The following is a 57,671-nucleotide window of genomic DNA, read 5'->3' on the forward strand; positions in this document are numbered from 1 at the left end:
AAAAACGTGCTTGATACCATCAACACGTTGAGGACTGGAAATGAAAACGTCATCACTATTGTGGGGTGTGGTGGCGACAGAGACAAGTCTAAGCGTCCGGTAATGGGCTATATCGCATCGGCCATGAGCAACACCGCTATTTTCACTTCGGATAACCCCCGATCAGAACCACCGGAGGCAATAATTAAGGAAATGGAGGCAGGTGTGGAGCCACAAAACAAAAAAAAAACTTTGTCCATAGAGAATAGGGAACAGGCGATTAAAACTGCCTGTAAGTTGGCCGTTAAGGATGATATCATTTTGGTAGCCGGAAAAGGGCATGAAACCTACCAGGAAACCAATGGAAAGCGTATTGATTTTGATGATTTTGAAGTGGTAAAGGATGCATTGAACAGTATGGATAAATAGTGTTAAAACCCAAAACCTAACCATGTTATTTTATTTGTTTGAATATTTGGAAAAAGAGTATCAGGTCCCTGGTGCCAGTCTTTTCCAGTTTCAAACATTTAGGGCAGCTATGGCGGTTTTGCTTTCCCTTATTCTCGCCACTACGTATGGAAAGCGTATCATACTTTTTCTTCAGCGGAAACAGATAGGGGAGACCATACGCGATTTAGGTCTGGAAGGACAGAAGCAGAAGGCGGGAACCCCTACCATGGGTGGATTGATTATTATCATGTCCACATTAATTCCCGTGATCTTGTTCGCGGATATACTGAACATTTATGTCATTTTACTGATTGTTACCATTATTTGGATGGGTATCATCGGTTTTATAGATGATTATATCAAGATTTTTAAAAAGGATAAAAAGGGATTAAAGGGCAGGTTTAAGGTTTTGGGTCAGGTGGTGTTGGGCCTTATTGTGGGCGCAACGCTCTATTTCCACCCAGAGGTCACCATGAAGGAAAAGAACAATACCATAATAACCCAAAACTATGAGGTTGTGGAGATAGAGGGCAAAGAGATAAAATCCCTTAAGACCAATATCCCCTTCTTTAAGAATAACGAATTGGATTATACGGATTTTGTGTCCTGGATTGGTGATGGTGCTGGAAAATATGCATGGTTACTTTTTATCCCCATAGTGATTTTTATCATAACGGCGGTATCCAATGGTGCCAATCTTACGGATGGCATCGATGGTTTGGCAGCTGGCACGTCGGCAATAATTGTCATGACCCTGGGTATTTTTGCGTGGGTTTCGGGCAACATCATTTTTTCTGACTATCTGGATATTTTTTACATCCCAAAAGCAGGTGAACTTTTAGTTTTCATAACTGCATTTGTTGGTTCCCTGGTAGGTTTTTTGTGGTACAATGCCTATCCGGCACAGGTGTTTATGGGAGATACGGGAAGTTTAACGATTGGCGGGGTCATTGCCGTGATTGCGATTATCGTACGAAAGGAGTTGTTGATTCCCGTACTATGCGGAATATTCTTTGCCGAATCCATTTCGGTAATGCTACAGGTAGGTTATTTCAAATACACCAAAAAGAGATCGGGCGAAGGGAGGCGTATTTTTTTGATGGCCCCCCTACACCACCATTATCAAAAGAAGGGATATCACGAAAGCAAGATAGTCACACGTTTTTGGATTATCGGAATATTGCTGGCGGTTATAAGTTTCGTGACATTAAAAGTGCGCTAGCATGGATCGATTGGTGGTGTTGGGCGCAGGCGAAAGCGGTATTGGGACCGCTATTCTGGGAAAACAAAAAGGATATGAGGTTTTTGTATCCGATTTGGGAAAAATACAGACAAAGTATAGAAACGTTCTTGAACATTTTGGGATTGATTGGGAGGAAGAGAAACACACTGAAGCCGCCATCCTAAACGCGGATTTGGTTATGAAAAGTCCTGGCATTCCGGATACGGTTCCCTTAGTAGTAAAATTAAGGACGAAAGACGTTCCCGTAATTTCGGAAATCGAATTTGCGGCGCGTTATACGGATGCCAAGATTATTGGTATTACTGGAAGCAATGGAAAGACCACGACTACGATGTTGACTTACCATATTCTCAAGGAATATGGTCTAAACGTGGGTATGGCCGGCAACATTGGGGATAGTTTCGCTAGGATGGTAGCCGAGCACAACTATGAATATTATGTATTGGAAATCAGCAGTTTTCAATTGGACGGCATCGTGAATTTTAGACCTGAAATTGCAATAATCACCAATATAACGCCAGATCATTTGGATCGCTATAATTATCGGTTTGAGAATTATGTCGCTTCAAAATTCAGGATTGCCAAAAACCAGCATAAGGAAGACCATTTCATCTATGATTTGGACAATGAAACGATTGTAAAAGGTTTATCCGAACACCCGATCAAATCCCGCTTACTGCCTTTTTCAATTCAGAAAACTTTGGAGGAAGGGGCGTACATGAAAAACAACGAAATACAAATTCGTACACAAAACAATTTAATTACGATGAAAACGAACACTTTGGCGCTGGAAGGAAAGCATAACCTTAAAAACACCATGGCGGCAACCATGGCCGCTAAATTGGTGGGTATCCGAAAGGAAGCCATCCGGGAAAGCATAGCCAATTTTCAGGGAGTTCCGCATCGTTTGGAAAAGGTATTGAAAATACATCACGTACAGTACATTAACGATTCCAAGGCTACCAATGTTAATGCCACGTATTTTGCCTTGGATAGTATGAGTGCACCCACCGTATGGATTGTGGGGGGAGTTGACAAGGGAAACGACTATAAGGCCTTGATGCCGTTGGTCCGTGAAAAGGTAAAGGCCATTATTTGTTTAGGTATGGACAATGCTAAGATTAAGGATGCTTTTGGCAATGTAGTGGACTTAATGGTGGAGACCTTTGCTATGGAGGAAGCGGTGAAGGTGGCCTATAAAATTGCGGAACGCGGGGATGCGGTCTTGCTGTCCCCGGCCTGCGCCAGTTTTGACCTTTTTAAGAATTACGAGGATAGGGGAGATCAATTCAAGGAAGCCATAAAGAATTTATGACCATGTTACGGGTATTAAAAAACATTAAGGGAGATAAAGCCATTTGGGCCATAGCGGCACTCTTGGCGGTATTTTCGTTTTTACCCGTCTATAGTGCCAGCAGTAACTTAGTATATGTTGTAGGCAACGGTACTACTACCGGGCACTTGATCAAGCATGCCTTGCTGTTGTTTTTGGGTTTTGGAATTGTTTATGGGGTGCATAGGATTCCTGCCCACTTTTTTAAAGGGCTATCGCTAATTGCAATGCCTGTTGTGTTGGTTCTATTGGCATTTACGCTGGCACAGGGTGATACAATTGAGGGGGCCAATGCGAGTAGATGGATCCGGATTCCTTTTGTGGGGATAACCTTCCAAACTTCCAACCTGGCCGCCGTGGTCCTAATGATCTATGTAGCTCGTTATTTAACCAAGATAAAGGACAGGGCCATCACGTTTAAGGAGAGCATATTACCCTTGTGGCTACCTGTTTTTTTAGTAGTTGTATTGATATTGCCGGCCAATTTTTCTACGGCCGCCATTCTATTTTCCATGGTGCTTCTACTATGCTTTCTAGGGGGCTATCCTTTAAAATATGTATTCGGAATAGTAGGTGCGGGAATTGTTTGCCTTACATTTTTTATTCTTAGTGCAAAGGCGGCGCCCGATCTTTTTCCCAATCGTGTGGATACTTGGATAAGCAGGGTGGAAAGTTTTTGGAACCCGGAGGATACCGAAGCGGATTACCAGATAGAGAAGGCCAAAATTGCCATTGCTTCAGGTGGAATCGTGGGTAAGGGTGCCGGTAAAAGTGTACAAAAGAATTTTTTGCCCCAAAGCTCCTCGGACTTTATTTATGCCATTATTGTGGAGGAATACGGCCTTGTAGGCGGCTTTGTTTTGATGTTCTTTTATTTGTTTTTGTTGTTCCGTATCGTAGTAGTAGCCAATGGCAATGGAACCATCTTTGGAAAATTACTGGTTTTGGGAGTCGGTCTGCCCATTGTTTTTCAAGCTTTGATCAATATGGCGGTTGCTGTGGAACTATTCCCTGTAACAGGCCAAACCCTACCCTTGATAAGTAGCGGGGGAACCTCAAGTTGGATGACTTGCTTGGCCATTGGCATCATATTGAGCGCGAGCAGGAAAGACAATGAAATAGGGGAAAAGGTGGTGGATGTTGATGATTCAAACCCTTTACAAGTGTTGAGTGGGCAATTATAGGTTTATACTTTCCGGGGGAGGTACCGGAGGACATATATATCCGGCCATTGCAATAGCCAATGAATTGAAAGGGAGGTATCCGGAAGCCGATTTTTTATTCGTTGGGGCAAAGGATCGTATGGAAATGGAAAAAGTACCCCAGGCCGGGTACAAAATTGAAGGATTATGGATTACCGGGTTACAGCGGAGACTAACCCTTAAAAATTTGATGTTTCCCCTTAAGTTGATAAGTAGTTTGTTGAAATCGCGAAAAATAGTATCCCAATTTAGACCTGATGTGGTCATCGGTACCGGTGGGTTTGCCAGCGGTCCTTTGTTACAGGTGGCCTCCGGACGGGGCATTCCCTGTTTACTTCAGGAGCAGAATTCCTATGCAGGCATTACGAACAAACTGCTCAAGGATAAAGTAGCCAAAATCTGTGTGGCCTATGATGGTATGGATAGGTTTTTTCCGTCCGCCAAAATTGTAAAAACGGGTAATCCGGTGCGGGAGGACTTGGTAAAAATGAATACACCCGGTTTCGAAGCGAAGACCTTTTTTCGGTTGGATCCGGAAAAAGAGGTGGTCCTGATTTTAGGTGGAAGTTTGGGCGCAAGACGTATCAATGAATTGATCGAAAAGGAACTGGGTTATTTTGCATCTAAAGATTTGCAGGTGCTTTGGCAATGTGGCAAGCTATACTTTGAACAGTATCAAGAATACGCAGATCAAAACGTAAAGGTTTTCGATTTTTTGAATAGGATGGATTTGGCCTATGCCGCTGCCGATTATGTCATTTCCAGATCGGGAGCCAGTTCCGTATCCGAATTGTGTATCGTAGGCAAGAGCACACTATTCATTCCTTCACCCAATGTGGCGGAGGATCACCAGACCAAAAATGCAATGGCGCTGGTGAACCAAAAAGCGGCTTTGATGTTGCGGGAGAATGAGCTGGACGCAAAATTTGAGACCGTTTTTTCAGATTTACACGAATCCAAGGAAAAGCAGGAAGAGTTATGCATAAACCTGAAAAAAAGAGCCATGCCCAACGCAACAAGGCATATTGCGGACGAAATAGAAAAGTTGTTAAATACATTGAAGACATAAGGTAAAACCCTAGGTATAGTTTTGAACTTAACAAACATTCATAACGTATATTTTATTGGAATAGGAGGTATAGGAATGTCCGCCTTGGCGCGTTATTTCAAGTTCATCCATAAGAATGTGGCGGGATATGACAAAACGGAAACGCCATTGACCCAAGATCTTGTAAAATTGGGTATACCCGTACATTATGAGGACAATTGGAGCAAAATTCCCAAAGGTTTTTTTGAGAAGAAAAACACACTTGTCGTATACACACCTGCGGTCCCACAGGAACATTCCGAGTATCGATACTTTTTGGATCAAGGTTTTGAAATAAAGAAACGTTCCGAGGTTCTAGGCCTCATTACCAAGGATACTTTTTGTTTCGCAGTTGCCGGCACACATGGCAAGACCACCACATCCAGTATTTTGGCACATTTGCTCAATGAAACAGGAACACCGCTTACCGCATTTCTCGGTGGAATTTCCGAGGACTTTAATAGTAATTTTCTGTTCAAGGGAGTGCAGTATTCCGTGGTGGAAGCGGATGAATTTGATCGCTCCTTTCTTAGGCTGTATCCCAATGTAGCCTGCATAACCTCTATGGATGCCGATCACCTTGACATTTATGGGGATAGTACCTCGCTACGGAAATCTTTTGAAGAATTTGCACAGCGTATAAAACCAGGGGGGCAATTGTTTGTACGCAACGGCCTGCCCCTAAAAGGAACTACCTATGGAATAGAGGATGGCTCGGACTATTGCATCCGTAATATACGGATAGAGCAGGGTACCTATATTTTTGATATAGCAATGCCACATACGATGATTTCGGGGGTTAGGTTCAATAAGCCGGGCAGACACAATTTACTGAATGGACTGGCGGCTTTTGCCATGGCAGAACAATCGGGAAATCCTTTGGATAAACTGGCATTGGCGATGGCCACGTTTAAGGGCGTGCAGCGGAGGTTTTCCTATCAAATCAAATCAAAAGATTTCATTTTTATCGATGATTATGCCCATCATCCTACAGAAATCGATGCGGTTTATGATGCAATTACCGAAATGCATCCGGGAAAAAATAGTACTGTGGTTTTTCAACCTCATTTATTTTCTCGGACAAAGGATTTTGCGGATGATTTCGCGGTAAGCTTGTCAAAATTCGATGCAATTCTCTTGTTGGATATTTACCCGGCCCGGGAAAAACCCATGGAGGGAATTTCTTCGAAGTGGTTATTGGAAAAAATTGAAAATCCCAATAAAAAATTAATAGAAAAAGCGGATTTAATATCTGAAATAAAAAAGCAAGATCCTGAAATCCTTGTTACCCTTGGAGCTGGGGATATAGGTTTGGAGGTATCCAAAATTAAAAGCAAATTGGAGTATGCGAATTAATTGGAACTATATTAAGATTATTGCGCTTAGCCTAATAATAATGGGGCTTTACGCATTTTCCAACCATAGAAGCGAAAAGCGAAAAGTAGAAGGAATCAACGTTGAATTCGTCGGGGATCAAAACCTCTATATTACGCAAGGCACGGTTAATAAATTGTTAATACAAAATTATGGGCCTATCTCAAATATGCCTAAAGAAAAATTAGTTTTGAATACTATAGAAAAGGTCATCGAGGCCAATGAAATGGTGAAAAGTGCCCAAGTTTATCTTACTGTAAATGGTGAACTTACGTCTAAAATTGTTCAACGCAAACCAATCGGACGCATAGAGGGGAATTCAAAGTTTTATCTAGATGATGAAGGGAAACGTATGCCGTTGTCCAAAAGTCATTCGGCAAGGGTTCCTATAATCACAGGTAAGATTACAGGCAAGGGCTTGGAAGATGTTTATGAAATTCTGAAGTATATAAACCAGGACGATTTTCTCCGTAAAAATGTAATTGGTATCCATATTGAAGAGGAGGAGAGTTACCAATTAAAGTTTCGAATGGAACAGTTCGTGGTCCATTTGGGCGGTATAGACAATCTGGAAGAAAAGTTTAACAATTTCAAGGCGTTTTATGCCAAGGCAAATCGGGATAAGACATTGGAGGAATATGCCATGGTAAACTTGGAGTTTAATAATCAGGTAGTATGCACCAAAATTTAAGGATAACGATGGAACAAGGTAAATATTCAGTTGGGTTGGACATAGGGACGACCAAGATTGTGGCCATAATCGGCAGGGAAAACGAATATGGGAAAATTGAGGTTCTCGGCATTGGACGATCCAAAAGTTTAGGTGTGCACCGAGGCGTTGTGAACAATATTACCCAAACCATAAAGTCTATTCAACAGGCAGTAGAGGAGGCCGAAGCCAATTCAGGGCTAAGAATTGGCTCTGTCGTTGTAGGGATAGCGGGGCAACATATTAGAAGCCTTCAGCATAGCGATTATATAACACGTTCGGATTCTGAAGAGGTAATCAATGAGGACGACCTTGACCAATTATGTAATCAGGTATATAAACTGGTAATGCTTCCCGGAGAGGAAATTATCCATGTATTGCCGCAAGAGTATAAGGTTGACGGCCAGGCCGAGATCAAACAGCCCATTGGAATGTATGGTGGACGTTTGGAAGCCAATTTTCATGTGGTGGTAGGGCAGGTTTCGTCCATAAAAAATGTGGGGAGATGTATTAAGAGCGCCGGATTGGATTTGGGCAATATTACTTTGGAACCTCTGGCCTCTTCGGATGCGGTATTGAGCCAAGAAGAGAAGGAAGCAGGGGTCGCTCTGATCGACATAGGCGGTGGGACCACGGATTTGGCCATTTTCAAAGATGGTATTATTAGACATACGGCGGTAATACCATTTGGTGGAGGTGTTATTACCGAAGATATCAAAGAAGGGTGTTCCATAATAGAAAAGCAGGCAGAATTGCTGAAAATCAAGTTCGGTTCGGCGTGGCCCGGCGAGAATCGGGATAACGAAATTGTATCCATTCCGGGGCTTCGTGGTAGGGAACCCAAGGAAATTACCCTAAAGAACCTCTCCAAGATCATTCATGCCAGGGTGGTCGAAATCGTGGAGCAGGTATATGTTGAAATAAAGAATTATGGGCATGAGGAGCAAAAAAAGAAGCTCATTGCCGGTATCGTACTTACAGGAGGTGGCAGTCAGCTAAAACACTTGAAACAGTTGGTGGAGTATATTACCGGTATGGACACCCGCATCGGTTACCCTAATGAACACCTTGCCGGGGATTCGGAGGAGACCATTGCCAGTCCATTGTATGCTACGGCGGTAGGTCTTTTGATGAATGCCCTAAAAAATCAAAGCAAGGAGAAGTCTGTGGCGCAAAGTGGGGAAAACGAGGAAGAAATGGCCTTTGCCGCCCATGAACAGGAAGCCGTTGGAGGAACTAAAGTAAAAAAAGAGCGAAAATCCGTTTTTGATAAATGGTCGGAAAAGCTCAAGGATTTTTTGGATAATGCAGAATAACAATAAAAGAATATAATAACCAGTAATATAAAGAATATGAGCAAGAACACGGAATTTGAAAACATATCCTTTGATCTGCCGAAAAATCAAAGTAACGTCATAAAGGTCATTGGTGTTGGCGGAGGTGGGAGCAACGCCATTAACCATATGTTCCAAGCCGGCATTAACGGGGTGGATTTTGTTATCTGCAATACCGATCAGCAGGCCTTGCAGAACAGCCCCGTGCCGAACAAGATCCAATTGGGGGTTTCCTTGACTGAAGGACTAGGCGCCGGGGCCAATCCCGAAATTGGGGAACAGGCTGCATTGGAGAGCATGGAGGAAATTAAGGGTATGCTGGATACCACAACAAAAATGATTTTCATTACCGCTGGTATGGGCGGGGGGACGGGTACTGGTGCCGCTCCCGTAATCGCAAAACAAGCGAAGGAAATGGACGTGCTTACCGTGGGCATCGTCACTATGCCTTTTCAGTTTGAGGGTAAAATGCGTTGCCAACAGGCCCAGACCGGGATTGAAAAATTACGCTCCAATGTAGATTCCCTTATCGTTATCAATAATAATAAGTTGCGTGAGGTCTATGGAAATCTGGGCTTCAAGGCCGGTTTCTCAAAAGCTGATGAGGTCTTGGCCACCGCAGCCCGTGGTATTGCAGAGGTTATTACCCATCACTATACCCAGAACATTGACCTTAGGGATGCGAAAACCGTACTGTACAATAGTGGTACGGCCATTATGGGGTCTGCCATGGCTTCCGGTTCCGCAAGGGCCCATGAGGCCATTGTAAAAGCCTTGGATTCTCCCTTATTGAACGACAACAAAATAACAGGTGCCAAAAATGTGTTATTGCTGATCGTTTCCGGTTCCCAAGAAATTACAATTGATGAAATTGGAGAAATCAACGACTATATCCAAATAGAGGCGGGTTATGGCGCAAATATCATCATGGGCGTGGGTGAGGATGAGAATTTAGGAGAAGCTATTGCCGTTACCGTTATCGCTACGGGATTTAATGTTGATCAACAGGATGATATTGTAAATACGGAATCCAAGAAAATCATCCATAATCTTGAGGAGGGACAGAAAGCTGAACAGGACCTGACCCCTAAGCCCATTATACACCAACTGCAGGAAGAAGAGATTGAAGAGCCTCAAAAAACATACAAACTTCCGGAAGAGGAAGAGTTGGGAATGGATTTGATTCCTACTACCAATTATATCAAGAATTTCAATGTTTTCTACGAAGAAGTAATTGAAGAAGTAGTAAAAGGAGAAGTTTCCGAAGATGATTTCATTATTATAGATTCCAAGGATACCCTTAACGACATTGAAGTAGTTGATCCTGAGGTAGTCTCGTCCAAAAAGGAACAGTTTACCATGAGTTTTGATATGCCATTGTCCCAGGAAGATGAAGAGGAAAAGGAAAACGTTATCACCTTTAATCTGGATGAGGAAGTAAAGGACATGGACGTAAAGGATTATATTGATGTGGTACCCGTATTGGAATACAATAAGGATGGGGAAACCCGTTACAGTTTGGACGATTATATGGAGCTGGAGAATAAACTCACCGGGGCCAAGTCCAAAGCTGAGGAATATGACCCCAAAATAATAGAGGACGAACTGATTTTCGAGAAAAAGACAATAGCCGATAAAGATGGCGACCATAAGTCCCAAAACCCTTCCAAGGCAACTGATCCCATGGAAATCCCTATTGAGGAATTGTTAAAGGAAAGAGCCGATGAAAGAAGAAGAAAACTAAAGGATTTCAACTACAAGTTTCAGAATAATTTGAGCAATATAGATGAAATAGAGAAAGAACCGGCTTACAAGCGCCAAGGTGTGGATTTAAACGATAACCCTAGACAGGCAAAGGTTTCAAGAACCAGCCTAAGTGAAGATAGTAATGGAGAGATTCAATTACGTTCCAACAATTCATTTTTAAATGATAACGTGGATTAGCTGCCCTTTTCCCCAAACAATCCAAACCCGGAAATAGCAATGTTTTCGGGTTTATTTTTTATCTTCGCAGTCCGAAAAAACCAGAAATTATGGGCCTACAGGAACAGGTAATGGAACAAATGAAAGCAGCTATGAAATCCAAGGATTCAGTGGCTTTGGAATCCCTTAGAGCGATTAAATCGGCCTTGTTATTGGCACAGACCGAAAGTGGGGCAGGGGGCAATCTCACCGAGGCCGATGAAATTAAGCTGGTGCAAAAATTAGTGAAACAACGCAAGGATAGCGCTTCCATTTATAAGGAACAGGGCAGGGCCGATTTGGCGGAACCCGAACTGGCCCAGGCTGCCGTTATTGAACAGTTTCTTCCAGAACAACTAACTGAGGAGGAAATTGAAAAGGTAGTGGTGCAAACGATAGATGCCATAGGTGCGTCGGGGATGAAGGACATGGGGAAGGTGATGGGAATGGTTTCCAAGGAATTGGCCGGACAGGCGGACGGAAAAACTATTTCTACCATAGTGAAAAATAAGTTATCTTAGCGCGCTTTTAAGGGTGTATTATATCACTTTGGCCGCGTAGTTCAACTGGATAGAATATCAGATTTCGGCTCTGAGGGTTGGGGGTTCGAATCCTCCCGCGGTCACTAGTTAAAAACCCAACCATTTTAAAATCAAATGGTTGGGTTTTGTGCTCTTGTTTTTTAGTCGATATTTAGCCAATTTTTTCTCATGAAAGAACTTCATAAGTACGACTCTTACGATTTCGAATTTTTGCAATCATTAATTGACAATAAAATTGAAGAGGGTCTCAATCTTGAATTTAAGTCAGGTGAAGCGTTGCAGAAGACTCCCAGGAACAAAAAGGAAATCTCAAAGGATATTGCGGCAATGGCCAATTCCAATGGTGGGCTAATTATTTATGGTCTACTTGAAAAGGATAATGTTGCTGACAGTTTTGTATATGTAGATGGGAATTCTTTTACCAAAGAATCGTTAGAACAAATTATTAGTTCGACTATAAAAAGACTTATTCCAAACTTGAAAATTTTCCCGATAAGGAAGGATGATGATATAAGTAAGTCCATATATATTGTACAGATTCCGGAAAGTTCGGAATCACCACATATGAGCGTTGATAAGAGATTCTATTTAAGAAATAATTTTGGTGTTGCCCCGATGGAGGAATACCAGGTCCGGAATCTTTATGAAAAGAAATCAAGCGCAAAGGTTATATTATCTGCATTAGGATTATATATTCATCCGGAAGAGGGAGATGTTGATGAAACTAGACTTCAGGTTGTTGTAAGCATCAAGAATGTTGGTGAGACAATGACAAAAGAGTACAGGGCTAATATTATTTTTAATGGATTATTCGAGTTCGTAAATATTACTTGGGAGGCCATAGGACAGGGAAAAAATTATTCTTCAACGACTACTCCCGGAATAGGAATCAAAATTACAAACGAACTTCCAACTACAATTTATCCATCTGAGGAGTTGGATGTCATTGGTATAAATCTGGATGTTAAAACAAAGCATTTAGAGGCATTTATCGAGAAGATGGAATTATCCGCTCTGTTGTATTTTAACAATGAAAGTTCCATTCGGGAATATACGGGTACTGGGAGGGATAGACTGCTAAAGGATTTAAAAAATAAAGAAGGGGTCTTTTCTTTCTTAAGACATGATATATGACAAAACCCGCTACATTTCTGCAGCGGGTCGGAGATAAACTCAAATAAAAATCAAAATTCGAAGTTTAGTTTTTTAGTCTTCTATCTACTTCATCGTAAAATTCTTTCGCCTCTAATTTAGAATAGTAATCTTCTTTCGGGACTGGTAAAACGTAATGGTCTTCGTCAAGGGTCTTTTCATTTTTATTGAACAACTTTAATTTTTTATCTATATCTCCGTAAAATTGTTGTATCTCCAGGCTCATATATCTGTCATAGGTAAGACGCGATAGGATACCATCTCTTAATTTCCACTTATCAATATGTCCAAGTTCATAGTGTTTTATCCATTCATCGTTCTTTGCGCGCTCCATTGCAACACCTAGGCTAAATACTTCGCTATATACTTGTGGAAAGGCTTCTTTTATCTGTTCGTGATTCATCAATTCAATATTCATTTTACTAATAGTTTGTTTTGGCGGATCAGAGATATCCTGCAACGAAGGTTTATCAATGTTTTCTGAACAACAGAGGTTTGCCGAGTTCGAACCAATTTCCTTTATATTCTTGGGCAGTTTTTCAAGGACTTCCTCTGACAATTCATCTCGGGAATAGGACATCTCGTAGACATGATCCCTGTTATATTTATGATGAAGTTTTGTCTGTGGATCATAATAAAAATAAACCCCTTGACCAATATCGTACTTAAGAGACCGGCTAATAACTTCTGTGGGTAAACTTAAGAACATAAATAAGATTTTTTAGAATGCCCCTTGTGTACTGGTTACTTTAACTGGAATCGGTGTATCCCTGCTGGAAGTTGATTGCACCATTTTTCCAGGGTCATTAAGGTTTATATTCAGAGATCCTTTCATAGTACTTTCCCTTAATTCTTCAATTTTATTAGCCGTAGTTACCTGAGGTCCATCAACCGGTTTTAGGGAATCTCTCACTTCTACATCTCCTGTTAGATTAGCTAATCTGCCCAAAGCTCCTTTGGCCATATCTCCGAGTTCACCAGGGATTTTAGAAGCCATTTCTAGCATAATACGCATTGGTGCCAGGATAAACTTTAAAATAGATTGTCCGATATCCCGAAAAAATCCCATGAAGTCAAACTCCTGAAACCACTCCACTAGATTGTTCCATGCATCACCAATCCATGATGTAAACTTTCCCCATTGCTTGGAAAACCATGCCGTGATCTTATCCCAATTTTTGAATGCCAATACAATCAATGCTATAGCAGCTATGACTGCCAATATCGGCCATGTAACCGACCACACCGTAGCCGCCAACGCCGCATTTGCAGGTACCGCCAACCAAGCCGCAGCCGTGGCTATACCTTGGTAAACCGCATAAGTGAACATGGCTCCTTTCATAGCAACGAACATGGCTAAAAGACCAATACCAATGTTCGTGAAAGTTTCTATATTATCCCCCAGAAAACCTAATGAGCCCTTGACAAAATCAATGGCATCACCCGTGTTAGTGGCCTCTATCACGTTATTAGTAAAAGCGTTCCTTAATTCTCCGAGTCTGTTCTTTAGTGTGTTGGAATTTATAATGGCTGCTTTTTGGGCTTCACTAGTACCGGTTACACCCTTAGTAAATTCTTTGTATACCTCGATGTTGTTTAACAAAGTTCTGCCTACCGAAACATTTTCTGCTCCAAAGGTTTTTGTAATAAATGCATCTTTTTCTCGAGCAGAGGATAGTTTATCAATACGCATTCGAGCCTCTTCCAGGGCATTATTTATGTTAAACTGACCACTTGCATAACCCATACCTGCTTTCTGTAGTTTTAAGGTAACACCTCTCAATTTAGTACCTGCCTCAGAACCGAAAATAGAAAACTTGCCCAACGTCTGTATCAGACCAACGGACTCCTCTAAGGTAATGTTTGCCCCAGCTGCAACCGAACCATAATTTTTGAAAGCCTCGGCTGTTTGGGTTATACTAGCCGATCCTACCGCCTGACCGGCAGCAAGTACGTTTATTGTCCTATCGGCATGTTCGGCACCAAATGAAAATTGGTTCATGATACCAACAAGATTCTCGGCCGATGTTCCCAAGTCATCTTTAGAGGCTTTGCTTAACGTAATTGTAGCTTTTGAAACTTGTGAAATTCCCTTTTCGGTTTCGGCGAACTTAGCGTTCAGGCCGGCTATTTTTTCATAAGATGCCACTACATCTATGGCGCTTTTTTTTGTGTCTTTGGCAACTTTGAAAATACTTTTCTCATAGTTAGCAAACTCCTTGTCGTTTAAATCACTTACTATTGTCCTGAACTGTGCCAAGGCATCACCGTATTCTACTACATCATTACCAGCATTGTAAAAAAGAGTGCCTAGCCCTACACCGATTGCGAGTTGTGATAGCCGGCCCATTTGCTTGAAAGTCCGGTTCAATTTATGATCAAAGCGTTTAATGTGGCCGATACCATTACTGGCCATATTTCCCACGTTTCTTCCCATGCCCTTTACTACATGGCTAAATTTGTCAACAGCCGTAAATTGTGCGGGTATTTTAATTGTTGCCGACATTGGTTTCTTTCGCTAGTTTTTCTTGTTCTTTGGCATCATTGTACCAATACAAAAGGCCATGGTGGTCTAAATCATCGATATATAATTTATCGATCGTTTCGGGCGGCCAATGGGTGTATCTTACAACTGATACTATCATTGCCTTTAAATTGTCAACTGACCACCCTTCTAAAAAACCGAACATAACTGATTGATGGTATCATAGTCCTCTTTGCCCAATTTGTCTATTTCACCAGAGCTCAAACCGGTTACGTAGGACAAGAATTTGAGAACGTACTTTGCCTGTTGGGTCTGAATGTTGATACCATCCATAATGCGAGCCTGATCACTAGGTTTTACCCTGGTCCGGAAGGCAACGTTGTACACTCCAAGCTCCTTATCTTTAGTCTCGGTTTCTATTGGTTCGCGTAGGGTCAGCTTTGGTCCCGCATCCTCAAATACTAAAAAGCCATCCATGATAGCATCGATTATATTTGGATATTCATCAAGGATTCTATCATTGGTCATTTGACCTTTTCGAAATTCTCTTTTCTTATACTTTTTTAAGAACACCGAAAGTTCATCTATGGCCATTTCTTCAGATACTGCTGGTTTTTTCATTCTTACTATTTAATGATTTTTGTGCTGAGTTTTTAACTGATTAAGCAAGACAAATATTAATATTTGCTAGATGAACTCCCTGATTGAACCGGTTCATTTTTGGTTCAAATACTTTCTGAATGGATTAAAAAGACTGTTTTTGCTCAAATCAGCCTGAAGGATGTTCTATCGATATGGCCATCATTTAGTGTTAGTTACTTTATGGGTTTTTACTAAATGATAGGGTGTGGCGAAACCATTTTCCTGTCATTGAAATACTGTTTGCCAAATCCATTGATATGGTGCCGGTACATATCGTCATTGGTAACGTTTAGGGTAGTTTGCCCTGTACACCATAATGTTCCTCCAATCGCTTTCGTTTTGTTGCCAATGCTGCTGAATAACACATAGGTACAATGTAGCAAAACCCGGGGATTAAGAAAACTCCCAGATCGATCGAATGAATTTATCCCGGACTATGTTAAAGTCCCGTAGCGGATTGAATTCTTTTCTAAATTAGGATAATATCCAATAATTAGGATGATATCCATGAAATATACCCTCTATCTATCCAAACTCATAAAGGCACGTGGTATGCCCAATATGACATTGGAGCAGTACCAGACGACAATGAACGTAGTATCATTGGAGAACCGGATTATGGGGATTATAAAGACCAGGGGGAAGATCGAGGGCTCCAAACATTCAGGTCAACTCGATTATCTGATATATCTGGAAGGGAAGAAATTGGCCAAATTGACCGATAATATGCCCGAAAAGGATTTTTGGGAACACCTATTGGCCAAGGGAACATAATATGGTGGGAATTTCGTTGGTTTTTGCCGTTGTCAGTGATATAGGAAAATACACCTATAGGCCCAAGCTTTTTAGAGGTTGGAGGATTGTTAACTATAGATGTAAATTCTGAAGTTTTACAATTTCTTTACCTATAATAAAACAAGATTTTAACAAGGATTTGGTATTTTTAGTAGTTACAAAAGGCCAATATCCATGAAAGAATTATTTGTTTTTTTTGCAATTTGTTGTGTGTTTCAAAGCTGTGTTACACTTAAGGAACATAATAAGGTAAAAGGAAATTTGAACGAACAAATTGGCAATAAACAGTCACAACTTGATAGTTTGAAGGCTGAATTAGACCTAAAATCAGATAAGTTAAAACAGTTAGGGAATTTAAAGGTGTCCAATGGAACCAGTAAGTCGGATGAAGTGAAAGCATTGTCATACAAAGATGATTATTCATGGGTTACATTAAAAAATCCGGAGCGTTATAAAAACTATTTAATTGGAGGACTTGGGATCATATGGCTTGAAGTCGGAAAGGATAGTTTAACCGAAGGAGGATTAATAAATTTAGATAGATATAACGCCAAAAGTGAAATAATAGATCAAGGGGATATCATTTTTAAATATTTTGTAAATAAAGAATTCAGTACGGAAATATCTGCTGTTTCCATGGTAACGGCTAGTATGGCCTCAAAAGATTATGCTAAATTAAACTATGAGATTCTAGGCACCTCACGACTGAAAATACTACATGATTCAATTGAATCAATAGCAAAGAAATACAATGATAGATACAAAAATAAGGTTCGTGCTGTTTATCTATCTACTGGCTTCCATGTTAGGAAAATTTCGTTGCAGACCTACACGGAAATGCCAATAAAAACGGTGGCAACTTTTCCCGTAGCGAGTGTTAATGGCTACTTTTACCAGGAATCTGAAGGTGTAATTAATAATTGGTTTGTTGATGCAAAGTTAATCAATCTTTCCATTTTTGTGCCAAATGATGCACTAGTTCAGAAGAAGATTTTAGAAAAAGAACAAACTCCATATCAGTTTTTAATATCAATTTTCGGAAAAAACATTAAAAGTGAGGATTTGATGAAAGTTGCAAATTCCCCTGAATTATTAACCAAGGAAAACATTGAAGATTTAAAGAATCTACTTGGACATATCCAAATAAACGAAGCAAATGAATATAAACTCGATGTTTTAGGAAAATCACTTTTGGAAACGAAAACTGAACTTTTGAATAGAGATTAGCAAAAAGAATGCAAGGAACCATTAAGTTTAATTGGGTATGGGGGAAAATACAAGAAAATCGCCAATTGAAATACTGAGCGAATCCACCGGTGAAGGAGAATTACACGAGGCGGTTATCAAAGGCTCCATCGGCATTGTGCCTTTAATCGGCCCTCTGATGAATGAATTGTTGTTTGAAATTCCTAACAGGGTTCAACAAAAAAGAATTTATGAAACCGTAGAAATACTCAAAGAAAAGGTAAGTGCTCTGGAGAATAGCCAAATTAATGAGCAATATTTACAAGGTGAAGACTTCTACGACTTCAATAAAGATTTTTGGCGTAATTCTATGGACATCAGGGAAACACAACTAAGGAAGTCGCTGGCCAATATATTTGTTGATTCAATAGTTAACAAAGAGCATTATGAAACAAGTAACAATCGGCTATTTATGGATTTTCTCGTCAATGTTTCTTCAATTCAGTTAATCGTACTTAGGTTTATTAGGGATTCAAAGGAACTATTGGAAAGAATTGAGAGCTACGATAAATTTTACGAAAAATACAATAGCTATCCAAATAAAATCATAGTAACCAAGGATGTATTTAAGTATTACTGCACAGACTTGATAAACAAAGGGCTGATTTCTACTGACGGTGAATTGAAAGGCTTTGGAGTCGGTGATTATATCCTCTATGATAATAGTTATGTCGAGCCATCAGTATTTACTACGGAATTAGGGAAAGAATTTATTAAGTATGTTATAAGTGGTACCCTCACAGATACTAAAAAATAAATTAACGATTACTACCACTCCTACAAAATCTTAAGGACCAAACATTTCGGTCACCCTTACCGAATTTGATTTGAGCGAAAATACACCTATAGACCAAAGAAGGAACTAGCATAGCACTCAAGGATTTCTTATCTTGTTTGAATATTATACAAGCGGAACTTTTTCATGACCTAAATTTTAAGTTATGAATAAAAGTTTAGTAGTAGGTTTAAAATGTCCAAGGGCTTTGAAAAATATGAAAAAGAGCTAAGAGGTGTTCATCTCGTCTTTATTGGGTTTTCTTTACTCATCTCTTATCTTGGAATAAGAACTTGGGAGAATAATACACCAATTAGAGAATTAGACGGTTTGAACAGAGATATTCAGTCCTTCAATTCAAATCCACATAAACTGATTTATGATTTGAGAAGAGATAGATTACCTGATGAATTCAATAATATTAAAGATTCAATAAGCAATGCATTCCAGAAGAGCTTTGATCTTAACTTAAATTGGGGCGGTAAAAATAATAAGGAATTTGTGTTTTTTAGAGTTCCACATTATAGTAGAATTACAGACACTTCTAAAGTTGAAAATGCCGTAAAAGCAATTCTTAACACTACCACCGTTTTTTATCCAACAAGGTTTTTTGGTTGTAAGCCACAGCAAAGTAAAAATAGTTTGATCCCAACAAACGAGAGAATATATTCGGTTGCATCTTTTGATAGTATAATTCAAAAAACCGGATCTAGTTACATTACTATGAATGTGGCAAGATTGAGAATGACGAAAGCCAGTAATTTAAACATTATGCCAGGTACTGCGATCAATGTAAGATGCAAATGCAACATTAGCTCACTCACTTTTGAAACCATCCAAATAGAAGAATACCTTGAATCTAAAAAATGGTTGAGAAAAAACTGGGAAATGATCAAATATCGAACAATTGGATCGTTCAATGAGTTATGGAGGGATGAAGTAAAAGATAAAATTCTTGGGGAAAAATCTAAAATAATTGGGATTGAGATTCAAAACTCGTCAATTGGCTATGTTTATATCATATTCACACTTATATTTTTCATTTATGTAATATCACACATGCTAAAGGTAATCAAGTTGTCCCCTTCCAAAACTGACTATGATTTTTTCTGGATTGGTTTTTTTGAAGATAATTGGTCAAAACTCCTAAAGATAATAGTTTGGCTCCTAGTTCCTTTTATCACAAGTTTCTTGGTGGCAATCGTTCTAATTGATAATTATTTATATCTAATTTTTGTTCTTCCATTTCTTTACCTAGGAATAAAAACCTATTTGATTTCGATGAGAATTGATAGATGGGATCCGTATAGAAAATGAAACATCAAAGATTTCTTATATTGATTCCATACATTAAGGGTAAATGTCCTAATCTTTATTTCTTTGCTGGGTATAATTTAAAAGAAAAATGAGAATAATTGGCAGATTGATAGTCCCCATACTCGCTATAGGAGTAGCTATTTACATTATAACTAATGGCCAACTTACTTATGATAATTTGGCGAACGAGCTTTTTGGAGCATTCTTATTTACATTTATATTTTTCCTTGTACAGAATACATTTGCGCCGCATTTAAGGATAAGTGGTAGAATCGCAAAATATAAGGTGAAGAAAAAGAAGTATGAGTATTATTTCAAATTCGTAAATCTATCGATTTCAAGCATTAGAGATGTTAAAATTCTAGTTTTGGCCCCGCAGATGATGTCGGTTCCAGATGGAACCATCAAGAAAGTAAAGGATCTGCCAATTGATATCGATTATATTCATTCAGTTAACGGATTTTTCAGCTCATTTAGAAAGGAACATAGAAACAACACCTGTATAATTAAACTTCCTAGAGAGGTTGAAAATATTTTATCCGACCATACTCAATCTATAGAAATTAGAATTTCCTGCAGGGACGCGATTGTTGGTAGGGAAAATACATTCATTATGTCATTTTATAACGAGAACGTAATACTTGAAGGAAAATTCAAATTCGGTCTTTCCACGAAAATAGTTTAAATAAAATATCTCATAGGACTCAACCGGCATTAGATATATACTTGCAGCACTTAGCTTCGATAGCAGGATATTCCGGTAGGTGGAAAAATCAGGGCATAAAAAAGCCCCTTCTCCAGGGGCTTAAAGCATTTTGTATAATACTTTTAAATAGAATCCTCGAATTTTTTCGGTTCCAATAATCGATTATGGACAATTACCTGCCCATTTTTCATTTCTTCAATGAAAGAATCCCTTCTAGAAGTAGTTTCATAGAATGGGTTCTCAATAGCCGTCAAATCAAAGATAGCTGAAGCTGATGTGTATCCGGTGTTAGCCATATCCCTATTATTAGCAAAGTTAGTAATTTTCTAGATATTCTCCTGCCTCCAACCTTCAAACGTGCGTTGGTCCTGTATTATTGTTTGAATGTTGTTGGGATCCGTCTTTATTTCTGTTTTGGTCAATTTTCCTTCGCTTACAAAGACATCGCATCCAAGTTCTAAACTCTCAATCAATGCCCTTCTTAATTGATAACTTGCTTGTTTCTTATCTCCGATAACCACATTTGGATTGAATGCCGTTCTTATCTGAAGCTCATTTTCAATATCATCGTAAATGCTTTTTATACATTTATAAAAATCCATATCTGGGGTTTCGATATTCAGCCCAAGGCTTCTTGCCTCGTTCCTGTGCATGGTATAATCATGAGATCCGGATTCCGAACATAGGAACTTTATTACGCCATCCTTATTTATTTCCTTGATTTCATGGTACTCCAAAAGTTTCTTTGCGAGCATCTGAATCTGAGACTTGGACTTGTAAACTTGTCCAAGTGTCAGTGGATGTATGTGGTCGCTAAGTTCAATCAGGACATCGGAAAGGTATTTTTCATTTCTTATACCAAGTTCTGTCCTGGCCATTTGAAGGTATGCATCGACAAATTCCACGCTTACCGGAACTTTTGAATTTGGATTATTTGCTCCTGGTACCTCGGGGTTTAATGGACCGTTGACACTTGGATCAATCGGGCCAAGCGTTGCTTGTTTCGTCATTACTATCCTATTGGCCCCTAGAGAAATCAATGTTCCGGCACTATGGCAGTTAAATGGGATTATTACCTCAAAATCCTTGCAGAAGTTTCTAATTAAATTCACCAAAGTCCATGCAGCCAAGGTGTTCCCGCCTCTAGTATAAATATAGAGACTGATTTTTTCCACATCCCCGATTTTGTCCAAGTGCTCGGTAAAAGGGCTTAAAATATCGGAAGCTATCTGGGTTCCAAGATTCGGCCTATCACTGGTAATGTAGACCATTAATTTGGAATTCCTCTTTTCCTCTAATTCCTTATATAAATCTACTCTGTCCTTTAGCATCCGGTTTGGTGTTTGGAATTCCTAATATACAGAATTTTAGGATTTTCATCTATATCGAATATCTCCAAAAACCTATGGTTTTCATAGCTAAAATACCAACAAAACCCACCGAAAAAATGAGGCTCCTCTTTGTCGGATACAGTTAATCCAAAATCAAGTTGGTTTAGTCGATTACACTTTTAAGATTCACGATTTTACGTAACTTATATAGGCAATAAAGACTCCTCTTTTTTTGATAGCGGCCCCCTTTCAATGAGGAATATAAAACTTAAACGCTGCATCATGTCATTAAAAGTAACCACCTGGAACATCAAGAACAGTAATAGATTGATCGATAACAACCCTACCGCCCATGAACTCGACCGGAGAAGGAGGGTGGAGGAGACCATTAGCGATATAGAGCCGGATATCCTCGCGATCGTGGAAGGCCCCAAAGGGGAACAGGGCATTGTGGATTTCTGTAGTACAGTCCTGAACGACCAATGGGTACCGGTTATGCTCAAAGGCCCCAACGACAATATTGGCGACAGGGACGACGATTACGATATAAAGGGTACACAATGGATGTGGTTCGTGGTAAAACCGATGATCCTTTCCAAATGCAGGCTACAGGAGGCCCAGGTATGGTATGATTTCGTGGGCAAGAAAAACTGGAACGTCAACTATTGGGGGCAGATAAAGCCAACTGATCACAGCCATTACAGGTTGCCCCAGGTAATAATCTACGAATTGGACAACGGCGAGGAGATAGAGTTCATTGGGATACACCTGAAATCCAAGATAAACAACTCAACCATTACCAGGGACCAGGACGGGAACCTAACGGGAACTTTTCTTGAGACGGCATTGAAAGCACGTGTGAAGCTCGCTACGGAGGCCCGGAACATTAGACAGTACATCAACGCCAAGTTCGACCAGCTGACCAATCCGGGAATAATGGTGTTAGGAGACGGAAACGATGGTCCTGGACAGCGTTATTTTGAATACCAATATCTTTTCTTCGATCTGATACAGAACCTCCAGGGGGAGGTACTGGAGGCCGAAAGATACATGAACCATGCCCTGTTCGATTTCAAGAAAGATCTGCGGTGGACCGCGAAGTTCCGCGACAAGATCCTGAACATCCCGGCAAGCCAGAACCCCTTGCTATTGGACCATATCTTCATTAGCCAGCCCCTTGTAAACGGGAGCCTTTCCCTACAGGTCAACGGTGGCAATGGCGAAGTGGAGCATCAGGCGTTCCAAAGGGCAAACGCCGGTTCCATTATCAAGACAAGGACAAGTGACCATATACCGGTTTCCTGTTTTTTAGATGACAATCCATGATAAATATTAATCGGCCCAAATCAATTGACATAGTATTTAGGATTAATTTATCTCAAGGTACGTTGAGCATTATGACTTTAGTGGTCAAAGGGGCTTTACTTTCATAAGACATAATAAAAAGGGATGCTGGAAGAAATAGCAAAGGTTTTGGATGTAGGTGTCTTACGTCTTTTCGTTTCCAAATAGCCTTACGGTTTTGTGGAACATGACGGAGAACCTCACCGTATCATCTCAGTGAATGACCTAAGATTATTGTCTGAACGAACTGAATTATACTAACCCTCTTGTATTTCTTTTTCAGTATTCCAAATATAAACTCTGTTGATAAATTATTTGAGTTTGAACAAGATGGATTTGACCAATGGGTTTTTAATTCCATAAACCACTTGCGGCTTGTCATCGACATAAATACATGGGTCGGTAAAATCGTTTAGAAATTCAATTTTTTTGGTATCTGCACAACCTTCAATAACCTTAACAGAATCCAAAACTTTGGAATCATTAAAAAAGAACTTCTTTTTTATCGCTGCAAGCCTATCACCAGCAGCAGTTAGCAAAATAACCTCATTGAAGGTTGCCTTTGTAGAGTGGTTTAAGAATTCATATCCCCATGCAGTAAATTCAGCGTTACTCATTACCTCATCTTTGTACAAACTGTAAATACCATCGTCAAACCAAAAGGAACGTTTGTCCAGGTCACAATCCTTAATACTCTGTGTAGTATGTATTAGACAATCATCAATATCAGTAATCAAGGTTTGGCCATGGTACTCAATATCAATACTATGAAGATATGTAACGGTCATATTCATCAAAAAATTCATTTTCTTTCACCGCGGCTGAGCACCTCGCAATAAGACTCAATCGCTGATTTGATTTCTTTTGCTGCTCTATCCTTGGAATAATCTATAGACACTTGCAACTGATCTTTCATCTGTTTTGTCATCTCAGCTTGATGTGAACTATCACCCCCCAGGATATCACAATAAATGGAAGCCACATTTTCCGCTTCGGTTTCAAAACTTCTAAAAACGGTCTGAATATTCACCGTAAAAATCCTTTCCACTAAATCCACTGGAAGAAGTTTTCCTTGTATTTTTCTTAATTGGAATTCCCTAAATTCGGTGTCCTTTTTTATTTTTAAGAGCTCAGCTTCCTTTTTTTGAATTCCCAACTTTTCATGTTTACTTGGTTTCGGTTTTATAGGTGTTTCGATAGATGGGTTATCAGAGATTGTTGGTAATATATCCATTTTCTGTTTTGAGGATTTGGAATCTTTTGGAATCAAGCCCAGATTTAACCCTTTACCCGCTGTTTGCTCCATTATATATTCGTGATTGGCTGGGAATTCTGTATCAATCACTTTTCCAGACCTGAATAACTTTTTTCTTTGGATATGCTTTCTTAGGGTATCTGGTTTGATACCCATTGCACTTGCTAAATCATTCGGTTTAAGAAACATATTATTATGTTATTTAGTTAAAACTTAATTATTGTCACATTTGTTGAAAAAAAACCTAGAAAATGGGACACTTTTCGTGACACTTTTTGAAATCCGTGTCAAGTGCAAAAAGAACGGCGTGCGCAACGTATTGCGGGGCTCTAAATTTCAGTTTACAGTACCTTATTCGTTGTACCATTGTTATATCTCAATCTCCTGAATTAATTGATTACGAGTGGTACCTAACTCCCTGCAAACACAATCTATTAAATCATTTAATTTGTTTTTCTCAATGTAGGTCTTTCTATACCCTCTTTTATAAAACTTATAGAGGATATATTTTATACACTCATAGTTGAATAATTCTCCATAATCATCAAGTATTAGATTACTTAGATTATTGATATTATTTACTAGAATTCTCCCATCTGCCAATCTAGTTGTATCACTCTCAATGATGGCCCTTTTTAATCTTAGTTTAATAATAGTTTCCATTTACATGTGTCCTGAATTTCGAATAGTATTAAAATTCTTCTTGGCGGCAATTTGATTTTTGTACTGCTTAAGTAAACCTCCCTGCCCTTTTCTTTTAGCGTTGTAATAACGATTGCGAACCTGTTTGGCCATATGGGATATGAGGTCTTTTTCATATTTTGGGTGTTTATTTTTATTGGCAGGCAATAAATCTAATCTCAATTGCTGAAATATCTCTGGTTGTTTCTTTTGGAGAAATCTCAAAGTAGTAGTTCGAATATAGATTGCTCCCGCCCCTTCATGCTCGAGATATATATCTGTTACTTTACATTTCGAGAATGAATTACCCAAAGGGGTTGAAATTCCAATTATATTATTACTCGAATTTAACCCCTTTTCGTTTTTAGACAAAGCTGTCGAATTTAACCCCTTTTCGAATTCTACATTGCAAAGAAAATCCATCTTTTGGGTCACCCTTTTTTGTAATCCATAATGGATGTTTCTGCCCGTAATGTTTAGCAGATTAAAATAGCGTTGTTTCTTTTTATAAAATTCATTTGTTGATTTTTGAAGAGAAGTGTACCACGTATGAGTATTTAAATACTCTTTTAGTTTTCTTGTTTCTCTCAGGCTTAGGTTTTCAAAACCTGTTTTCTGATCGAGAATCAAGAGTTCGCGCGATAATTGAATTAATTCTTGTTTCATTAATAGATATGGTTTAGAATCGAGCAAATGACCAAGATGTGCTAGTCCTATACGTTCCATATACTTTGATTGTTTTGATTTTATTTCTATCCGGATCGTGTCGCGTTCACAATATTCTGGGAATTGAGAATGCTTGCAATACAATTTGATTATTTTATAGGTATTAGCAGCGCCGTTTTTCTTTACCACGTATGATTTTTTGGAATAGGCAAGTTCGGTGTCATACCTAAACGGTGTCTTTTTCCAATATTCAGCAAAAACCACTAATTCTTTACCGTAATTGGACAAAACAAAATTCAATCCATACTCAATGTTAATTATTTGCCACTTTTCCAACGATTTAATTCTAAATAAATCTCCAATTTCCCTGATAGTGCTTATACAATCTAATGCCCTAAAATCGTCCGCGTTATGCACATTGTTGTTTCTATAATAATGTGGTGACAACAATATTTCCATTTTATGTTCAAACTTGCAGAATAGTATGCCTTTGTAAATTTTTTTTTCTCTTGTTCGTATACTTTCCCAATCCATATGATTTAAAGTCTGTATGTGACTGTAAAATATCAATCTTGAATCCTCCCAAATTCGACCAACCTCATCCAGGTCCCTTACCACTAGTTTGAGAAAATCTATCACCAGTTTTTACTATCTTTGGGGAATAAACTACTTGGCCACCGGCCAGTATGTTAAAACGTTTGAACATCGTTTACAAAAGGCACCAAGAAGGTGCCTTTTTTAATTTTTGATGGAAGCGAAACAAATGGAGCAATTTAATTTTTCGAAGCCTCTTATAATCTAAGATTATCTTATTCTGCTAATTTTCGCATAATTTAATTGTGCTCCAGGATTGCCCTCTGACGTTGTTCCACGCATACACAGGTCATCCAGAGATTTTATAAAATCATCTCTTCTTAATTTGGATATAAAGCCATTATCTACACCGTCGTTGTATGTTTCTATGAATGTTCGCGCAATTTTCAAGGCTTCATTTCCTTTGTCGCTAGAGGTATAATAATATCCTAACTTTTCAATTTGCTCTATTGCTTCTTTCTTTAATCTAAAACCATTTGCAGTGATTTTGTAGGAGTCTAAATCATAAACATTTAGCTTGAAATTATCCGCAAAGATTTTCTTTACCTCTTTGCCTTCATCTCCGTATAATTTCAATATTGTGTCAGTATCCGCATTTGGCAGACCCATTTGTTCTTTAAGCAGTAAACAAACACCTTCAAACTTTTCCTTTAAAACCTTGATTTTCTCATCTGCATTCAGTTTTCTTTTCAAAAATGATTCGCATACCCTTACTATGGATTGCAACACAACCTCCTTTTCTCTAGCGACTCTTAACTTTTCATGAATAGTTCCCTTGTCGATATGGATAAGAACTGGTTCAAAGCTACTCTTAACAAATTTTTGAATTCCCATAGATCTATATTTAAAAAATGAATGTTTAGTATTACTTGTCCAAAGCAATAATTGCGTCTTCAACCTCGCGTCTTTTGTAGAGAACTCGACCGCCAATACCATATTTTTTGAGAATACCCCTGACAGTCAAATTATGCACGGTGCTTAAATCGCAGAAGAGCATTTCCTCTGCAACATAATTTCTGGTTACATACTGGGTAGGCTCCTTAGGTTGGAAATTTTTTTTAATAATTTCCAGTTTTTCTTCCAGTCTTTTGTCAACCTCTTCTAAAAGTTCTTCAGGTGTTGTGTTTATGAATTGAATTGTACCAGACATTTGCAAGGTGTTTTGATTACCCTACAAATTTGGCACTCATTTGAAGTGAACCATCTATTGAACCAGTTCATTTTTGATTCAAATGGTTTAAAATAGTCAGTAAAGATTCTTTTTTTATCGGACTTTCACAATGATCGTGCATTGCCAACTCTTCTAAAAGCTCAAGAAAACTTTTAGCTGGTTTCAAACTATCATCAGTTTCAATTAGGTAATTCAGGTTTTTAATCAAATTAGCAATAGCGGGTCCAAATAAGTTTTTCCCACCATATTCTCGTCGGACCGTAGACATAAACCAAGTACCAGTGTCGGTAACATACTGACGAAAGTTAGCAATAGTCTTCTCATCCAAGTTATAATCTTCACCAATTTGATCGGAGACTTCCTGTCCTTCGTAGTATTTTTTGCCAAAATAATTATATTCGATATCTTTTTTACCTGGTTTTCGAGTGGCCGGTATTTTCGAAAATTTAAGATTACCTTCTGCAATCAGTTTCACTAAGGTGAGTGCCGCAGTCGGTTTACTTGATAAACTTTTTTGAATGGTAATTTTATCGGAGCCAGAATATACTTTATGGGGAATGGCATTTTCCATATCAAGAGAAAGTTCTCCTAAAATGTTCTTAAAAAACACTGTGTACATTCCTATCAATTCCCCAATTTCTTTTTTTGGGAGAATCCCATCAATCTCCCAAAAATCCATTATAAATGTGGAATTATTCTTTATACAACGACTAGCAAAGTATCCACAAACAGTATCTAAGTCTTCGGAAGTCATCTTCTTACAAAGTGCTACTAATAAATGATATTTTGAATACAAAGGTTTATACCCGGACCAATTAGATGGCTTTTTAAATATATTTCTTGTTTGGAATAATGCGCTGATTTCTTTCTTTGTTAGATTTTTATTATTTCCTAGTTGTCCCTCATTAGGGTAGAATTCTGCAAAGTCATCAGGGTCTACATTTCTTGGATCCTGAATTATGTCAAATATTTCGTCAATCTTGTGAAAAATATCCATTAATAAATTTTACTAGGCATTGCGGTCCCTGCACATATTAAACCATTCTTTTACCATCTCAGTAGAATTTCTATTGCAACTTTTCATTCACCAATTGGTGTTTTCAAATCTAGTTATACGTAATCGAGAAACAACAATAAAATTTATACATGCATTGATAATTATCACTTTATACAATAAATCCCATTAGGTCAATTGCTGTCTCGATAATCCATTGTTCAACCTATTTTTAAAATCCTTCTTCGCCCAGGCAACTGAAATCACGGGCTTTCTTCCTTTTCTCTTTGGCTTAGCACCTTCTAAAAGAGATATGAGTTCCAATACATCCTTTTGTGATAAATCTAGTTGTTTGATAATGTTGTAAGCGGTTTGAGCGTCCATATATTTTTGTTATTTGAAACCTTTTTCACAATCATTAAACTACATTTCTTGGATCCTGAATTATGTCAAATATTTCGTCAATCTTATAAAAAATGTCTGTTTATCAATTTAGCTGGGCTTTGTATGTCCTGCGTATATTAAACCATTCATCTACTATTTCACTGGCAAGATCGATTACTGCTTTTCTTTCATTGACCGGTGTATCCAAATCCATTTTTATCTGGTCCAAGAAAAAATGATAAAACTTTTTCATGACTTCATAATTCTCCCTCTTCCCCATAAACCCCATTAGGTCAATTGCTGTATCAATACCAAAATAAATAGGCCCAACCTCATTGTCTTCAGTTTCAGAAATTGAATTTAGCATATAGTTTATTCCATTGCACATTCGCTCATGAATAATAGTATCATTAACAATTCGGCTAATTAATAGCCTGTGTTCTTCTTTTGTTAATTTCATAATTCTATTTATTTGCTACATTTTTTATTAATTCTAATTTAGGCTCTTGTCCATTTTGTATCGACAATGCCCTCATGGCCTTTGCAAGCGCAAGAGCATTATGGGTGCCTTTTTTCCTTACATAACGTAAGAACTGCGCTTCTGAACTGTGCCCGGTTGCACTTATTAATAGTGGAGTGGGTATTTTCCCATAATAGTTTGTCGCATATGATCGACGTCCGATATGTGAACTGACAGCTAAATGCTTCTCTATTTCTTTGACTTCATATCGATTGGTCTCAGTATTTCTGATTTTTGCAGTGACGATTTCGTTTATACCAGCTTTGCGGCATACCTTCTTAATAAGCCTATTGTACATTGCCTGATTGCTTTGTTCATTCTCGGAAAATAATGGAGGAAATTGATTGTTTCTTTTCTTAAGAATGTTGTCCACGGCCGGCGTAATAGGTATTAGTACTTGGGAATCAGTTTTAACCTGAGTGATGTCAATGAATCTAATGCCTTCCATTTCAACAATTTTATCTACCGTAAATCTCATGAAGTCAGAGACCCTGGCAGCAGTATCACAACTTATGATTAACCAATCCTTAGCTATCTCCAACCGTTCTGATGGCATAGGCTTCGCAATAATTCTATTAATCTCATCGAAGGTTAAAAACACTGGTTCTACATACTTATATCTCAAACCTTTTGTAATACTATCTAGTTCGTAACTTGTGGTTGCACCTCGATCTTTGGCGTGTCTGCAAATCATCTTTATGGTCTTTAAAGATTTGAACATAGTATTGTGATCATATCCTTTATTACGACACCACTTTTGAAAAGCGAGACTGAATCTTTTATTTACTTTATCTATTGTTACGATTCCAAAGTCTTTTTGAAACTCAATTACCCGAGACTTGACAACATTATTATTTTTAATAGTTCCTTTTTTCAGGCTATCATTTTTAAATTCATGGTAGTCTTCAAAAAAAGAAATCAAATTATTGGGTAATTTATTGGATTCGTCTATGGGTTTAATCGCATTTCTCAACCAGTCGGCATTAATGGTTTCATTGCCCTCCCTTTGATTTAGCAAAGTGCTAACTTTCCCTCTAAGATTTTCAAGATTGTTCCGGAGAACGGATAGATTTTCATTATTCTTAATTATCCTTGCTTTTATGGTGGCATCAGCACTTTTCGGAACACTAAAATTTCGAACGGTATTTTTTGAAAACCTGGCAGGGTCTACTACATATTTGGTCCGGACCTTGGTATCTATATCTTTACCTTCGGTAACCCTAATGTAGATTGGAGCAGGATTTTTCTTGCTCTGAACTAGAAATGAAATGGGCATGTTAAAAACGTTGAACATTCCAAAGATAGAAAAGTTAGCCGACATTTAGCCAACAATTTTACCATCTATTTCAATTTCTTTAAAACTATTTAGAGTTACAAGTTGATTTATAAGATACTGTAAATATGGATTTTAACTTGTATTAATTAAAAATTAACCAATATATATAAGAGTCAGAATTATCAGATATTTAAGAGTTCGAATCCTCCCGCGGTCACGAATGAATCAACAAAAAGTTGAAAACCAAGCAAGCATAAAACATAGCTTGCTTTTGTTTTTTTGGGGAATGGGTTTTGTGTTGTTGGTTTTTAGTGAATGTGTAGTACTATTTGTTTTCGTAGATGGAAAATCTTTTACCAAAGAATTATGGCCTTCCCTAAAAAGTGCAGAGCACAATGCATAGGAGGCGTGGCGCGTGGTATCGGGGGAAAGGTGGTATAATGTGAAAAGTACCTATTAATTATCTTCGGTAGATTTTTAATTACAACTTTTCATAAGATACAGCATTAGCATCAGTATTTACTCCTTAAATTGAATTGATTTCAGGAGTATGGTATGTTCTATTCTTTGATTATCGTTGATATCCCAAGTCTCCATGATAAGCTCGGTATCCTCACCCTTCCAATGAATCGTTATTAACCCAAAGTGATTGTCCATTATAGGGCCTTCAATCCTGTTTTTGTTAGGAGCTGCAAATTTCCAAGTAGAGGAAAGACCGCTTGAGGTAAAATCAAAGATGGGATAAAAGTCAGTCTCTAGTTTGGATATTTCAGAATAATGAACATCTCCAGAAATAAACAGTACACCATTTGCTTTTGTCCTTTTGATCAGATCTAGCATTCGTTTCCTTTCGTGAGGGAAGTTGGCCCATGCCTCATATCCATTCCATTCGATTCCGAATTGAGTTCCTGAGCCAATAATCCTTATATCGGCAGGCACCTGTAACTCTTTTTCCAACCAATTCCATTGTTCCTCACCCAATAATGTTGGGGTTGACTCTATATGTGGCGCATAGTCTTTCCGGTAAAAATCATATCTTTCATCATGGTCGTATTCTCCCCCATATGGCTTTAAATCATCTCTAAAGGTTCTACCATCAAGTAATAGTATTTGAAGTGTATAATCTCCATAGTCATAGAGATAAGAATGGTATATGCCATTATGTTTTCTCCGTTCCGAAGATTCCGGTTCTTCAAAGAAGTCGAGGAATATTTGTTTTGACTCTTCCTTATATGGATAGGATTTTCCGGTATCGTTCCATCCGTAATCATGATCATCCCAGGTTGCAATAATTGGTACCTCCCCCTTTAGGTTTTTATAGGATGGTTTAGTACCCAACAGTTGATACTTTGCCCGGAGCGTATCCATGTTTTTGGTGTCACCGTAGATATTATCGCCCAAAAAAATGAATAAATCGGGATTATGTCCGGTTACGGCATTGAATATCGGAAGTGGATGGTCTTCATGACCACAAGAACCAAAGGCAATTTTTGTTGTTTCGGAATCCGTTTTAACCTTGGTTGAATTACAACACGAATAAAGGATCAGGATAGAGATGCACGCTAAGGCTAACTTTGTTCTCATATTTCTTGTATTGTTGTTAATGGTCTTGTCTATGTTTAGTTGGGGATTTTTAGCCATAACCTTTCGGTGGAACTGAACTTCGTTTTATGTATATATTTTCGCTTTATTGATTAAACCGCTGTAATTTGTACACACGTCACCTGCTGGCAGGTTCAAACACTTAATCTGGATACTCTATTGCTGTTGGTCCATAAAATAATCCCAAGTGGCTTTGGAGATATCAGCTATCAATTTCTCGTTAGTTTCAAGACTTTCTACGGATTCAGTGACAAAAACACTTATGGCAAAGTATTGCCCGTTAGGTAGAAAGACAATTCCGATATTGTTTACTGCGGCGGTTATCCCTGTTTCCTTATGAGCTCCTGACCAGCCTGTTTTATGCGCAACTAGTGTTTCTTTTGGCAATTGTCCCCTTAATCGGTTCTTGCCTGTTTTGGTTCCTTTCATGATGTTCCATATAAAATCATGACTTTCCTTAGAAAGTAATCCGTTTTTATTTTCATAAAATGTGGCCAGGATCCGGTTAGCTTCTTTTGGTGTTGTCCAATTTTGAAATTGTAAATCCCAATTGCTTTGCATGGTTTCCTCATTTATCTTAACGGCAAAATCCTTAAAACCAAGATTCAAAAAATAATTCTCGACGGCTTGGGGTTTTCCAAGAAGTCTTAACAACGCATCACAACCAACATTGTCACTAAGGGCGACGGTATATTCTATAATTTCAGCTATGGTTAATGTGCCACCTTCAAGATATTCTTCCCGTATCGGACTCCATAGTCCGGGTAATAACTCACTTTTCTTGATATCAATTTTTTGGTCGAGGGAAAGGTTGCCTTTATCTATTTCGGATAAAATCGTCAATGCAATAGGAAACTTAAAGACGCTTTGCATTGGAAAGTGTCTTTGACCGTTGATACTTAGCGTATCCTTGACTTCCATCCCATTAATTGCGACCCCGACCACCGCGTTTTTGGAATTTGCGATACCCTCAATTTTCTGCCGTAAGGTCTCAATGTTTTGTGAGTATCCACGAGTAAGAATCATCAAAAAGATGATGAGTGCCAAAGGGGTCTTTTTTATCATAGTTTTTCTTTTGCCTGCTTTAGCTGCTTCGGCCATGATTCCTGCCTCCTAGGGTTCTGAGTACTCAAGAGGGGAAGGCATAAAACGAAGCAAATTATCTGCTTGTAATTCAACCTACCGATAGCCATTGGGATACTGATCGAAAGGTTTAAAGATAGTAAGAACACGATGATAAATTGCAGCCCGGTGGCCGACCAACTATTTTTTGGAATTGTTAAAACCCTCCAGTAGCAGTTCCATACCCCATTTTAAAAGTTCAAACGATTCTTCATTATTTAATCCACAAACATCTTTAGTCACTATTAGGGGTTCAATTCCCATTAAAATTGTGAGCAGATTTGAAAGATCCTTTTTTTCCTTGGGTGTATAATTCGCCCTTTCAAAGACCAATTGCAAGGTTTTTTTTCTTCTTGCCCCTCTTTTTGGTGTTGCAGTGCCTGAATTCAAAACGGTGCTAATGTATTTTCGAAATAACTTTTCATGGTTTGTGGCAAGTGTGTTATAGTAGTCCTGTATTTCAAGAACCTTATCCCCAATGGTCTTTCCATGAAGATTTTCAAAAACCGCTGTCGGACTTTTGGTGCTGATATCCAGTGCTGCTTCCGTAGCCAACACGTCAACATTGGAAAAGTATCTATAGATAGTGGCCCTAGACACTCCGGTTCTTTTGGCAATATCCTCTAAATTAAACTCTAACCCCTTGTTTAAAAAATATTGGGCACTGATTAGAATTTTACCTCTGGTCTCGATTTTTTGATTTGTCCGGCCCGTGTTGATGTAATTTTCTTTCATAAGACAAATATCTCATAAAATTTGGATGAATAAAAATTTACACTTATGTTTGTGAGACAAAAATCTCATAAAATGAATTCCACCAACACAAAATGGGTGCTTGGCCATAAGGTAACGCCTCATGAAACTACAGGCGACTATGATTTAATGGTAGCGGAAACACCGGCTAAGGTACAAGGTCCTCCACCACATTTGCACAATTCTTTTAAGGAATCCTTCCTGATCATTGAGGGTGAAATGGAGTTTATGGTAAATGGCGATACCATGATAGTTAAGGCGGGCGAATCGGTTGACGTTCCACCCAAAACCTTACACACATTCTCCAATAAAAGTGATAGGCCCTGCAAATGGGTGAATATTCACAGTCCTAAAGGGTTTAGGGATTTTTTTGAGCAAATGGGTATTCCTGAAAATGAAGAAAATGCGAGTGACAAATCGCTTGCTTCGGAAATCATCGATAAAGTGATAGCAACTGCGGCGGAATATGATATGATTATTAAGATGTAACCTAAGAACTCTCCTACAGAGGTCTTTAATGGTTCGCAAGTTTAAAGCCAGCAAGAATTCCCAATCCGTCAGTCTTTAAAGTACAAATCATCGTCATGGTAGGTCGCTTTGTTTGAAACCCTTATTTAGTTCATAAATTGACGAACAATGAATTATTACCCTTTCTCTTTGGTCTTTCGTAAACCACACCCATAAGTCAATTCCCGGGGCATAATAAAAATCAGACTCTAATTTGAAAAGGCTTACGGAATGATCGTTCACATAAATTTTAAGGATACCCTTGTTATCTCCAATTTGAGCAATTCGGTTTTCATTTGAATAATAACTGCCTGTTATCTCTTCGTTTTTAAGATCCAAGGGCCGTGGATGTTGCCAATCGGGAATACTGCCATCGTTTAAATACTGATTTATATTTCTTGTAATGGTAGGTCTAAGCCAATGTGCCATATTGGTATTGTTCAAATGGATTATCGATCTCTTCCTGTCAATGTCAAAATAGACCATGGTATAAAATCCTTTCCAATCCCCGGTGAAATGATACTTTCTCTGGTCAACTAGACTGTACCAATGAAGAATATTGAAATCACTTAACGAACTCTTGGAGTTTAGCGCCATCGTTAAACTCTGTCCGGGATAAAGAGAATTTGAAATGAAGGATTCACTCCACTTTGATAAATCCTCGGCTGAAAAAAACAGATTGCAATCGCCATAGAATGCCTCAAAATCAACGGAATCATATGTGCGTAAAGTACCTCCTTCTTTTGTATAACCCAAAGCGCGATTTTTTGGTAAATCCTTTAGCCGGGCCGATCTAAGAAACCAATCTTCCAGGCCAAGCGGTACCGCAATTTTTGTTCCAATGAATTCTTCATATGAAACCTTACTGATGTTCTCAATTACAATGGCAAGAAGACGGTGGTTAAATCCATTGTACATAAACTGACTCCCTGGAACAAATTCTAATTTTGGCTTATCCTTGATCAGAAAATCCAGAAATGTTCCATTACTTAAGGGGACACCTTTTTGCGCTCTATTAAAAACGTAATCATCCGATACAATTCCAGAAGTTTGTTCCAATAAATGACGAATTGTTATGGAGGGATAAGGGAAATCTTGAATAAAAGTATGTACAGGGGTATTTAAATCAATTTCATTTGAACCGGCCAACATTATCATTGCCAGCGCCGTAAAGGTTTTGGTAATTGAACCAGTGTCCATGGGTGTGTTGGTTTCAAATGGATTTTGAAGCTCAAAGTCCGCATAACCAAATCCTTTTGATAGCAGTACACTATCATTTTCGGTTACTATAATCGCCCCATTGAAGAGGCCTTTTTCATAGAGCTTTTGAAAATGTTGCTCCAAATCGATATTTTCCCCATTTCTCTGACAGGAAATTGACAACAGAAAAATTAAGAAATATATGTAATCTTTCATTTCTAATAACAGTAGCCACGACCTGGCCAAAAAAAACAAACGGACTTGCGAAGCTTGATTTTAGGCTGGGAGGTGATTTACTCACGAAGATAAATGTAAGATTTTATCGGTTTGCTGCCATGGTATTCTAGACTTTGTAATCCGACATTTTCGGTTTTTGGGCCGGGCGGTGTGCCAAGGCAGCAATCAAGTTTTTCAACCGCAAACCAACATGAAGAGCAAATAGAGGAAAGCTTATTTCTAAGTGAGGGGCCTTTTGAAGCGCAAGGAAAAATCTATTGTAAAAAACGGAAAATACCAACAAGGTTGGCCTTTTAAATATTATTTAGGTCAACCTTATTCATTAGGAAGAACTATTCCCCATAGGTATCTTTCCACTCCTTTACAATTGCCGGCAATTCCTCTCCGTCCGCCACAAATATCAAGGAAGCGGAATTCATACAATACCGTAATCCGGTTGGTGCCGGACCATCATTAAATACGTGGCCCAGATGTGAACCGCTTCCACTATCAACTACTTCCGTACGGACCATGCCGTGACTTTTGTCAACAATCTCCTTTACGGCATTTTCATCAATTGGCTTGTAGAAGCTGGGCCATCCGGTGCCGGATTTATACTTATGCTCGGAGCTGAACAAAGGCTGGCCCGTAGCGGCCGAATAATATGTCCCTTTTTTCTTATTGTCCCAATAGGCCCCGGAAAAAGCATATTCCGTACCCTGCCGGCGTAGAATGTAAAATTGCTCGTCCGAAAGAATATTCTTCCACTCCGCATCCGTCCTTTGAATTGGGTACGTGGAATTATCCTCTTTTGATTCGGATTTTGTCTGGCAAGCCCCGGTGATATAGGCGAGGCTAAGCAGTAAAATAAGTGATGACCTCATAGTTTTTTCTTTTTCATTGAATACTTGGAAGGATACACCTTCTATTTGGCAAAATTATGGATTAACTATGGAATTGTAGTGTAAATCCTTTTCCTTAGGTCGCTTTGATCAGTAATACCTAACACGACCTTGATTTTGGGGTGGCCCAACGTTTCAAAAACAAAAATTTCAAGTGACTAAACACCTGCAATTTTCTTTTTTGGACAGCAAGTGTATGGAAAACTTAACATGTTTATTTTGAGCCTAACGTCATTGCTTTCCATATAATTGGGCAACCATTTTTTTAAGTAATACGATCTGGCCTAAATGATAATAGGAATGTTCAATCATACCTTCAATATTTCTTCGGAAATCACCGTAGTCCGTTTTCACAAAATCAGCATTCAGCTTTTCTTCCGATAGGAGCTCAATATGCTCGGCAAACTTCTCCGAATTTGAAAAAAGGTCGGCTTTAAGGGCATTCCATTCTTGTTCCGAATTCATTTTGGGCAAGTCAAAGCTAAATTTATCCCGAATTTCCAGTTTACCCCCTTCGAGTACATTCAGTACACCTGAAATATAATAGTTTAAGTGAAAAGTCAGTTGGGCCATAGTATTCAAATCGGCGATTTGGGTCAAGGCCTGTTCCAGGGTAATATCACGGAGTTGATCGTGCAAATTTGTATTTGCAATCCATTTTCCGTTTAAGGTTACTTCTCTAAATCGCTTGGCCAATTGTTTGTTTGATGCCATTATTAAGGTACTTTATAGTATTACGTAGAGTGGTACATAGCCCGTTTACTCAATTGAAAATGTATAAGCAGAAACTGGCACTGGTACGGGTCGAGTCTCTTTTTCTCCCAACTTTGAAACTGCTGAAATATAATACGCAATGGCCAAACAATCAAAATACCTAAAGCTTATTCCCCTATGGTCCTGGTATGGATTCCCTTTTTGTACTGCTTGGATTCGGCTCTCTCTAAATTCTTCTTGGAAACATCGGAACAAGAAAAAAGAAACACAGGGATTACGATAGTAATACAATTTGGTTTCATTTTGTTCCTATTTTATTTGGCCGGTGTTCAACGGTCTAGACTATGATTCCTGCCTCCAATGACCTGAACATCTGAATAAGCTAAGGGCACCACTTGTCGGGGCATCTCAAATCCAACTGCCGATGGTTCATGGGTTTGAAGTTGATGAATTGCGATTATTTGCCCGTCAATCGGGCCGGTAAATTATAGCCCCTATTTCGTCTCTCTTTTCTTGGACTAATCTCTGTACTCAGGATTCAACTTAGTGGGTATCGGAGCTTTTGTTTTTTTCCACCAGCTCTTTAGATCGTTCAACATTTCATCTTTCCTCTTGGGTTCCTCTAATGCAAGATTGGTCCTTTCCCCAATGTCTTGTGCTAAGTTATAGAGTTCCACATCATTATTTTCAAAATAATAATGTAGCTTCCAATCTCCGTTTCTTAATACGGAACCTGGGCGCGTTCTGAATAAAGAATCCCGGGTTTCATTGTCAGAGGTGTCATAGGCTTGCAAATAAATAGGAAAATGCCAATAAAGAGGACGGTTTAATTCCGCTACTTTTCCCTCTAAAATTGGAGATAGATCGTTACCATCGAGTTGTAACCTAGAATTATGGATTCCTGTATATTTTAAAATCGTGGGGAATATATCCAGATTGGAAATGGGAATATCACTCTCTGAATTTGCCATTATCCGGTCCTCAAAGACAAAGAAAAAGGGTTCTCGAATCCCTCCTTCATAGTAACTGCCTTTACCTGCGCGTAGAGGCCGTTGTTTGGTTACGCCATAGAGTCCACCATTATCAGAGGTAAAAACAATCAAGGTATTATCCAGCATTTCCGTATTCCTCATTTTTGCAATCAATAATCCAATGTTCCTATCAAGATTTTCGACCATAGTGGCATATTCCACATTATTCTGACCATTTGAGCCCGGTTTTTGACGGTATTTATCAATCAAATTCTCTACTGGAGCAATCGGGGTATGCACTGCATAAGGCGCATAATACAGAAAAAACGGGGACGATACCGTATCAATAAACGCCATCGTCTTTTCCATGATCAAATCAGTCAAATAATCATTTTTACCCGCTTTGATTTTAACATTTTCATAGGGTGGATAATAACTTTTCGGATGGCCGTTGTGTCCCCCGCCAATGTTGAGGTCAAAACCATATTCCAAAGGATTATCGCTTAAATGCCATTTTCCCGCATGACAGGTCTTGTAACCCTGTTCCCTTAATACCTTTGGTATGATTTCATGTTTTTTTGCCAATGTTTCGGTATTTGCGGTTGGGATTAGTTTTCGGTATTTTGAAGCCCCCCTTTCAGAGGTTCCAACCGTATATACCCCATGACGGGGTGTCCATAGTCCGGTCATTAAACATGCCCTACTTGGAGCACAATTTGCTGCGGCTGCATAGCCATTGGTGAAAATCATTCCAGAGGCCGCCAAACTATCGATATAGGGTGTCTCGTAATATTCACTTCCCATAAACCCAACATCCTTCCATCCCATATCATCGATGTTTATAATCACTATGTTGGGTCTGGTAGTATCCCTTGTTTTGGAATTACAGGAATTGATCAATAGGACCAGAACAATGGAAATGGTAATTACCAATCTCATACTTGTCGACTGATTTAAGCTAAAGTTTAATCGCAATCTGTTACGTCAAATAAAGCACCATGGTCTTTACTATAATTTCACCTCAATCCCTTTTATTCGGGAGGGACGCAGTATGGCCATTTTTGTCTTAGTTGTTTTTTCGTTCGTAGGTCAAATTCACAACTCCTGTTTCAAACGTTTCGGATTTACGAAGTTCAAATGTGGTTTCTTTGGGATTATTGGGGAACAGTTTGATTCCCTTTCCTAGAATTGTTGGTATGAGACATAAAATCATTTCGTCAATCAGTTCAAGATCAATAAAGTGGGTTATCGTTTTTCCCCCTCCGACAATCCAAATATCTTTATCGGCATTGGACTTCATTTGTTCAACCACCGGGTTATTTACTTGATGGATTATTTTCGTTTTCTCCGTTTTAGCCTTGAAATTTTTGTCCGTGGTCAAAATATACGTCTGACAATTTGAATAGGGCCATTCAACGCCAAAACCCAAAATTTCTTCGTAAGTGCCTTTTCCCATTATTATGGTATCGATACTTTCGAAAAAGTCGGCATAGCCATGGTCAATCTGATTCGGATTTGGTAACGCATATAACCAATCCAATGAACCATCTTCCCTGGCAATAAATCCGTCAAGGCTTGTGGCGATATACAGTTTTATTTTAGACATCCTTCTTTTGCTCTGTAGGTTTTAGTTCAATTAGGCACAGGGGTTTTGCGAATAGGTTTGTAAAAGCGACTCTTTTTGAACGTTAAAGCCAATGCTTTGACCTTAATCGATTGATTTGATCGATGGATCGGAGTTACTTATATCAATTACATTTTTCCAAGAACCATCGGTCTGTTTTTTCCAGATTTCTACCCCTTTGTTGAATATCGTTCTAGTGTTGCCTAATGTATCAACGGGCATGGTCATGTAATTTTTTATGATAACATATCCTAAGTCCCCACTTTTTGAGACGTAGGCCTCCTGCGGGTTCCAGCCAATATCAAAACCCGGAATTTGTAAGGAACGCTGAACCATTGCTCTGAGGGAATCTATTCCAACAACAGCCGCTTCATTGGGTGACATGAGAATAGCATCATCCGCCCAGTAGGATATCATTTCTTCCACATTCCTGCCTTTTACGGATTGAGACCAGGCCTTGGAAAGTTGCATAAGTTTTTCGGCTTCTGCTTTCTGATCTATCGAGGTTTCTTTACAAGCATGTATCAGCAGCAAAACTAGTACTGCTATCACGAGTTGGTAATTTTTCATATGTCATTGAATTTATAGGGTTAAATTTATAAAAATACTGCCCATGGTCCCGGCAGTATTTTCGTCCGAAATCTTAGGGTTATCCTACTTTTTATTCTCGCGGCATTGGTAAGTTATGTTGTCTTAAAAATGAAAGCTTATCCCAATATCCCCTTTGAAATCTTATTTTCCCGTCCTCAATTTTAAAGAAACCACAGCCACAGAGTCCCAGAGGGTCTTTCCATTCCAAAATGCCCCAATCGTTATCCTCAAAAATGTGCTCAATAAGGCATGTCATGTCTGCTTGGCTAAATTCATTTTCAAACATTTCCCGGATCGCCATTTTTCCAACAACGGGTTGATTGGCCACTTGATGATTAACGGCGTCATCATGATAAAACTCCGAAAGCTTTTCAGCGTTTCCTTGGTTAAAGGTTTCCACCCAATTTTGTATTACCTCTTTTGGCCTCATTTTTATTCACTCTTTTTTTGGTAAAAGAATTCCAAGTATTGAAAATAGCCCAATACAAAGTAATACTGCCCCTACTACCGGGATTGTTCCATTGTGGAGCACCATATGCCCCAATCCAATCATTAACGCCCCTATATTTACGATGATAACTTGCCATTTTAAATTCATAAATAGACCATAGGTGGAAACACAGATTCCCGTATAAAAGAGTGCCGGTCCAATTATCAGAAAAGAATATTGTATTGACGGTGTATTGGAAATAATTTCAAACAATTTCCCTTTTGTTTCAGGGTCGCTATGGGATGCCCATAGTATAAAATCAAGTACACACATTCCCACTATTCCTCCTATACCAAAGGTCATAAGGGTTAGACCTATATTTTTTGAGAAATTTGATGGTAGATGAAACCACAATCCAAACATTAAGATAGCACCTATGAGAAGTGCCCAATGGGCATAATCAATGGGTTGTTGTGACATCAAGAACTCGTAGCCAAAAGACATGAGTAATTGACTGGTAATTATTAAAATTAAACCTATGGCAATTGATCCTTTTGATTTCATGTTCATATATTTTTATTTCTTTAGGGACACAGCGCCCTGGCCAGAGGGAGTAATGGCCCATAGCCGCTATGAAGGCCTTAGATATTGTCTTCTACGCTGTTCATTCTATTTTTCGATTATTCTCAAGTAGTCGAGCATAGCAGTATTCACATTGACATCCATATTATTATTCCAATCTTCAAAATGAATTTTTATCGTATTGGCACCTGATTTCATTGACACTTGGAGACTGTTTGAAAAGCCCCATTCCGACCACTCGTCCTTTCCTCGTTGCGGAAAAACCAATACACCTTGGTAGCTATCATTTACGCTTAGACTTCTGATAGCGCATTTATTGTTTGTATTCCAACGCCCGCTACCATTTGAATAATGCAGGTCTATTACATATTCCGAATCTTTCTCTACCATTACGTTCAATTCGATTACCTTGTTGGTATCGGTGCTAATCTCAACAAATCCTTTTCCGGAATAATTTGAATATGGCAGTTTTGACCTAGAGGCAAAATCTTCGATTTCAACCTTTTTTAAGTTGTTGGCAAAAACGACTGGCTCGCTCGTAAATCCTTCAAAACCATTTTTGTCCAAAGCACTTATGGTATAAGAAGCATAATTATCGGCCGCGACTTTTAATTGGGATTTTGTTGTCGTTTCTAAGAGCTTTCCATTTTTATAAATCCTATATTCCTGTACATCAGGGATAGGCTGCCATTTTAAGAGACTACCTTCCTTGGATGCCAAGATAGTAGGTAAAGTAAAATGATTTTCAACAAGGTTGATACTTTGATCAGGAAATTCATTGTTGGCCAATTTAATGATGATGGTATGCTCTCCTGACCAATCTTTTGGAATGAAAGCATCCTTTGTTTCCTTGCCGTCAATCGTAACCAACTCGATTTGATTACCATGACCTTCCACCGTGATATTCAAAATTGAATTTCGATACTTAAAATTCGAAAGTGTTTTTGTGCCCCCATACGCCTTCGTTACTACAGGATTAAAAAATAAACCGTCGTTCTGAAAGTCCATTCCCATGAAAACCCTATGTACCATTGCCAAATTACCTGCCATGCTCCATAACATTCGATGGGAATTGATCTCTGTACCCAAAAAGTCACCTGTTTCGGCGACCATGTTTTCATAATTGGTCAAAAACAATCCCGCTGCCCGATATATGCTTGCCAAACCATGATTAAGGACCGCTTCATTGCCTGTTTTGGCTGCAGCCCAATTCCAATAGGACTGGACAAAGGGCCAAATACCATTGTTGTGATAGGGTGGGATACCCGGAATTTGTGGATAAATACAGGTTGCCCCATATTCGGTTAACGGGGATTTACCGATAATGGATATTGCCTGTTCCTTATCGGCTACCCCGAACAAAATGGCTAAGGCTTCCCCCAATGCCTCATAGCGGGGTGACTGGACCAGATCATCCCTTCCATACAGAAATTGGGCGTAGTACCCTTTATCCTTCATCCAGAGATAATCATTAATGCCTTTTTTTATTTTTGCGGCCCTTTCGTCATACACTTCATAAGACTCACCTTTTATTTTTGCCATTTCTGACAATATGCGATGGGCTTGATAGTGGACTACATTCGTTCCCAAGTTTTGGGAAACATAAATATCTTTGTTGTCCATCCATTTTGGATAGGTCTGTTCCCGCCAATCCAAGAAAGAAGATTCACCGGAATACAATCCTGTCCCCGTGTCATAAATGGTTTTGTAATCATCTTCCAAAGTGTTCTTAATAATCGGGTAAACTTCATCCAACCACCCTTGGTCACCTGTTGCCTTATAAATTTCCCATGCCGCCAATACCCAAGTAGTCCTATCCGTAGAAACGGGCCAAGCTCCTCCCGAACCCGTATCTTGTATAATCCGGCCTCGTTTTACCTTTTTTCGTAAACTAATTTTACCCACTTCTGGCTCATGATAGGCAAAGGCCAGCAAAATACTATAGCTCACATCCCTTGTCCAAACACCGCCCCATTTTGCGCCTGTTCGCAACGTACTATCAGGTTCTATGTTTTTTCTTGCCTCTTCCAGGGACAAGTTGAACAAGGCATCGACCAAAGGTTGTTCCGAAGTATATTTCGGTTTCTTGGAGATATCCTCGGACAATTTCCATTCTTTCTCTCGATTCTCTTCTTCGTTGTAAGGATTCAATTTGACAGTTATGCTATAAATATCAGGATTGTCAGTAGGGGACAACTTTAGGCCATTGTTGTCCAAGTTCACAAAATCCCATGTCAAAGGCTCGGAGCCTCCGGCGATATAAAATCCCTTAAAATCGTCTTTTGCAATCTTGGAACCATTGTGGGATTCGTAGTACCCTTTTTCTTCAAACTGTTTGAGTACCGGAGAAACGTCCACCTTGAACGTATATTCAAAATTCGTTGGTAAATATGTTTCAGGTTGATCTGGAAAAGGCTGGGGCCTCTCCCCAAAAGTAATTATCGGCGATTCATGCTCTTCTCCAATAATGAGCCAATGGTCGCCACCAGGAGGTAATTCATTATCTTTTTCATTAATACTGAATTTGAATTTAACTAGTCTGGAAAAAGTGGTACTCGCCGGACTTTTATAATTTGATTTGAGGTGGGTAGGAGAAACAACTTCGGCCACATTATCTCCCTGAACGACTTTGTCTTTGTAAATAGCAAATTTATCGGATTGGTATAAGGGCTCTTTCACTTTTTCCGGATTGCATGAAGCAAGTATCATAAATGGAATGATTGAGAATATTTTTTTTATCATGGTTTTTCTTTTTTTGTACACAACTCTCGGCTATGATTTCGCTCCTCCCGAATACCTAGAAGGAATTATAATCCTTACTGGCGTACATTATTCCCCGGTTTTATTGTCGCTTCGCAAAGTTCTCTTCGTTTAGAAATGTAATGGAATAATCTTCATAGTGGAATTCCCCCCTTAAGAATTGCTTTTCCCCAAATTTATTACATCTATAGCTTTTTCTCCTTCTTGGAAAGGTTAGTCCTCCTTCCTTGGTCATGAATTCGTTTTCTATCAAGGCATAGGTCGGTTCGTGATAGACCATGGAGCTTAAAAAAGTGCCATTGTTTTTATCGAAATGATACCACCACACATCTTTGGTGGAATGATTTGAATGTTTCCTTGGTTCATAGGTCGCCTTAATGGTATGTACAGTATCAGTGGCACTTATAGTTTTTAGCCCTTCATAGGTGAGGATCGTACCTTGGTCCAAAAGCTTAAAGGGCATTCCAAGGACATACATAGCACTGTTCACAGTAGATTTTACGGTAGCGCCCTGCTCAATAAGACTATCATTCTTGAATTTTCGGGAAATGGAATCATTATGTACAACTAAAAAGCTATCCCTTTGGATGACCCATGCTATTTTTATGCTTTTTTTAGGTCGAAATACATAGTGGTGCCGTTGCGTTGTTTCAGACTCAATTTGGCCATTCTCTAAAAACAATCTTGTTGTTTTCGTATATTCCAAGGAGGCTATGCTTTGCCATTTTTCTAGTGTTCCGGCGGAATCTATTGCGTTTTCCACTACATGTAAAGCTGTAGTCTCTTTTGAAGTATCATCCATTTTCCCCTTTTCTTTTGAAAATTTACAGGAGGTGAAAATGTTTCCGGAGATACAGATGACCAGTAATAATTGCGTGGCATTCCTTATGAAAAATCGAAATAGGAATAACAAAGGGGAAGTAATTGTATTTTTCATAACGGATTAATCCTGGATTGGAATTAACAATGCCTGATGTAGGTTAACGGTGAGAATGGGCGTTGCCTTCTTATAGATAGCTATGATTTCATTGTAACTCCATCTTCTTTTGCGATTTAAAATTCAAAGTCCTTTATTGGCGCGGAAATATCCACTAGGGTTCCGTTTGGGTCTTTCAGTAATAGCCTTCTTTGTCCGTAAAACGTATCCGTAGGCTCGCTTATAATTTCAAATTTTTCCGCTTCCGCGACCGCAAACACCTCGTCCACATCATCAACTACGAATGTCACATAAAACCCTTGGGGATGGTTTTGAAAGTCCTGGGGCACTATTTCATGGGTTCGCTTTATGATTCCCAATTCCAGTGCTTTGTCCTTTGCGATTAAGTGGACGAACCAATCACTATCGTAGTCCACAGTAAAATCGAGTAGTTTAGTGTAAAAATTCCGACTTTTCCTTAAATTATCGGAACAGATATTTGTCATTATCCGATTTATGTTCTGCATTTATGTCTTCTAGTTTGAATTTCGAATGTTTAATCAAAATGTTCTGCAACAGTCTCCTATATCTGGGTTACGTGCCCACTGATTTAGCGGTGGACGTGCCGGCGTGCTGCCTAAAACGGAGTTTTCCATCGTAGCCCTAAGTTAGCGAATGGGTTTTAAATTTCTGGTTATTCCACAAGGTTTATCCTAATGGCCAGATCAAAATGGTAGTCGGGACCGTCAAGACGAAGATCTCCTGCCCTGTGTTCCACCATATCTTCCTGAATTTTGATTCCGGTTACCGGGTCAATATATTCCACCATATACTTTCCAAAGGGAATACCAAGCCTATACCAGGAGTTTTTACCACCTTCCACATAAATGGCATATTGCTTTCCATGGTTTGCCAGGGCGTACATGTTTTTATCCCCATAATAGACCACAAAAATTTCGGGGGCAGGCTTCATTTTTACAAAATCGATACTTTTAAAAAATGAGGCTAGCACACTAATTTCGGAACGGACCCTTGGATCGCCACATCCGCGGTAGCCATCACAACTGAACTCTACTTTGCCCTTGCCATCCTCATGGCCCACTTGAAACGTAAAATCAAGGTTATTGTACAATGAACCACCACACATCAAATACTTCCAGCCCTGAATGCGGTATGCATTGGAGTACGTGGGCATAAGACCGGTTTCGTTAAAGGAAAACGCCTTTGGGATACGATGGTAGTTTAATCGTACGGAGACGGCATTTTTGTCGTAGTGGTGATTGAAAACCGATATGTTCTTCCAATAGGCTGTCAGCTCATCATCGCTGATCACCCTGCCTTCGTTGCAGTAATCAATGGATAGTAGATGTTTCTTTGGAAGTTTGTTCTCCTCTTCCACGATCCAGCCCGACATTTCCCGAATCCATGCCTTTGTTTCATCCCGCGGTGGGCTGGAGAATCCAGGTTGTTCCTGGTTTGAGAACCAAGGTTCATTGGCAATGTTGATAATTAAATTATCATATCTATTTAATTCGGATACGAGCTTGCGTACATAGCTTTTCTGGTACTCCAAAATAATACCGTTCGAAAGCGTCATGTACTGATTCGCATCGATTTTAGTGGTCTGATTGATGTTGTTTTTCCGGTTCATAGGCATGTACTCCCAATTCATGCCTTCAAAAAATAGGACACCTTCCACAACAATTCCCAAATTATCCGCTTTGTTCATAAATTGGTGCAAGCGTTCAAAATATTCGGGGTTCCAATTATCAAGATCAAACCTATTCCCGCCCAAAGCGTTTCCTGCTTGCGTACTTCGCATCCATGGGGCCAGAAATTTTCCGCTATCGGGGGAAAGGGAATTTCGAACGATGCAGAAATCCCCCTCTTTTTCGGCATAATCGCCCAAAAAAATACGGGTATGGTTAAAGCCTTCCCGGTGAAGCGTTTCCAAATACAACTCAAAATTAAAATCGGGATTGATTACCGATCCATAGTGTTCACCGGATGTGATTAAAACCGTGGGTTTATCCCTAAACTGGAAGTAATGGGGATTCTCCGGATGTAACGCTATGGGCTGACTGTATATTCGATAAAAAAATCCCAAAGAAAATCCTAGGATGATCAGTAGTTTTTTCATTTTTTGCTATGGATTGGCGTATAGATGCTTTAGGGGCATGCTGATTTCCCTCAAAGATTTGATGATGGTTCTTATACTTTATCGTTGCGCATTCTCAAAATAAGAAATTTGCGCGTTATTTATTTTCCTTTGTACGCTTTACTTTATCAATCTCCCGATCTATGGTTCTCAGCTTTTCCCCAGGAATCATGACTTTATCGATACCTCGTTCGGCTGTAACTTTCAGTTCAAGTAATTATTTTTCTCTTTTAGGGTTAATACGAAATGTTGAAGATATTTTACCAATGGCATCCTCTTTATATTCTTATTCCAGTAGTCCTTGTAATTACTTCACTGGTAAGGCCTAAGTTATATCGGTCATCATCCTTAGGCTCTCATTCTAAACCTTAGCCAAAATTAATCATCAACATTGTAATAACCCATTTTAACCTAATTCAAATGTGGTTATTCCAAATACTTTATCCATGGCCATTTTCGGAAAGTCCCCATAGTACATTCTGGCACACTCAAAAGTGTATTTGGTCTTATATTTCTCCATGAGACTAACGGCACCCTCGTTTACAACTGGAATATCGAGATACACGGACTTGCCTACGGCTGAATTTAAACAAGCTTTGTACAATTCTTCGGCAACTTCATAGTTGTTGGCAAATAGAGGCCCTATTTTAAATCCAGAGTCAACCTTTCGGATAACGGTATAGCCTTCAAGTTTGTCCCTATTTGTAAATTTAAAGCACTTGCTATTGGGAATCGTTATCCAGTTTTTTAAAAACTCCTTTCGCTCATATCCAAGACATGTGCGGTCATAATTCGCTAATTTTTCAAAATCTTCGGTTTCTATTTTGGATACGGCTTGGTTTACCGTGGTTTCTTGACCGATACCCTCGAATCTTTCTTCTCTATAGGCAATTTTAAATCCCCCTTTTTCATAAAAACCCTGCATGGCAACCACCCCATCCATACCAATGGTTGCTCCCTTTTTAAGTCTTTTAAGCAGAAGCTCCCTTCTCAAATACCAAAGTTTTTTTCCGATGCCAAAACCTCTAAATTCTGGTCGTACAATGAATAATCCCATAAATCCAAAAACTTGATTGTACGAAATGACGGCACCTCCCGCGATCAATTTGTCTTCAAGGTAAAATCCATAATAGCCGTTTGGGTCGGTCTTCCAAAAAGCATCAAAATCGTTTTCCCCTGGATTCCAGCCTTCTTTCCTTGCCCAGTCAACCAATATTTTTAAACCCTGCCTATTGAGTTTTTTTAATTCGAATTGTTCCAAGCTTATCTCCACTTTTTGGTCTGATTTAGTTTTCAAAGTAATAGGGTATACCGGTCTCGGAGAGGATTTTGGCCCATGTCCTATTTATGAATTAGGGTCATTGTTAATAACTGTTCGCTTTATAACATTGTCGGGATTTCTATTTCGTTTATGTTGGTTCTATTTGACAACCTTAAAATACTTTCGATGATCGTAAAAATATCCGTTAACGGAATGGCATAATCCATGGGTGTCTTGGTTTCCGCAAAGTCTTTTACAACTTCTGGCGTTGCAATATAGCCTGGTTTTAGCAGGGTAACCCCAATTTTGTCTTCCTTTACATTTTCTCTCAATGCCAATACCAGACCTCTTAATCCTAACATGGATGAGGTATTCGCAACTTCCTTTCCGCCACCAAGGCTTAGTTCGGCTATGGCGGCTCCCGTAATAATTATTTTTGGATTTTCTGCAAGACGTAGGTTGGGCAATAACTTTTGAATTAATCGCATAGGACCCAATAAATTGACATCCAAAACATTCTGCAAATCATTGTCTGAACAACTTTCGAAGTTGTATTTGTCGGTAAAGGCGTTTCTTTCCCAAGTTCCTCCAAGATACAGCAGGCCATCAATTGGTCCACTTCCAATTTCTTGTGTTGTTTTTTCTATTTCTGCCGGATTTGTAATGTCGGTTTTGATCCACTTTCCAAAGGGCGATGGTCTACGGGAGAGTGTAATTAATTCTTCGCACCTATCGTTTAAATATTCGGCAGTGGCTAATCCGATTCCACTGCTGCCTCCAAAAATCACTATTTTTCCGTACTTCATTGTGGTGTTTTTAATTTAGATGGTCTGTAACTTTGCTGCTAAGCTACGTCTTAAGACCGTTGGGCTGCTGTGGGCCATGGTTTTTTTCAGATTTGTGAATTCCAATAGCGCCTAGGATTCATTGCTGCACCTCGATTTTCGTTTTAAAGGCATACAGGGCAAATGAGCCTAACCAATGTTGTCCGGCATAATCCCCATCCGTAATCTTGGAAAGGGAGTATTCCAAATGCTGGTTAGCCAAATTATAGGCATTGACATTGTCCTTTAAGGGGTAGAGACACCAGGCCCTTGAGAAATTCACCCCATCCAAATGAACCAAATGCCCATCGGAACGGTCCTTTACCTGTCCAGGGCGTAACGATAAGTTTTGATCGAACAAAGCCGGTAAAAACGCTTTGGACCAGGTTTTAAATTCTTCCTCAGGGAGCACCTTGCGCATGATGTCGATTTCCTGCAAACAAGGGGAGAGGAAATCATGTCCACTGGGTTCCCAATCGATTGGGCAATCTTTGTCATTGCTATAGAATCGAAGGGCAGCTTCCCTTATGGCGTTGGCCAAGGCTTTGTTTCCAACGGTTTGTGCGTAGTCATAGGCAAAACTAATCCCAAAAGCGGTATTGGTATGTGTACCTACCCGAATGGGATACACCAATTTTGGAAGATATTCCATGTAGGCATTTGAAATATAAGCTTCCAACGGTTTTAGGTTGTTGTACCACTTGTGGGCCATGGGATTATCCCAAGTGAACAGCTCTTCTTGAAGTTTGAGTAACCAGGCCCAGCCATATAATCTTTCAAAAGATTTGCTTTCCCGATTCAATGAAAAATACGCCACTTCTTTCTCGATGTTTTGGGCCGTAAGATTTTCATCAAGCATTTGGATCGCTTCTTCTTTTTTGGCCAAGTCAGGGAAGGTTTTCAACAAATAGACCAATGACCAATGCCCGTGTACCGCGGAATGCCAGTCAAAACAGCCGTAGAAGGCGGGATGGTGATCTATAGGCATGGCCAAATCACTTTCCTGGGCGACTACCAACCCCGATTTGTAGGGCAATGGATTTTGAATACAACCCAGTGGTAATTCCATAAGCCGGTTGGCCTCTTTGAGGTCCAATTCTATGGTTTTGGTGTCCTTGACAGGAGGTGTTATAGCGGGTTCTTTTTTTATTTCAACAATACAGGAACCTAATAAAATGCCTATGCCAATTGAAAGGAGAAATCTACGCTTCATTGTTTTTTGGGTCGATGATTTTTAAAGATTATATTTTTCTTTCCATTGTTTGATGCTTTATCCGTGTCTACTATCAGGGCGGTAATTAGCTGTGGCTAATGGCCTTGGTATGACTCCTAACTGCCAACATGCCAAGGGCATTGTTCCCCTAGGGTAGATCTGAAATTTATCTTGGGTCGAATTTAATTTTTGGAACGAATTAATCTTCCAATACTTTTACCTTCCACCCTTTGATAAGCAGCCAAAACATAAAGAGTAACTCGCCAAAAAAGGTAACCATAATATAGTCCATTTTAAGCATTGGAAAAAAGAAAGTCCTTAAAGTATCCAATAAATAGCCTATTCCGGCTATAATCAAGAGAACTCCAAAGACTTTTGGGATATAGGAGGCCTTAAACACCAAAGCGCCCAGCAAAATCAGGTATATGCCGAAAAAAACAAAAGCAAAACCCCATTGAAGATGGAAGTTTTTCACATAAAGTAAGACCTCGGAATGAAGTACGCTGTCAAATGCAGTGAGATAATCTGATTTTTGCGTCAGGTTCAGGACACTTATTAGATTTAATAACGCTGCCAAAGTGATTACTGAAAATACAACACGGAAAAGCGCAGTTAGTAGGGAAAGATTTTTATTTGCGGGCTTCAGAAATAGGTATAAGGACCATGCCACCAACACATCGCAAATCAAGGTAATTAGATGAAGAAATATACCTGTAGTAAATAATGAACGATTTTCTGTTATGTTGTTGAAAGTAATCTTCGCATTTTCATAATCCACAAGTTTGGGAAAAATAACGAATTCCGCTATCGGCACGGTAAGTACCATGATAAGGATTCCAATTCCCGAGATTAATCCTGCTTTTTGAACTTCACTTTTCACGATTCAGATTTTTAACACACTTTCCTAGTTGTAAGGACGAAAAAATAGTCAAAATAGTTGCCAGGGCCCTTTGAAAATTAGAAATTCCTTAAATTATTAGAGCCTCTCATAAGGGTTTTGTTTTCAACAACAAAAAACCTAAAGTATGGGCCGAAATCCATGTAGGCCCAATGTTTTCAATAGCGCCGGCTAATTTAAATTCACTTCAGTAATGAAAAATTCAGCGGTTTCTTTTTTCCCTCTGGGGATATATAATTTTTTGCTGTTGGCAATGAATTCAATATCGCCAAAATAGGTATCATTTCCCATCAGCTTATGGATACTGTTTTCCCCGTCAAAATAGTAGAGACCGCTGTTTTCCACAGTGGTTAAAAAAAATCCACCCTGTCCATCAGGGGATAATCCATCAAAATCCTGGACAGAAGGACTAAATTCAATCTTGCTTATCTTTTTAGAATCTATATCGATTGCACTCATGTCCAAACCTGCTACAAGCACCCTCTTGTTTTCGGCTAACAGACCATTGGCCCATTTAAGCCGTTCCGAATCCTTTGACCATACTTCCAGTTTTCGGTTATTCAGTTTTAAAATGGCATGGACAAATGAGGCTGAAACGTACACATCTCCCTTTTCAGTAATGGCAACATCATTTAGACCTGAATTGGCGATTGGTTCAACAATGCGATCAATGATTTGCCCCTTTTTCGTATTCACCAAAACCAGGGCATTGACATCCGCGACATATAAAATCGAATCGTAAATTGCCATTCCCGTTGGCCTGCTAAGACCTGCTATCCATTTTAAGTCCAAGAGCTTCCCATCTTTTGATATTTTTGAGATAAATCCATTGGTCCCCGGTTCATAGTTCATACCATTTGTAGCATAAAAAACATGATGTGCGGTATCATAGGCAATGCTCTCAACATTCAGCAGACCTTCGTTAACGCCCCAGGTTTTTGTTGAAGAAACTTGCCAATACGGATTATTTTTATCGGGTTGGTACTTACAGCCGATAATTATAAAAAATAGGGAAAGTATTGTAATTCTTGATTTCATACGTGCTAGCGGTCCGGCTATGATTTTATCCCCAGTGCTCTGGAGGAATTATAGGCGTTTTTATGCTTAGTTATTTTTCCAGATACCGAATTCAGTCCGAATCAAGTCCAGAAGATTGTTGAAGTAAATCAGTTCGTCGACTTTTTCATAAATCTGCAAATACCTTTCAGGATTCCTATAGGTAACTTGATTTAATTTGTTGCTCCATCGAAAGCAAATGGCATAGCTTTCACCATCCAGGATTTCTGTTTTTTGCCAGCTTAAAACCTTAATTCCCATATCTTCGACCATTTCAGGGTTCTTTTTAAGCTTCCATTCGATTTCCGACATATCCGGTAAATCTAGAATACGGGTTTTCAGTAAACTCCACCAAACTTTTTCTAAATTCTTATTCGATGTTAGTTCGCGTTTTTCGATTTTCAATTTAGCTGTCATTAGGACCTTGGCATAATGATCAAAAAATTCCGCTCTCCAGTTTTTTGAACTGTCTTGATACATTCTAAAAATACCTGTATGATTTGTAACCCCGAATCCTTTATATATCCGAATCTCGCTTTCGTGATTTAGTGAGTCCGTCAATCCTAAGTCGCTGTTCAATTTTGTCAAGTCCTGTCCAAAAAGGCCAGAACTGGAGAGAATTAAAACTAGTACAAAAACTTCAGTCATAATTAAACACAACGGAATCGGCCGTATTAATAGTTAATAGATTTAAAGTTAGTGAGAATCTAGTAATGAATTATAGCCATTGTTAGCTACTGATGCTTTTTTTCCATCTCCAGTTTTCGTTTGAATTCCTCCAGTTCAGCTTTTGTCAAATCGTCACGGTTAATAGCTGAAATTCCTGCAGAAATTGGACTTGCGATTGTCAAGGCACAAATAAGTTCATTATTTATTACAAGCCCAAGTCTCAAATCCGCGATATGTGCTTTTTCTGTTGCGCTAATCCAGTCCTCAGTTGCTTGTCCTTCTTTAAATCGAATGCTTAGTCCATTCGTTCCATATACGCTTACATATAATTCCAGTTCGTCGAAGTCTTTAATCTTAACTATTGGTGCAGGGTTCAAAACTAGTCTTTCTCCGCTTTTGAATAACTCTTTTTCAATCCCTTCATTCCCACGTGTTTCGAAGTACCAACCTGTTTCAAGTCCATCTTCATCGATTTCCTGTGAACATATTTGTCCAATTGCTAAAAGAATGAAGCCCGTGAAGAGTATTAATATTTTTTTCATTCGTACTTATAGCCAAAGGTCTCAGCTGTGATTTGTAGGGGTTTTGGAAATCGTTAGATTTCCAGCAATTGCAAATCCAGCCGTTGATGGTTTCTAAGTTTCAAGTTAACGAAAAGCAGCTATAAATTATAACCCTTGTTAGGTACAGTTATTTGCTGTCGGGGATTTTTCCACTTGCCCATTGTTCAATTTGCTTTTCAGCGCTCGGTATATATGAAAGCTGTTTTGTTTCTATTTCCAATGTAGCTAACGCGAGAATTAATATTTTGTGCTCAGGTTCAGAAATGTAATCCTTGAGTTGCCTGTTAATCAAATAGCCTAAAACTCTTAATTCCGCATTACTTTCTTCAAATCCCGAAGGTATTAATGGTGCTACATGGACTTTTTCATTTCCAATTTCCGCGGTATAATTAAGCTTGCCATCTTCATTTTTAATGGATAAGACCTTAATATTTGTCGCTATTAGTTTTTTTTGATTTTTAATTTTGTTGTTCCTTAGAATTCTTTCCAAGTCTTTTGTATCAAAATTAGTTGGAAAGGCGTTTCTCGAATCGTAGGAACTTAATATTCGTTTGTTCAGTTCGTTTTTTATTTCAGGGCATTCGTTCTTTAAAATCGCTCCTATTTTTTGATTAAATTCCGCGATATTGTCAACAAATACCAACATTTCCTCCTGATTCAGAATTTTATGAATTCCTGCCCTGACTTCGGATTCATAACATTCATTGATTCGTAGGTTCACGTCCGTTTTAGCCGATACATCTCCAACACATTCGCACATTTTATCTGCAACTTTTTCAGTTACTGATTTGATGTCCTGTCCCTTGACAGAATAGAATGCAGCCAAAAAGATTAAAACTTTCAACATAATTTTCATTCGTCAGATAGAATTTTGCCTAACGGTCCAGCTATGACCTCGTGGCCAGCGCCAGACATTTTTTAGTTGATTGAAGTTAGGAAAAAATGACCAAGCGATAAGCATGGGCTATAGCCATTGTTAGGCAACGTCTATTCGAGTGAAATATCTTCGGGAATTCCCTTTATGATTCCTTCCAATTCCCACTCCCAAATTGCTGGTTTTCCAGGTAAATCAACATATACATTTAATTCAATTGTCAACTCTATTACATCAGAAACTATTTGACTTGATTGTTCAACTCCATAATATCTACCATCTTCCTTATCATAAAATCCTGTACTTAAATCGTCATAACCGATTTCAACAGAATAATGACCTTTTAGATTAACTTCCACAATTGCCTTATTGTCATAAATAGACAAAATAGAATGGTCTAGGTAATCAAAATCAACATCCTCAATACTTGCTAGATAATATTCATACCCATAACTATTATCCAGACCCTCAGTAGGAAATACGATTTCAAACTCTTCAATAACACTTTTTATAATTTCCTTTTCACATGTTGTAATTGTTTCTTCAACTTTGGTTACTATGTTTTCTTCACTATAAGTATAGCTTATTAAGTTTAGTAGTTTATCATATTCTCTTACCGGGATTAGCCTTTTGCTTTTAAAAGAAAGAAAATCATCATCATCGCTTAAAACATAAATCCTCTCATTTTGCCTTTGACACCAACTTTCTAAAGAATTTAGAACGAAAGCATCTGGAAATTCGTGCTTTTTTCCACCTTCTCCAAAAGGTGGATCTTCTTTAAAATAATCTTTAAGAATTTTGTTGGTTTTATCAGTGTCAATTGGGATGTTAAGAAAATTTTCATCAATTAACTCTAGAAACTCTTTTTTAAGTAAATTCAATTCATTTTCGGTATCAAAACTCTCTTCAATTTCGAAAACTTGTTTCAGTGTTTCAACGTTCTTTAAGATTTTGGCTTTGACATTTAAGTTTCTCATCGCCTTCTTAAATAGATTTTTTCCTTGTCGAAATTGTTTTTCAATATTTGATAAGCACTCTTCAACAGTTATTTTGGTTGTATACAGTTCAATTTCCTGTTCTTTAGCATGTTTTATTAGAGCATTTAGTTTGATTCCTGCAAAGAAATTTTCTTTTATAAATACGGAGGTATCAATAAAAATCTTTTTGGTTACTACTTCTTTGCTCATGTTTTTTGAATGTTGCCTAACGTAGAAATATAGATCATGATCTATATTTCTTTTATATGCGGAACTAAGATAAGAGATCTTCGCCCCCTTTGAACGAAGTTTCCATGGCATATATATTCCAATTCTTTGGACGGCATTCCATTCGATTTTATATGTGGTAGATGTCAATACTGCCTCGGCCGGGTCCATTCTTTCCTCTCATAAAAGATCTTCTGTTCCCTTTACCCATGCTGGGGTTGTCCGGATTTATCAAGGATGCCGGATTTCGGACATCCCATTTGTTTTTTTAGGATAGGTTTGGTTCAACAATAATTAAGCGAGGTTCCCCGCTAAAGTTTGGATCTATGAAAAAAATAAATTTTAAGGACAAGGTAATATGGGTAACGGGAGCTTCCTCTGGAATCGGGGCATCCCTGGCCCTGCAATTGAACAAATTGGGGGCAACGGTAATTGCCTCTGCGCGTAGGAGGGATAAATTGACTATGTTAAGGAAGCATAGTACGGATTTTCAAAATTTCATTACCCTGCCACTGGATATCACCGATGCGCGCTCAATCCAGAATGCTGTGGCCCAAGTTCAGCAATTGGGTCGTTTGGATTGGGTCATCCATAACGCAGGCATTGCACAAAAAGGGTTGGTCATTGAAACCGGACTGGATGTGGATCGTCAGATTATGGAAACCAATTTTTTTGGTACAATAGCCTTGACCAAGGCGATCATGCCCCTATACCTAAAACAAGGATATGGCAAGTTTGGAATCGTGTCAAGTTTTGCCGGGGTTATGGGTATCCCTGGAAGATCGGCCTACGCGGCCTCAAAACACGCGCTTCATGGCTTCTTTGAATCCCTCAAGGCAGAACATATGGGTTGTTGTAGGCTCAACATTAGTTTTATACTTCCAGGTTTTATTAATACGGCCATAACAGCCAAAGGGCTTTGTGGCGATGGAACGCCCTATGGAAAGGTAGAGACCTCCCATCAATTGGGCATTACGGCCAACCAATGTGCTTACGCTATAATCAAGGGATTACAAAGAAAAAAAAGGCGAATTGTTGTTGGGAAGTTTGAAGTGTATTTGCTGTCCATCAACAGGATTGCCCCAAGATTGGGAAGCTACATCATCAAAAATCATCCCATGCGGAAAATACGTACGCTTAAATCCCGGTTAAATTGGTCCGCCGGATAATAGAACAGATGCTTTCTAAAGCTGCATACTATAAAGTTTTGGAAACCTTAATTTGGTTTGCTCCTATTATTTCGTGTATTCTGCAATATCGACCGTCCGGCTTGCTTCGTTGCTGTTTTTAACGGCATTGAGCATATCGTTGAGCACCGATTTTTCATAAAACCGCCCATTGACCATAACCGAGTTTATGCTCCGGGTGTTGGCAATGTCCTTTAGGGGATTTTTTTCCAGTAGTACCAGGTTGGCCTTGGCCCCTTTCTTAAGAATGCCAGTATTCTTGCCCAACCATTCCCCGGGCACCTTTGTAACGGACAGCAATACCTCCGTCGGGGACATGCCTGCC

Annotated in this window: 60 protein-coding genes and 1 tRNA gene (1 of these 61 running past the window's edge); 20 read left to right on the forward strand and 41 right to left on the reverse strand. The window is 38.9% G+C overall.

The window, feature by feature from the left end; all coding sequences use genetic code 11:
- The 12 genes from Q0993_RS01250 to Q0993_RS01305 all read left to right on the forward strand — a co-directional run.
- Nucleotides 1-408: cyanophycin synthetase (locus Q0993_RS01250; protein WP_299529025.1), on the forward strand; the 408-nt coding region annotated here is incomplete at its 5' end.
- A 22-nt stretch (nt 409-430) separates the two neighbouring features.
- Entirely contained in the window at nt 431-1,651 is a 1,221-nt protein-coding gene (gene mraY / locus Q0993_RS01255; protein WP_299529027.1) for a phospho-N-acetylmuramoyl-pentapeptide-transferase, read from the forward strand.
- 1 nt (nt 1,652) lies between these two features.
- Nucleotides 1,653-2,987, forward strand: a complete 1,335-nt coding sequence (gene murD, locus Q0993_RS01260) for a UDP-N-acetylmuramoyl-L-alanine--D-glutamate ligase (protein ID WP_299529029.1) — start codon at nt 1,653-1,655, stop codon at nt 2,985-2,987.
- 2 nt (nt 2,988-2,989) lie between these two features.
- Nucleotides 2,990-4,189: an FtsW/RodA/SpoVE family cell cycle protein gene (locus Q0993_RS01265; RefSeq protein ID WP_299529031.1), complete on the forward strand. Its 1,200-nt coding sequence runs from the start codon at nt 2,990-2,992 to the stop codon at nt 4,187-4,189.
- On the forward strand, nt 4,176-5,276 hold the full coding sequence (gene murG / locus Q0993_RS01270; protein WP_299529033.1) for an undecaprenyldiphospho-muramoylpentapeptide beta-N-acetylglucosaminyltransferase: 1,101 nt from the start codon (nt 4,176-4,178) through the stop codon (nt 5,274-5,276). The genes Q0993_RS01265 and murG overlap by 14 nt, the downstream gene beginning before the upstream one ends.
- Nucleotides 5,277-5,297: 21 nt before the next feature.
- Nucleotides 5,298-6,650 (forward strand): UDP-N-acetylmuramate--L-alanine ligase, encoded by a 1,353-nt coding sequence (gene murC, locus Q0993_RS01275; protein WP_299529035.1) that lies wholly within the window; start codon nt 5,298-5,300, stop codon nt 6,648-6,650.
- Entirely contained in the window at nt 6,640-7,359 is a 720-nt protein-coding gene (locus Q0993_RS01280) for a cell division protein FtsQ/DivIB (RefSeq protein WP_299529037.1), read from the forward strand. Before murC ends, Q0993_RS01280 begins: the two co-directional genes overlap by 11 nt.
- An 8-nt stretch (nt 7,360-7,367) precedes the next feature.
- The gene (gene ftsA, locus Q0993_RS01285; protein WP_299529039.1) at nt 7,368-8,693 is read left to right on the forward strand and encodes a cell division protein FtsA; all 1,326 of its coding nucleotides are present in this window, start codon (nt 7,368-7,370) and stop codon (nt 8,691-8,693) included.
- A gap of 36 nt (nt 8,694-8,729) precedes the next feature.
- Nucleotides 8,730-10,655 carry a cell division protein FtsZ gene (gene ftsZ, locus Q0993_RS01290; protein WP_299529041.1) on the forward strand — a complete coding sequence of 642 codons (1,926 nt, stop codon included), beginning with the start codon at nt 8,730-8,732 and terminating at the stop codon, nt 10,653-10,655.
- Between the two features lie 89 nt (nt 10,656-10,744).
- Complete coding sequence (locus Q0993_RS01295) at nt 10,745-11,194, forward strand: GatB/YqeY domain-containing protein (RefSeq protein ID WP_299529043.1); 450 nt, start codon at nt 10,745-10,747, stop codon at nt 11,192-11,194.
- A 30-nt stretch (nt 11,195-11,224) separates the two neighbouring features.
- Nucleotides 11,225-11,298: transfer RNA gene (locus tag Q0993_RS01300), tRNA-Arg, on the forward strand.
- Between the two features lie 85 nt (nt 11,299-11,383).
- Nucleotides 11,384-12,349 (forward strand): helix-turn-helix domain-containing protein, encoded by a 966-nt coding sequence (locus Q0993_RS01305; protein WP_299529045.1) that lies wholly within the window; start codon nt 11,384-11,386, stop codon nt 12,347-12,349.
- Between the two features lie 64 nt (nt 12,350-12,413).
- Here the strand turns inward: Q0993_RS01305 and Q0993_RS01310 are convergent, their stop codons facing one another.
- The 3 genes from Q0993_RS01310 to Q0993_RS01320 form a co-directional block, all read right to left on the reverse strand.
- Nucleotides 12,414-13,076 carry a hypothetical protein gene (locus Q0993_RS01310; RefSeq protein ID WP_299529047.1) on the reverse strand — a complete coding sequence of 221 codons (663 nt, stop codon included), beginning with the start codon at nt 13,074-13,076 and terminating at the stop codon, nt 12,414-12,416.
- Between the two features lie 12 nt (nt 13,077-13,088).
- Nucleotides 13,089-14,873, reverse strand: coding sequence for a phage tail tape measure protein (locus tag Q0993_RS01315; protein WP_299529049.1), 1,785 nt, complete (start codon nt 14,871-14,873; stop codon nt 13,089-13,091).
- Nucleotides 14,874-15,041: 168 nt separating this feature from the next.
- Complete coding sequence (locus Q0993_RS01320; RefSeq protein ID WP_299529051.1) at nt 15,042-15,473, reverse strand: hypothetical protein; 432 nt, start codon at nt 15,471-15,473, stop codon at nt 15,042-15,044.
- 528 nt (nt 15,474-16,001) lie between these two features.
- On the opposite strand from Q0993_RS01320, the gene Q0993_RS01325 reads away from it, so the two are divergent.
- From Q0993_RS01325 to Q0993_RS01345, 5 genes are all read left to right on the forward strand, one after another.
- Nucleotides 16,002-16,268, forward strand: coding sequence for a hypothetical protein (locus Q0993_RS01325; protein WP_299529052.1), 267 nt, complete (start codon nt 16,002-16,004; stop codon nt 16,266-16,268).
- A 195-nt stretch (nt 16,269-16,463) separates the two neighbouring features.
- Nucleotides 16,464-17,516 carry a hypothetical protein gene (locus Q0993_RS01330; RefSeq protein ID WP_299529053.1) on the forward strand — a complete coding sequence of 351 codons (1,053 nt, stop codon included), beginning with the start codon at nt 16,464-16,466 and terminating at the stop codon, nt 17,514-17,516.
- A 37-nt stretch (nt 17,517-17,553) separates the two neighbouring features.
- Nucleotides 17,554-18,291 (forward strand): hypothetical protein, encoded by a 738-nt coding sequence (locus Q0993_RS01335; protein WP_299529054.1) that lies wholly within the window; start codon nt 17,554-17,556, stop codon nt 18,289-18,291.
- A gap of 213 nt (nt 18,292-18,504) precedes the next feature.
- Nucleotides 18,505-19,626 carry a hypothetical protein gene (locus tag Q0993_RS01340; RefSeq protein ID WP_299529055.1) on the forward strand — a complete coding sequence of 374 codons (1,122 nt, stop codon included), beginning with the start codon at nt 18,505-18,507 and terminating at the stop codon, nt 19,624-19,626.
- An 88-nt stretch (nt 19,627-19,714) separates the two neighbouring features.
- On the forward strand, nt 19,715-20,311 hold the full coding sequence (locus Q0993_RS01345; protein WP_299529057.1) for a hypothetical protein: 597 nt from the start codon (nt 19,715-19,717) through the stop codon (nt 20,309-20,311).
- A gap of 143 nt (nt 20,312-20,454) precedes the next feature.
- Here the strand turns inward: Q0993_RS01345 and Q0993_RS01350 are convergent, their stop codons facing one another.
- Together Q0993_RS01350 and Q0993_RS01355 are read right to left on the reverse strand one after the other, a co-directional pair.
- Nucleotides 20,455-20,628 (reverse strand): hypothetical protein, encoded by a 174-nt coding sequence (locus tag Q0993_RS01350; RefSeq protein WP_299529059.1) that lies wholly within the window; start codon nt 20,626-20,628, stop codon nt 20,455-20,457.
- Nucleotides 20,629-20,658: 30 nt separating this feature from the next.
- Nucleotides 20,659-21,663 (reverse strand): serine protease, encoded by a 1,005-nt coding sequence (locus Q0993_RS01355; RefSeq protein ID WP_299529061.1) that lies wholly within the window; start codon nt 21,661-21,663, stop codon nt 20,659-20,661.
- A gap of 282 nt (nt 21,664-21,945) precedes the next feature.
- Between Q0993_RS01355 and Q0993_RS01360 the strand changes: the two genes are divergently transcribed.
- Nucleotides 21,946-22,989: a hypothetical protein gene (locus tag Q0993_RS01360; protein ID WP_299529063.1), complete on the forward strand. Its 1,044-nt coding sequence runs from the start codon at nt 21,946-21,948 to the stop codon at nt 22,987-22,989.
- A 329-nt stretch (nt 22,990-23,318) separates the two neighbouring features.
- On the opposite strand, the gene Q0993_RS01365 is transcribed toward Q0993_RS01360, so the two are convergent.
- The 13 genes from Q0993_RS01365 to Q0993_RS01425 all read right to left on the reverse strand — a co-directional run bounded on the left by Q0993_RS01365 (nt 23,319) and on the right by Q0993_RS01425 (nt 34,007).
- On the reverse strand, nt 23,319-23,801 hold the full coding sequence (locus Q0993_RS01365; protein ID WP_299529065.1) for a hypothetical protein: 483 nt from the start codon (nt 23,799-23,801) through the stop codon (nt 23,319-23,321).
- A gap of 8 nt (nt 23,802-23,809) precedes the next feature.
- Nucleotides 23,810-24,451, reverse strand: coding sequence for a hypothetical protein (locus Q0993_RS01370; RefSeq protein ID WP_299529067.1), 642 nt, complete (start codon nt 24,449-24,451; stop codon nt 23,810-23,812).
- Nucleotides 24,452-24,631: 180 nt separating this feature from the next.
- The gene (locus Q0993_RS01375; protein ID WP_299529069.1) at nt 24,632-24,925 is read right to left on the reverse strand and encodes a hypothetical protein; all 294 of its coding nucleotides are present in this window, start codon (nt 24,923-24,925) and stop codon (nt 24,632-24,634) included.
- Nucleotides 24,926-26,143, reverse strand: coding sequence for a hypothetical protein (locus Q0993_RS01380; RefSeq protein ID WP_299529071.1), 1,218 nt, complete (start codon nt 26,141-26,143; stop codon nt 24,926-24,928).
- 270 nt (nt 26,144-26,413) lie between these two features.
- A complete protein-coding gene (locus tag Q0993_RS01385) occupies nt 26,414-27,037 on the reverse strand; it encodes a hypothetical protein (protein ID WP_299529073.1) in 624 nt (207 codons plus the stop codon).
- Nucleotides 27,038-27,068: 31 nt separating this feature from the next.
- Complete coding sequence (locus Q0993_RS01390; RefSeq protein ID WP_299529075.1) at nt 27,069-27,353, reverse strand: DNA-binding protein; 285 nt, start codon at nt 27,351-27,353, stop codon at nt 27,069-27,071.
- Between the two features lie 67 nt (nt 27,354-27,420).
- Nucleotides 27,421-28,371 (reverse strand): hypothetical protein, encoded by a 951-nt coding sequence (locus tag Q0993_RS01395; RefSeq protein ID WP_299529077.1) that lies wholly within the window; start codon nt 28,369-28,371, stop codon nt 27,421-27,423.
- A 186-nt stretch (nt 28,372-28,557) separates the two neighbouring features.
- Nucleotides 28,558-28,752, reverse strand: coding sequence for a hypothetical protein (locus tag Q0993_RS01400; protein ID WP_299529079.1), 195 nt, complete (start codon nt 28,750-28,752; stop codon nt 28,558-28,560).
- 103 nt (nt 28,753-28,855) lie between these two features.
- Complete coding sequence (locus tag Q0993_RS01405) at nt 28,856-29,212, reverse strand: hypothetical protein (protein WP_299529081.1); 357 nt, start codon at nt 29,210-29,212, stop codon at nt 28,856-28,858.
- 4 nt (nt 29,213-29,216) lie between these two features.
- A complete protein-coding gene (locus Q0993_RS01410; RefSeq protein WP_299529082.1) occupies nt 29,217-30,593 on the reverse strand; it encodes a phage integrase SAM-like domain-containing protein in 1,377 nt (458 codons plus the stop codon).
- Nucleotides 30,594-31,067: 474 nt separating this feature from the next.
- Nucleotides 31,068-32,132 (reverse strand): alkaline phosphatase D family protein, encoded by a 1,065-nt coding sequence (locus Q0993_RS01415; protein WP_299529085.1) that lies wholly within the window; start codon nt 32,130-32,132, stop codon nt 31,068-31,070.
- A gap of 174 nt (nt 32,133-32,306) precedes the next feature.
- On the reverse strand, nt 32,307-33,215 hold the full coding sequence (gene bla / locus Q0993_RS01420; protein ID WP_299529087.1) for a class A beta-lactamase, subclass A2: 909 nt from the start codon (nt 33,213-33,215) through the stop codon (nt 32,307-32,309).
- A 198-nt stretch (nt 33,216-33,413) separates the two neighbouring features.
- Nucleotides 33,414-34,007 (reverse strand): TetR/AcrR family transcriptional regulator, encoded by a 594-nt coding sequence (locus tag Q0993_RS01425; RefSeq protein ID WP_299529089.1) that lies wholly within the window; start codon nt 34,005-34,007, stop codon nt 33,414-33,416.
- 72 nt (nt 34,008-34,079) lie between these two features.
- Between Q0993_RS01425 and Q0993_RS01430 the strand changes: the two genes are divergently transcribed.
- Nucleotides 34,080-34,514: a cupin domain-containing protein gene (locus tag Q0993_RS01430; protein WP_299529091.1), complete on the forward strand. Its 435-nt coding sequence runs from the start codon at nt 34,080-34,082 to the stop codon at nt 34,512-34,514.
- Nucleotides 34,515-34,607: 93 nt separating this feature from the next.
- Here the strand turns inward: Q0993_RS01430 and Q0993_RS01435 are convergent, their stop codons facing one another.
- The 22 genes from Q0993_RS01435 to Q0993_RS01540 form a co-directional block, all read right to left on the reverse strand.
- Complete coding sequence (locus Q0993_RS01435; protein WP_299529093.1) at nt 34,608-35,948, reverse strand: serine hydrolase; 1,341 nt, start codon at nt 35,946-35,948, stop codon at nt 34,608-34,610.
- A gap of 353 nt (nt 35,949-36,301) precedes the next feature.
- A complete protein-coding gene (gene msrB, locus Q0993_RS01440; RefSeq protein WP_299529095.1) occupies nt 36,302-36,832 on the reverse strand; it encodes a peptide-methionine (R)-S-oxide reductase MsrB in 531 nt (176 codons plus the stop codon).
- Nucleotides 36,833-37,081: 249 nt separating this feature from the next.
- Nucleotides 37,082-37,564, reverse strand: a complete 483-nt coding sequence (locus Q0993_RS01445) for a DinB family protein (RefSeq protein ID WP_299529097.1) — start codon at nt 37,562-37,564, stop codon at nt 37,082-37,084.
- 167 nt (nt 37,565-37,731) lie between these two features.
- A complete protein-coding gene (locus Q0993_RS01450) occupies nt 37,732-37,866 on the reverse strand; it encodes a hypothetical protein (RefSeq protein ID WP_299529099.1) in 135 nt (44 codons plus the stop codon).
- 216 nt (nt 37,867-38,082) lie between these two features.
- Entirely contained in the window at nt 38,083-39,474 is a 1,392-nt protein-coding gene (locus tag Q0993_RS01455) for a sulfatase (protein ID WP_299529101.1), read from the reverse strand.
- Nucleotides 39,475-39,601: 127 nt separating this feature from the next.
- Nucleotides 39,602-40,141: a dihydrofolate reductase family protein gene (locus Q0993_RS01460; RefSeq protein WP_299529103.1), complete on the reverse strand. Its 540-nt coding sequence runs from the start codon at nt 40,139-40,141 to the stop codon at nt 39,602-39,604.
- A 102-nt stretch (nt 40,142-40,243) separates the two neighbouring features.
- On the reverse strand, nt 40,244-40,711 hold the full coding sequence (locus tag Q0993_RS01465; protein ID WP_299529105.1) for a DUF4440 domain-containing protein: 468 nt from the start codon (nt 40,709-40,711) through the stop codon (nt 40,244-40,246).
- A gap of 109 nt (nt 40,712-40,820) precedes the next feature.
- On the reverse strand, nt 40,821-41,180 hold the full coding sequence (locus tag Q0993_RS01470; protein WP_299529107.1) for an ester cyclase: 360 nt from the start codon (nt 41,178-41,180) through the stop codon (nt 40,821-40,823).
- A 6-nt stretch (nt 41,181-41,186) separates the two neighbouring features.
- Nucleotides 41,187-41,744 (reverse strand): hypothetical protein, encoded by a 558-nt coding sequence (locus Q0993_RS01475; RefSeq protein ID WP_299529109.1) that lies wholly within the window; start codon nt 41,742-41,744, stop codon nt 41,187-41,189.
- Nucleotides 41,745-41,849: 105 nt separating this feature from the next.
- Nucleotides 41,850-44,504 (reverse strand): hypothetical protein, encoded by a 2,655-nt coding sequence (locus tag Q0993_RS01480; protein WP_299529111.1) that lies wholly within the window; start codon nt 44,502-44,504, stop codon nt 41,850-41,852.
- 100 nt (nt 44,505-44,604) lie between these two features.
- Nucleotides 44,605-45,459 (reverse strand): DUF6503 family protein, encoded by an 855-nt coding sequence (locus tag Q0993_RS01485; protein ID WP_299529113.1) that lies wholly within the window; start codon nt 45,457-45,459, stop codon nt 44,605-44,607.
- 116 nt (nt 45,460-45,575) lie between these two features.
- Nucleotides 45,576-45,965 carry a VOC family protein gene (locus Q0993_RS01490; RefSeq protein ID WP_299529115.1) on the reverse strand — a complete coding sequence of 130 codons (390 nt, stop codon included), beginning with the start codon at nt 45,963-45,965 and terminating at the stop codon, nt 45,576-45,578.
- A gap of 167 nt (nt 45,966-46,132) precedes the next feature.
- Entirely contained in the window at nt 46,133-47,578 is a 1,446-nt protein-coding gene (locus tag Q0993_RS01495; RefSeq protein WP_299529117.1) for a cellulase family glycosylhydrolase, read from the reverse strand.
- A 424-nt stretch (nt 47,579-48,002) separates the two neighbouring features.
- Nucleotides 48,003-48,893, reverse strand: coding sequence for a GNAT family N-acetyltransferase (locus tag Q0993_RS01500; protein ID WP_299529119.1), 891 nt, complete (start codon nt 48,891-48,893; stop codon nt 48,003-48,005).
- 83 nt (nt 48,894-48,976) lie between these two features.
- Nucleotides 48,977-49,663: an SDR family oxidoreductase gene (locus tag Q0993_RS01505; RefSeq protein WP_299529121.1), complete on the reverse strand. Its 687-nt coding sequence runs from the start codon at nt 49,661-49,663 to the stop codon at nt 48,977-48,979.
- Nucleotides 49,664-49,781: 118 nt separating this feature from the next.
- Nucleotides 49,782-50,894, reverse strand: a complete 1,113-nt coding sequence (locus Q0993_RS01510) for a DUF2891 domain-containing protein (protein ID WP_299529123.1) — start codon at nt 50,892-50,894, stop codon at nt 49,782-49,784.
- A 199-nt stretch (nt 50,895-51,093) separates the two neighbouring features.
- Entirely contained in the window at nt 51,094-51,774 is a 681-nt protein-coding gene (locus tag Q0993_RS01515; RefSeq protein ID WP_299529125.1) for a DUF4386 domain-containing protein, read from the reverse strand.
- Between the two features lie 189 nt (nt 51,775-51,963).
- The gene (locus Q0993_RS01520; protein WP_299529127.1) at nt 51,964-52,830 is read right to left on the reverse strand and encodes a hypothetical protein; all 867 of its coding nucleotides are present in this window, start codon (nt 52,828-52,830) and stop codon (nt 51,964-51,966) included.
- A gap of 66 nt (nt 52,831-52,896) precedes the next feature.
- Nucleotides 52,897-53,496: a hypothetical protein gene (locus tag Q0993_RS01525; RefSeq protein WP_299529129.1), complete on the reverse strand. Its 600-nt coding sequence runs from the start codon at nt 53,494-53,496 to the stop codon at nt 52,897-52,899.
- Between the two features lie 86 nt (nt 53,497-53,582).
- Entirely contained in the window at nt 53,583-54,059 is a 477-nt protein-coding gene (locus tag Q0993_RS01530; RefSeq protein WP_299529131.1) for a hypothetical protein, read from the reverse strand.
- A 148-nt stretch (nt 54,060-54,207) separates the two neighbouring features.
- Nucleotides 54,208-54,927: a hypothetical protein gene (locus tag Q0993_RS01535; RefSeq protein ID WP_299529133.1), complete on the reverse strand. Its 720-nt coding sequence runs from the start codon at nt 54,925-54,927 to the stop codon at nt 54,208-54,210.
- 140 nt (nt 54,928-55,067) lie between these two features.
- Entirely contained in the window at nt 55,068-56,141 is a 1,074-nt protein-coding gene (locus Q0993_RS01540) for a PIN domain-containing protein (protein ID WP_299529135.1), read from the reverse strand.
- A gap of 344 nt (nt 56,142-56,485) precedes the next feature.
- On the opposite strand from Q0993_RS01540, the gene Q0993_RS01545 reads away from it, so the two are divergent.
- Complete coding sequence (locus Q0993_RS01545; protein WP_299529137.1) at nt 56,486-57,328, forward strand: SDR family NAD(P)-dependent oxidoreductase; 843 nt, start codon at nt 56,486-56,488, stop codon at nt 57,326-57,328.
- A gap of 66 nt (nt 57,329-57,394) precedes the next feature.
- Here the strand turns inward: Q0993_RS01545 and Q0993_RS01550 are convergent, their stop codons facing one another.
- Nucleotides 57,395-57,671, reverse strand: partial view of an amidohydrolase family protein gene (locus tag Q0993_RS01550; protein WP_299529139.1) — the 3' portion only. 1,265 nt of this gene lie beyond the right edge of the window; the window shows 277 of its 1,542 coding nt (coding positions 1,266-1,542); its start codon lies off the right edge, out of view — the gene reads right to left on this strand; it ends in the stop codon at nt 57,395-57,397.

Source organism: Ulvibacterium sp. (assembly GCF_028285715.1).
In the GTDB taxonomy this organism is placed as follows: Bacteria; Bacteroidota; Bacteroidia; order Flavobacteriales; family Flavobacteriaceae; genus Ulvibacterium.

Bases quoted from the DNA above. Each gene is read 5' to 3' on its own strand.
- Q0993_RS01455 (WP_299529101.1), bottom strand. From the start codon at position 39,474: ATGAGATTGGTAATTACCATTTCCATTGTTCTGGTCCTATTGATCAAT.
- ftsZ (WP_299529041.1), top strand. From the start codon at position 8,730: ATGAGCAAGAACACGGAATTTGAAAACATATCCTTTGATCTGCCGAAA.
- Q0993_RS01510 (WP_299529123.1), bottom strand. From the start codon at position 50,894: ATGAAGCGTAGATTTCTCCTTTCAATTGGCATAGGCATTTTATTAGGT.
- Q0993_RS01405 (WP_299529081.1), bottom strand. From the start codon at position 29,212: ATGAAATTAACAAAAGAAGAACACAGGCTATTAATTAGCCGAATTGTT.
- Q0993_RS01495 (WP_299529117.1), bottom strand. From the start codon at position 47,578: ATGAAAAAACTACTGATCATCCTAGGATTTTCTTTGGGATTTTTTTAT.
- Q0993_RS01530 (WP_299529131.1), bottom strand. From the start codon at position 54,059: ATGAAAAAAATATTAATACTCTTCACGGGCTTCATTCTTTTAGCAATT.
- Q0993_RS01505 (WP_299529121.1), bottom strand. From the start codon at position 49,663: ATGAAGTACGGAAAAATAGTGATTTTTGGAGGCAGCAGTGGAATCGGA.
- Q0993_RS01360 (WP_299529063.1), top strand. From the start codon at position 21,946: ATGTCATTAAAAGTAACCACCTGGAACATCAAGAACAGTAATAGATTG.
- Q0993_RS01320 (WP_299529051.1), bottom strand. From the start codon at position 15,473: ATGAAAAAACCAGCAGTATCTGAAGAAATGGCCATAGATGAACTTTCG.
- ftsA (WP_299529039.1), top strand. From the start codon at position 7,368: ATGGAACAAGGTAAATATTCAGTTGGGTTGGACATAGGGACGACCAAG.
- Q0993_RS01545 (WP_299529137.1), top strand. From the start codon at position 56,486: ATGAAAAAAATAAATTTTAAGGACAAGGTAATATGGGTAACGGGAGCT.
- murD (WP_299529029.1), top strand. From the start codon at position 1,653: ATGGATCGATTGGTGGTGTTGGGCGCAGGCGAAAGCGGTATTGGGACC.
- Q0993_RS01340 (WP_299529055.1), top strand. From the start codon at position 18,505: ATGTCCAAGGGCTTTGAAAAATATGAAAAAGAGCTAAGAGGTGTTCAT.
- Q0993_RS01385 (WP_299529073.1), bottom strand. From the start codon at position 27,037: ATGGGAATTCAAAAATTTGTTAAGAGTAGCTTTGAACCAGTTCTTATC.
- Q0993_RS01330 (WP_299529053.1), top strand. From the start codon at position 16,464: ATGAAAGAATTATTTGTTTTTTTTGCAATTTGTTGTGTGTTTCAAAGC.
- Q0993_RS01520 (WP_299529127.1), bottom strand. From the start codon at position 52,830: ATGAAATCAAGAATTACAATACTTTCCCTATTTTTTATAATTATCGGC.
- Q0993_RS01325 (WP_299529052.1), top strand. From the start codon at position 16,002: ATGAAATATACCCTCTATCTATCCAAACTCATAAAGGCACGTGGTATG.
- Q0993_RS01425 (WP_299529089.1), bottom strand. From the start codon at position 34,007: ATGAAAGAAAATTACATCAACACGGGCCGGACAAATCAAAAAATCGAG.
- Q0993_RS01380 (WP_299529071.1), bottom strand. From the start codon at position 26,143: ATGGATTGGGAAAGTATACGAACAAGAGAAAAAAAAATTTACAAAGGC.
- Q0993_RS01280 (WP_299529037.1), top strand. From the start codon at position 6,640: ATGCGAATTAATTGGAACTATATTAAGATTATTGCGCTTAGCCTAATA.
- Q0993_RS01480 (WP_299529111.1), bottom strand. From the start codon at position 44,504: ATGATAAAAAAAATATTCTCAATCATTCCATTTATGATACTTGCTTCA.
- Q0993_RS01450 (WP_299529099.1), bottom strand. From the start codon at position 37,866: ATGAAACCAAATTGTATTACTATCGTAATCCCTGTGTTTCTTTTTTCT.
- Q0993_RS01355 (WP_299529061.1), bottom strand. From the start codon at position 21,663: ATGCTAAAGGACAGAGTAGATTTATATAAGGAATTAGAGGAAAAGAGG.
- Q0993_RS01445 (WP_299529097.1), bottom strand. From the start codon at position 37,564: ATGGCATCAAACAAACAATTGGCCAAGCGATTTAGAGAAGTAACCTTA.
- Q0993_RS01485 (WP_299529113.1), bottom strand. From the start codon at position 45,459: ATGAAAAATACAATTACTTCCCCTTTGTTATTCCTATTTCGATTTTTC.
- Q0993_RS01475 (WP_299529109.1), bottom strand. From the start codon at position 41,744: ATGAAATCAAAAGGATCAATTGCCATAGGTTTAATTTTAATAATTACC.
- Q0993_RS01410 (WP_299529082.1), bottom strand. From the start codon at position 30,593: ATGTCGGCTAACTTTTCTATCTTTGGAATGTTCAACGTTTTTAACATG.
- Q0993_RS01525 (WP_299529129.1), bottom strand. From the start codon at position 53,496: ATGACTGAAGTTTTTGTACTAGTTTTAATTCTCTCCAGTTCTGGCCTT.
- Q0993_RS01305 (WP_299529045.1), top strand. From the start codon at position 11,384: ATGAAAGAACTTCATAAGTACGACTCTTACGATTTCGAATTTTTGCAA.
- Q0993_RS01265 (WP_299529031.1), top strand. From the start codon at position 2,990: ATGTTACGGGTATTAAAAAACATTAAGGGAGATAAAGCCATTTGGGCC.
- Q0993_RS01295 (WP_299529043.1), top strand. From the start codon at position 10,745: ATGGGCCTACAGGAACAGGTAATGGAACAAATGAAAGCAGCTATGAAA.
- mraY (WP_299529027.1), top strand. From the start codon at position 431: ATGTTATTTTATTTGTTTGAATATTTGGAAAAAGAGTATCAGGTCCCT.
- Q0993_RS01435 (WP_299529093.1), bottom strand. From the start codon at position 35,948: ATGAAAGATTACATATATTTCTTAATTTTTCTGTTGTCAATTTCCTGT.
- Q0993_RS01490 (WP_299529115.1), bottom strand. From the start codon at position 45,965: ATGCAGAACATAAATCGGATAATGACAAATATCTGTTCCGATAATTTA.
- Q0993_RS01345 (WP_299529057.1), top strand. From the start codon at position 19,715: ATGAGAATAATTGGCAGATTGATAGTCCCCATACTCGCTATAGGAGTA.
- Q0993_RS01540 (WP_299529135.1), bottom strand. From the start codon at position 56,141: ATGAGCAAAGAAGTAGTAACCAAAAAGATTTTTATTGATACCTCCGTA.
- Q0993_RS01395 (WP_299529077.1), bottom strand. From the start codon at position 28,371: ATGGATATTTTTCACAAGATTGACGAAATATTTGACATAATTCAGGAT.
- Q0993_RS01315 (WP_299529049.1), bottom strand. From the start codon at position 14,873: ATGTCGGCAACAATTAAAATACCCGCACAATTTACGGCTGTTGACAAA.
- Q0993_RS01460 (WP_299529103.1), bottom strand. From the start codon at position 40,141: ATGTCTAAAATAAAACTGTATATCGCCACAAGCCTTGACGGATTTATT.
- Q0993_RS01310 (WP_299529047.1), bottom strand. From the start codon at position 13,076: ATGTTCTTAAGTTTACCCACAGAAGTTATTAGCCGGTCTCTTAAGTAC.
- Q0993_RS01535 (WP_299529133.1), bottom strand. From the start codon at position 54,927: ATGTTGAAAGTTTTAATCTTTTTGGCTGCATTCTATTCTGTCAAGGGA.
- Q0993_RS01470 (WP_299529107.1), bottom strand. From the start codon at position 41,180: ATGAGGCCAAAAGAGGTAATACAAAATTGGGTGGAAACCTTTAACCAA.
- Q0993_RS01370 (WP_299529067.1), bottom strand. From the start codon at position 24,451: ATGTTTCTTAAACCGAATGATTTAGCAAGTGCAATGGGTATCAAACCA.
- Q0993_RS01390 (WP_299529075.1), bottom strand. From the start codon at position 27,353: ATGTCTGGTACAATTCAATTCATAAACACAACACCTGAAGAACTTTTA.
- Q0993_RS01400 (WP_299529079.1), bottom strand. From the start codon at position 28,752: ATGGACGCTCAAACCGCTTACAACATTATCAAACAACTAGATTTATCA.
- Q0993_RS01415 (WP_299529085.1), bottom strand. From the start codon at position 32,132: ATGAGAACAAAGTTAGCCTTAGCGTGCATCTCTATCCTGATCCTTTAT.
- Q0993_RS01335 (WP_299529054.1), top strand. From the start codon at position 17,554: ATGGGGGAAAATACAAGAAAATCGCCAATTGAAATACTGAGCGAATCC.
- msrB (WP_299529095.1), bottom strand. From the start codon at position 36,832: ATGAGGTCATCACTTATTTTACTGCTTAGCCTCGCCTATATCACCGGG.
- Q0993_RS01430 (WP_299529091.1), top strand. From the start codon at position 34,080: ATGAATTCCACCAACACAAAATGGGTGCTTGGCCATAAGGTAACGCCT.
- Q0993_RS01375 (WP_299529069.1), bottom strand. From the start codon at position 24,925: ATGGAAACTATTATTAAACTAAGATTAAAAAGGGCCATCATTGAGAGT.
- Q0993_RS01365 (WP_299529065.1), bottom strand. From the start codon at position 23,801: ATGAATATGACCGTTACATATCTTCATAGTATTGATATTGAGTACCAT.
- Q0993_RS01350 (WP_299529059.1), bottom strand. From the start codon at position 20,628: ATGGCTAACACCGGATACACATCAGCTTCAGCTATCTTTGATTTGACG.
- bla (WP_299529087.1), bottom strand. From the start codon at position 33,215: ATGATAAAAAAGACCCCTTTGGCACTCATCATCTTTTTGATGATTCTT.